At 71.0% G+C, this 52,765-nt stretch carries 61 protein-coding genes, 1 tRNA gene and 1 other RNA gene (1 of these 63 cut by a window edge); 34 read left to right on the forward strand and 29 right to left on the reverse strand.

The window, feature by feature from the left end; genetic code table 11:
- Positions 1–293: integrase core domain-containing protein (locus EAH89_RS08600; RefSeq protein WP_140882405.1), on the forward strand; the 293-nt coding region annotated here is incomplete at its 5' end.
- Between the two features lie 184 nt (positions 294–477).
- On the opposite strand, the gene EAH89_RS08605 is transcribed toward EAH89_RS08600, so the two are convergent.
- The 3 genes from EAH89_RS08605 to EAH89_RS32130 are packed head-to-tail and all read right to left on the reverse strand — an operon-like array spanning position 478 to position 3,952.
- Complete coding sequence (locus EAH89_RS08605) at positions 478–3,231, reverse strand: hypothetical protein (RefSeq protein ID WP_140882406.1); 2,754 nt, start codon at positions 3,229–3,231, stop codon at positions 478–480.
- On the reverse strand, positions 3,231–3,542 hold the full coding sequence (locus tag EAH89_RS32500; RefSeq protein ID WP_241666919.1) for a helix-turn-helix transcriptional regulator: 312 nt from the start codon (positions 3,540–3,542) through the stop codon (positions 3,231–3,233). The genes EAH89_RS08605 and EAH89_RS32500 overlap by 1 nt, the downstream gene beginning before the upstream one ends.
- 29 nt (positions 3,543–3,571) lie before the next feature.
- On the reverse strand, positions 3,572–3,952 hold the full coding sequence (locus EAH89_RS32130; protein WP_206667484.1) for a helix-turn-helix transcriptional regulator: 381 nt from the start codon (positions 3,950–3,952) through the stop codon (positions 3,572–3,574).
- Positions 3,953–4,639: 687 nt separating this feature from the next.
- On the opposite strand from EAH89_RS32130, the gene EAH89_RS08625 reads away from it, so the two are divergent.
- From EAH89_RS08625 to EAH89_RS08645, 5 genes are all read left to right on the forward strand, one after another.
- Entirely contained in the window at positions 4,640–5,074 is a 435-nt protein-coding gene (locus tag EAH89_RS08625) for a DUF2924 domain-containing protein (protein ID WP_241666920.1), read from the forward strand.
- Complete coding sequence (locus EAH89_RS08630; protein WP_140882409.1) at positions 5,071–6,441, forward strand: recombinase family protein; 1,371 nt, start codon at positions 5,071–5,073, stop codon at positions 6,439–6,441. The genes EAH89_RS08625 and EAH89_RS08630 overlap by 4 nt, the downstream gene beginning before the upstream one ends.
- A 182-nt stretch (positions 6,442–6,623) precedes the next feature.
- Positions 6,624–6,842, forward strand: coding sequence for a hypothetical protein (locus tag EAH89_RS33330; protein WP_338325522.1), 219 nt, complete (start codon positions 6,624–6,626; stop codon positions 6,840–6,842).
- Between the two features lie 140 nt (positions 6,843–6,982).
- Positions 6,983–7,981, forward strand: a complete 999-nt coding sequence (locus tag EAH89_RS08640; protein ID WP_140882411.1) for an alpha/beta hydrolase family protein — start codon at positions 6,983–6,985, stop codon at positions 7,979–7,981.
- Positions 7,902–8,555: a DNA-3-methyladenine glycosylase gene (locus EAH89_RS08645; protein ID WP_140882412.1), complete on the forward strand. Its 654-nt coding sequence runs from the start codon at positions 7,902–7,904 to the stop codon at positions 8,553–8,555. The genes EAH89_RS08640 and EAH89_RS08645 overlap by 80 nt, the downstream gene beginning before the upstream one ends.
- Positions 8,556–8,657: 102 nt before the next feature.
- On the opposite strand, the gene EAH89_RS08650 is transcribed toward EAH89_RS08645, so the two are convergent.
- Positions 8,658–9,524 (reverse strand): tripartite tricarboxylate transporter substrate-binding protein, encoded by an 867-nt coding sequence (locus EAH89_RS08650; protein WP_161993519.1) that lies wholly within the window; start codon positions 9,522–9,524, stop codon positions 8,658–8,660.
- A 298-nt stretch (positions 9,525–9,822) separates the two neighbouring features.
- Between EAH89_RS08650 and EAH89_RS08655 the strand changes: the two genes are divergently transcribed.
- Positions 9,823–10,428: a 2-hydroxychromene-2-carboxylate isomerase gene (locus EAH89_RS08655; RefSeq protein ID WP_140882414.1), complete on the forward strand. Its 606-nt coding sequence runs from the start codon at positions 9,823–9,825 to the stop codon at positions 10,426–10,428.
- Positions 10,429–10,457: 29 nt separating this feature from the next.
- On the opposite strand, the gene EAH89_RS08660 is transcribed toward EAH89_RS08655, so the two are convergent.
- On the reverse strand, positions 10,458–11,039 hold the full coding sequence (locus EAH89_RS08660) for an alpha-ketoglutarate-dependent dioxygenase AlkB (protein ID WP_140882415.1): 582 nt from the start codon (positions 11,037–11,039) through the stop codon (positions 10,458–10,460).
- Positions 11,040–11,314: 275 nt separating this feature from the next.
- Here EAH89_RS08660 and EAH89_RS32505 point away from each other — a divergent pair, with 275 nt between their 5' ends.
- The 4 genes from EAH89_RS32505 to EAH89_RS08675 all read left to right on the forward strand — a co-directional run bounded on the left by EAH89_RS32505 (position 11,315) and on the right by EAH89_RS08675 (position 13,402).
- Positions 11,315–11,827, forward strand: coding sequence for a hypothetical protein (locus EAH89_RS32505; RefSeq protein ID WP_241666921.1), 513 nt, complete (start codon positions 11,315–11,317; stop codon positions 11,825–11,827).
- On the forward strand, positions 11,767–11,910 hold the full coding sequence (locus EAH89_RS33375; protein WP_408906289.1) for a DUF427 domain-containing protein: 144 nt from the start codon (positions 11,767–11,769) through the stop codon (positions 11,908–11,910). Before EAH89_RS32505 ends, EAH89_RS33375 begins: the two co-directional genes overlap by 61 nt.
- A 191-nt stretch (positions 11,911–12,101) precedes the next feature.
- A complete protein-coding gene (locus EAH89_RS08670; protein WP_206667485.1) occupies positions 12,102–12,905 on the forward strand; it encodes a VOC family protein in 804 nt (267 codons plus the stop codon).
- Complete coding sequence (locus EAH89_RS08675) at positions 12,902–13,402, forward strand: VOC family protein (RefSeq protein WP_140882416.1); 501 nt, start codon at positions 12,902–12,904, stop codon at positions 13,400–13,402. Before EAH89_RS08670 ends, EAH89_RS08675 begins: the two co-directional genes overlap by 4 nt.
- Before the next feature lies 1 nt (position 13,403).
- Here the strand turns inward: EAH89_RS08675 and EAH89_RS08680 are convergent, their stop codons facing one another.
- Positions 13,404–13,916 (reverse strand): 6-pyruvoyl trahydropterin synthase family protein, encoded by a 513-nt coding sequence (locus EAH89_RS08680; protein ID WP_140882579.1) that lies wholly within the window; start codon positions 13,914–13,916, stop codon positions 13,404–13,406.
- Between the two features lie 2 nt (positions 13,917–13,918).
- Positions 13,919–14,590 (reverse strand): GTP cyclohydrolase I, encoded by a 672-nt coding sequence (gene folE, locus EAH89_RS08685; protein WP_140882417.1) that lies wholly within the window; start codon positions 14,588–14,590, stop codon positions 13,919–13,921.
- A gap of 189 nt (positions 14,591–14,779) precedes the next feature.
- On the opposite strand from folE, the gene EAH89_RS08690 reads away from it, so the two are divergent.
- Positions 14,780–15,298, forward strand: a complete 519-nt coding sequence (locus tag EAH89_RS08690; protein ID WP_161993520.1) for an oxidoreductase — start codon at positions 14,780–14,782, stop codon at positions 15,296–15,298.
- On the forward strand, positions 15,295–17,265 hold the full coding sequence (locus EAH89_RS08695) for a putative bifunctional diguanylate cyclase/phosphodiesterase (protein WP_140882418.1): 1,971 nt from the start codon (positions 15,295–15,297) through the stop codon (positions 17,263–17,265). Before EAH89_RS08690 ends, EAH89_RS08695 begins: the two co-directional genes overlap by 4 nt.
- A 217-nt stretch (positions 17,266–17,482) precedes the next feature.
- On the opposite strand, the gene EAH89_RS08700 is transcribed toward EAH89_RS08695, so the two are convergent.
- The 4 genes from EAH89_RS08700 to EAH89_RS08715 form a co-directional block, all read right to left on the reverse strand.
- Positions 17,483–18,246 (reverse strand): IS5 family transposase gene (locus tag EAH89_RS08700; protein WP_140882419.1). Its coding sequence is split into 2 segments (ribosomal slippage): positions 17,483–17,916 and positions 17,916–18,246, totalling 765 coding nucleotides; the frame shifts between segments, so codons are not numbered across the junction.
- 732 nt (positions 18,247–18,978) lie between these two features.
- Positions 18,979–20,388 carry a hypothetical protein gene (locus EAH89_RS08705; protein ID WP_140882420.1) on the reverse strand — a complete coding sequence of 470 codons (1,410 nt, stop codon included), beginning with the start codon at positions 20,386–20,388 and terminating at the stop codon, positions 18,979–18,981.
- A gap of 111 nt (positions 20,389–20,499) precedes the next feature.
- Positions 20,500–20,739 (reverse strand): hypothetical protein, encoded by a 240-nt coding sequence (locus EAH89_RS08710; protein ID WP_140882421.1) that lies wholly within the window; start codon positions 20,737–20,739, stop codon positions 20,500–20,502.
- Positions 20,740–21,330: 591 nt separating this feature from the next.
- Positions 21,331–21,405 (reverse strand) — tRNA-Gly (locus tag EAH89_RS08715).
- 74 nt (positions 21,406–21,479) lie between these two features.
- Between EAH89_RS08715 and EAH89_RS08720 the strand changes: the two genes are divergently transcribed.
- The 5 genes from EAH89_RS08720 (at position 21,480) to EAH89_RS08740 (ending at position 24,480) form a co-directional block, all read left to right on the forward strand.
- On the forward strand, positions 21,480–22,001 hold the full coding sequence (locus EAH89_RS08720; RefSeq protein ID WP_140882422.1) for a prolyl-tRNA synthetase associated domain-containing protein: 522 nt from the start codon (positions 21,480–21,482) through the stop codon (positions 21,999–22,001).
- Positions 22,002–22,091: 90 nt separating this feature from the next.
- Complete coding sequence (locus EAH89_RS08725; protein ID WP_140882423.1) at positions 22,092–23,018, forward strand: tetratricopeptide repeat protein; 927 nt, start codon at positions 22,092–22,094, stop codon at positions 23,016–23,018.
- A 176-nt stretch (positions 23,019–23,194) separates the two neighbouring features.
- On the forward strand, positions 23,195–23,854 hold the full coding sequence (locus EAH89_RS08730) for an LON peptidase substrate-binding domain-containing protein (protein WP_140882424.1): 660 nt from the start codon (positions 23,195–23,197) through the stop codon (positions 23,852–23,854).
- 40 nt (positions 23,855–23,894) lie between these two features.
- A complete protein-coding gene (locus tag EAH89_RS08735) occupies positions 23,895–24,107 on the forward strand; it encodes a Trm112 family protein (RefSeq protein WP_140882425.1) in 213 nt (70 codons plus the stop codon).
- Between the two features lies 1 nt (position 24,108).
- A complete protein-coding gene (locus tag EAH89_RS08740; RefSeq protein WP_140882426.1) occupies positions 24,109–24,480 on the forward strand; it encodes a gamma-butyrobetaine hydroxylase-like domain-containing protein in 372 nt (123 codons plus the stop codon).
- Between the two features lie 19 nt (positions 24,481–24,499).
- On the opposite strand, the gene recR is transcribed toward EAH89_RS08740, so the two are convergent.
- The 4 genes from recR to ffs all read right to left on the reverse strand — a co-directional run bounded on the left by recR (position 24,500) and on the right by ffs (position 27,812).
- Positions 24,500–25,144: a recombination mediator RecR gene (gene recR / locus EAH89_RS08745; RefSeq protein WP_140882581.1), complete on the reverse strand. Its 645-nt coding sequence runs from the start codon at positions 25,142–25,144 to the stop codon at positions 24,500–24,502.
- A gap of 49 nt (positions 25,145–25,193) precedes the next feature.
- Positions 25,194–25,538: a YbaB/EbfC family nucleoid-associated protein gene (locus EAH89_RS08750; protein ID WP_140882427.1), complete on the reverse strand. Its 345-nt coding sequence runs from the start codon at positions 25,536–25,538 to the stop codon at positions 25,194–25,196.
- A gap of 31 nt (positions 25,539–25,569) precedes the next feature.
- Positions 25,570–27,630 carry a DNA polymerase III subunit gamma/tau gene (locus EAH89_RS08755; RefSeq protein ID WP_140882428.1) on the reverse strand — a complete coding sequence of 687 codons (2,061 nt, stop codon included), beginning with the start codon at positions 27,628–27,630 and terminating at the stop codon, positions 25,570–25,572.
- 86 nt (positions 27,631–27,716) lie between these two features.
- An RNA gene (ffs, locus tag EAH89_RS08760) (signal recognition particle sRNA small type) lies at positions 27,717–27,812 on the reverse strand.
- Positions 27,813–27,950: 138 nt separating this feature from the next.
- On the opposite strand from ffs, the gene nudC reads away from it, so the two are divergent.
- The gene (gene nudC / locus EAH89_RS08765; RefSeq protein WP_140882429.1) at positions 27,951–28,883 is read left to right on the forward strand and encodes an NAD(+) diphosphatase; all 933 of its coding nucleotides are present in this window, start codon (positions 27,951–27,953) and stop codon (positions 28,881–28,883) included.
- The gene (locus EAH89_RS08770) at positions 28,880–29,170 is read left to right on the forward strand and encodes a phosphoribosylamine--glycine ligase (RefSeq protein WP_140882430.1); all 291 of its coding nucleotides are present in this window, start codon (positions 28,880–28,882) and stop codon (positions 29,168–29,170) included. The genes nudC and EAH89_RS08770 overlap by 4 nt, the downstream gene beginning before the upstream one ends.
- A 9-nt stretch (positions 29,171–29,179) precedes the next feature.
- Here the strand turns inward: EAH89_RS08770 and EAH89_RS33380 are convergent, their stop codons facing one another.
- The 5 genes from EAH89_RS33380 to EAH89_RS08795 form a co-directional block, all read right to left on the reverse strand.
- A complete protein-coding gene (locus tag EAH89_RS33380) occupies positions 29,180–29,929 on the reverse strand; it encodes a phosphoribosyl-ATP diphosphatase (protein WP_140882431.1) in 750 nt (249 codons plus the stop codon).
- Entirely contained in the window at positions 29,929–30,708 is a 780-nt protein-coding gene (gene hisF, locus EAH89_RS08780) for an imidazole glycerol phosphate synthase subunit HisF (protein ID WP_140882432.1), read from the reverse strand. Before hisF ends, EAH89_RS33380 begins: the two co-directional genes overlap by 1 nt.
- 140 nt (positions 30,709–30,848) lie before the next feature.
- Positions 30,849–31,685, reverse strand: coding sequence for a SirB1 family protein (locus EAH89_RS08785; protein WP_140882433.1), 837 nt, complete (start codon positions 31,683–31,685; stop codon positions 30,849–30,851).
- Positions 31,685–32,101, reverse strand: a complete 417-nt coding sequence (locus tag EAH89_RS08790) for a histidine triad nucleotide-binding protein (protein WP_140882434.1) — start codon at positions 32,099–32,101, stop codon at positions 31,685–31,687. The genes EAH89_RS08785 and EAH89_RS08790 overlap by 1 nt, the downstream gene beginning before the upstream one ends.
- A 60-nt stretch (positions 32,102–32,161) precedes the next feature.
- Entirely contained in the window at positions 32,162–33,763 is a 1,602-nt protein-coding gene (locus tag EAH89_RS08795; protein WP_140882435.1) for a bifunctional metallophosphatase/5'-nucleotidase, read from the reverse strand.
- Between the two features lie 298 nt (positions 33,764–34,061).
- Here EAH89_RS08795 and EAH89_RS08800 point away from each other — a divergent pair, with 298 nt between their 5' ends.
- The 5 genes from EAH89_RS08800 (at position 34,062) to EAH89_RS08820 (ending at position 37,686) form a co-directional block, all read left to right on the forward strand.
- Complete coding sequence (locus tag EAH89_RS08800; protein WP_140882436.1) at positions 34,062–34,970, forward strand: sulfite exporter TauE/SafE family protein; 909 nt, start codon at positions 34,062–34,064, stop codon at positions 34,968–34,970.
- Positions 34,967–35,758, forward strand: coding sequence for a TIGR02186 family protein (locus tag EAH89_RS08805; RefSeq protein WP_161993521.1), 792 nt, complete (start codon positions 34,967–34,969; stop codon positions 35,756–35,758). Before EAH89_RS08800 ends, EAH89_RS08805 begins: the two co-directional genes overlap by 4 nt.
- 61 nt (positions 35,759–35,819) lie before the next feature.
- The gene (locus EAH89_RS08810; RefSeq protein ID WP_140882437.1) at positions 35,820–36,284 is read left to right on the forward strand and encodes a universal stress protein; all 465 of its coding nucleotides are present in this window, start codon (positions 35,820–35,822) and stop codon (positions 36,282–36,284) included.
- Between the two features lie 118 nt (positions 36,285–36,402).
- A complete protein-coding gene (locus tag EAH89_RS08815; RefSeq protein WP_140882438.1) occupies positions 36,403–36,963 on the forward strand; it encodes a NifU family protein in 561 nt (186 codons plus the stop codon).
- Between the two features lie 111 nt (positions 36,964–37,074).
- The gene (locus tag EAH89_RS08820; protein ID WP_140882439.1) at positions 37,075–37,686 is read left to right on the forward strand and encodes a malonic semialdehyde reductase; all 612 of its coding nucleotides are present in this window, start codon (positions 37,075–37,077) and stop codon (positions 37,684–37,686) included.
- A gap of 44 nt (positions 37,687–37,730) precedes the next feature.
- On the opposite strand, the gene EAH89_RS08825 is transcribed toward EAH89_RS08820, so the two are convergent.
- Positions 37,731–38,492: a TSUP family transporter gene (locus EAH89_RS08825; protein ID WP_140882440.1), complete on the reverse strand. Its 762-nt coding sequence runs from the start codon at positions 38,490–38,492 to the stop codon at positions 37,731–37,733.
- Positions 38,489–38,755 (reverse strand): hypothetical protein, encoded by a 267-nt coding sequence (locus tag EAH89_RS08830; RefSeq protein WP_140882441.1) that lies wholly within the window; start codon positions 38,753–38,755, stop codon positions 38,489–38,491. Before EAH89_RS08830 ends, EAH89_RS08825 begins: the two co-directional genes overlap by 4 nt.
- A gap of 97 nt (positions 38,756–38,852) precedes the next feature.
- Between EAH89_RS08830 and EAH89_RS08835 the strand changes: the two genes are divergently transcribed.
- Positions 38,853–39,776 carry a LysR family transcriptional regulator gene (locus tag EAH89_RS08835; RefSeq protein ID WP_140882442.1) on the forward strand — a complete coding sequence of 308 codons (924 nt, stop codon included), beginning with the start codon at positions 38,853–38,855 and terminating at the stop codon, positions 39,774–39,776.
- 40 nt (positions 39,777–39,816) lie between these two features.
- On the opposite strand, the gene EAH89_RS08840 is transcribed toward EAH89_RS08835, so the two are convergent.
- Complete coding sequence (locus EAH89_RS08840; RefSeq protein ID WP_140882443.1) at positions 39,817–40,533, reverse strand: response regulator transcription factor; 717 nt, start codon at positions 40,531–40,533, stop codon at positions 39,817–39,819.
- Between the two features lie 298 nt (positions 40,534–40,831).
- Here EAH89_RS08840 and EAH89_RS08845 point away from each other — a divergent pair, with 298 nt between their 5' ends.
- The 4 genes from EAH89_RS08845 (at position 40,832) to EAH89_RS08860 (ending at position 43,811) form a co-directional block, all read left to right on the forward strand.
- Positions 40,832–41,983, forward strand: a complete 1,152-nt coding sequence (locus EAH89_RS08845) for a GTP cyclohydrolase II (protein ID WP_162861310.1) — start codon at positions 40,832–40,834, stop codon at positions 41,981–41,983.
- Between the two features lie 69 nt (positions 41,984–42,052).
- Positions 42,053–42,517 (forward strand): hypothetical protein, encoded by a 465-nt coding sequence (locus tag EAH89_RS08850; protein WP_140882445.1) that lies wholly within the window; start codon positions 42,053–42,055, stop codon positions 42,515–42,517.
- A 51-nt stretch (positions 42,518–42,568) separates the two neighbouring features.
- Positions 42,569–43,057, forward strand: a complete 489-nt coding sequence (locus EAH89_RS08855) for a L,D-transpeptidase family protein (protein WP_140882446.1) — start codon at positions 42,569–42,571, stop codon at positions 43,055–43,057.
- Between the two features lie 34 nt (positions 43,058–43,091).
- Positions 43,092–43,811 (forward strand): YjbF family lipoprotein, encoded by a 720-nt coding sequence (locus tag EAH89_RS08860; protein ID WP_241666922.1) that lies wholly within the window; start codon positions 43,092–43,094, stop codon positions 43,809–43,811.
- Here the strand turns inward: EAH89_RS08860 and EAH89_RS08865 are convergent.
- From EAH89_RS08865 to EAH89_RS08890, 6 genes are all read right to left on the reverse strand, one after another.
- Positions 43,792–44,856 carry a glycosyltransferase family 4 protein gene (locus EAH89_RS08865; protein WP_140882447.1) on the reverse strand — a complete coding sequence of 355 codons (1,065 nt, stop codon included), beginning with the start codon at positions 44,854–44,856 and terminating at the stop codon, positions 43,792–43,794. The two genes, EAH89_RS08860 and EAH89_RS08865, sit on opposite strands and share 20 nt — an antisense overlap.
- Entirely contained in the window at positions 44,856–45,620 is a 765-nt protein-coding gene (locus tag EAH89_RS08870) for an FkbM family methyltransferase (RefSeq protein ID WP_140882448.1), read from the reverse strand. Before EAH89_RS08870 ends, EAH89_RS08865 begins: the two co-directional genes overlap by 1 nt.
- Positions 45,617–46,447, reverse strand: a complete 831-nt coding sequence (locus EAH89_RS08875; protein ID WP_140882449.1) for a VOC family protein — start codon at positions 46,445–46,447, stop codon at positions 45,617–45,619. Before EAH89_RS08875 ends, EAH89_RS08870 begins: the two co-directional genes overlap by 4 nt.
- Complete coding sequence (locus EAH89_RS08880; RefSeq protein ID WP_140882450.1) at positions 46,447–47,109, reverse strand: glutathione S-transferase family protein; 663 nt, start codon at positions 47,107–47,109, stop codon at positions 46,447–46,449. The genes EAH89_RS08875 and EAH89_RS08880 overlap by 1 nt, the downstream gene beginning before the upstream one ends.
- On the reverse strand, positions 47,102–48,121 hold the full coding sequence (locus tag EAH89_RS08885) for an NAD(P)/FAD-dependent oxidoreductase (RefSeq protein ID WP_140882451.1): 1,020 nt from the start codon (positions 48,119–48,121) through the stop codon (positions 47,102–47,104). The genes EAH89_RS08880 and EAH89_RS08885 overlap by 8 nt, the downstream gene beginning before the upstream one ends.
- Positions 48,122–48,276: 155 nt before the next feature.
- The gene (locus tag EAH89_RS08890) at positions 48,277–48,456 is read right to left on the reverse strand and encodes a hypothetical protein (RefSeq protein WP_140882452.1); all 180 of its coding nucleotides are present in this window, start codon (positions 48,454–48,456) and stop codon (positions 48,277–48,279) included.
- A gap of 124 nt (positions 48,457–48,580) precedes the next feature.
- On the opposite strand from EAH89_RS08890, the gene tsaE reads away from it, so the two are divergent.
- The 4 genes in view from tsaE to addB are tightly spaced (at most 34 nt apart) and all read left to right on the forward strand, a layout consistent with a single transcriptional unit that may run on beyond the window.
- On the forward strand, positions 48,581–49,045 hold the full coding sequence (tsaE, locus tag EAH89_RS08895) for a tRNA (adenosine(37)-N6)-threonylcarbamoyltransferase complex ATPase subunit type 1 TsaE (RefSeq protein ID WP_140882453.1): 465 nt from the start codon (positions 48,581–48,583) through the stop codon (positions 49,043–49,045).
- Positions 49,042–50,064: an aminoglycoside phosphotransferase family protein gene (locus EAH89_RS08900; RefSeq protein WP_140882454.1), complete on the forward strand. Its 1,023-nt coding sequence runs from the start codon at positions 49,042–49,044 to the stop codon at positions 50,062–50,064. Before tsaE ends, EAH89_RS08900 begins: the two co-directional genes overlap by 4 nt.
- Positions 50,061–50,786, forward strand: a complete 726-nt coding sequence (locus tag EAH89_RS08905; protein WP_140882455.1) for a nucleotidyltransferase family protein — start codon at positions 50,061–50,063, stop codon at positions 50,784–50,786. The genes EAH89_RS08900 and EAH89_RS08905 overlap by 4 nt, the downstream gene beginning before the upstream one ends.
- A 34-nt stretch (positions 50,787–50,820) precedes the next feature.
- Positions 50,821–52,765: the 5' portion of a double-strand break repair protein AddB gene (gene addB, locus EAH89_RS08910; RefSeq protein WP_140882456.1), read on the forward strand. It continues 1,046 nt past the right edge of the window; 1,945 of the gene's 2,991 nt are visible here — the first part of the coding sequence; it begins with the start codon at positions 50,821–50,823; its stop codon lies beyond the right edge, outside the window.

Raw genomic sequence — 52,765 nt, forward strand, 5'->3', positions numbered from 1 at the left:
CCCAGAACAACATCGATCACCGACTGACCAAGCCCCGGCATCCTTGGACGAACGGGCAGGTCGAGCGGATGAACCGCACGATCAAGGAAGCAACCGTCAAGCGCTACCACTACGAGACGCACGACGAACTCCGACAGCACCTCGACCAGTTCGTCGCCGCCTACAACTTCGCCCGTCGCCTGAAGACTCTACGCGGCCTCACGCCCTACGAAGCCATCTGCAAAGCCTGGACAGAAGAACCGTCCAGGTTCATCCATGACCCGCACCACCAAACCCCGGGACCAAACAGCTAGGCCAGCATAGAGGTTGGGCTATATAGATCTGGCGGCGCAACTGCGGTGCTGACCCACCACCGTTCGACCCAGCACTCACCGTCGGTGCGCCGGCAATCACCGAATGACGGTAAGCGATTGCAGCGCTGGCCATGTGGCATCGCCTCAAGGCCAGCTCGCTCGTCGGTCCACCTGCCTTCGGCCGTCACGCAGCAGCGTGCTGCGCAACGACTTCCTCCAGCTGCCAGTACAAGGTGCCGCCGCTGTGGTTAAGCCGGCATATCCGATAGCCGTCAACGATCCGGCCTTTGTGTAGGCTGAGCCATTTGCCCAGACGGCGGCTGTTGATGGCTCCACCCTCGCCTGCGACCGCTAGGAGCGCCTCGCGGAACTCCGGGCACCGGAACGCCGGGCGACCGAGACCGGCGGTACCACCGCCCGTGGGGACCTGTGCCGTCGCCGCCTCGATGATCTCTCGCACCGAGACCCTGGCGTCGCCGATCACCTCTGCCCACTGGGTGACAACCCCCAGCAGAGCGTCGAGCTTTGGGTCATCGTGCCGTAGCGCCTCCATGGTCTCCACCGGGTCGGCCAACTTATACCAGATGATCGCGTCACGAACGGTTCGGCTCCACTCGGCGAACGAGCCGAGCGGCGGACGCTGCTGCGGTTGGCCCGCGACAAAGAAGGCACGAAGCGCCGTCAGTGCGGCGATCACGTACCGTGGCCGGTCTGCCTTGACCTCGGCGATCGGGTCGCGGTTGAAGGTACGAAGTTCCGGGCGCTCGCAGCCCGGGTCGAGCCGAGCCATGATGGTGCGCCGGGTCATATCACCGACGAGCGTCAGGTTGTTGCCAGTGGCTGTGAGAAGCACATTGGTTGGCAGCTCGGGCACCTCCGACCGGCCGAGAATACGTGTGCGGACCATCTGCTGGGTCAGCGCGGCGCAGAGGAACTCGCCCCCGAGCGGTGCTTCGCAGTTGTCGATCGCAATCAGGCCGACGCCCGCCAGCAGCAGTGCCCCTATGCGCTTCTCGGTCTCCTCCTCGTTCTTGCCCTGCGTCACGACCGAAGCGGCTCGGCCTGAGGCGATGACGGAGGTGAGATCGACAAGCTTGGATTTTCCCGACCCGGCCACGGGAGCGGCAAAGGCGAATAGAGGGGCCGTGGGAAGCGAGGAGCGTATGCACGCCGTCAATATGGCTGCGAGCGCCACCGAATGGTCAGCGTCCGTCACGAAGGGGAACCCTTCGATTAGGTGCAAAAGGACAGAGATGGCCGCATGCCCGTCCTCCCAATCGGGGGTGACTGGCACTTCCGGGTAGCTCACACCATCCATGCTCAGCAGGAGGCCGGTGGCGGCATCATAGCCTGGTTTTACGAGTACACTACCATCGGCCCGCAGGGTTGGGGCGTTGATCAGGCCTGCCAGCACCGGTAGGCGCCAGCCGCCCTGACGCTGACGATACGTCGTCGCGACGTTAAGTGGAGCGTCGATCGGCACCCACTGCTTGGCCCGCCCGTCGAACTTCTTCCAGTCGGCTGCGCGGGTCATGACCTCGGCGAGTGCGTGATCCCCCACCAGGAGGATTTGACGTACGACAGCGTCACCGTCATGCGGAACCTGGACCAGGATTGTGCCGGTGCGCACGATATAGGGTCCACGCTGAAAGAGCCCTACGTTGGCTGCTAGCAACGCGTCCTCGGCTTGGTCGACAATGCTCGCAATCTCGGCACCCTCGCTGCGGATCTGCGGCCGCCCTGCTACGTCAGGAGCAAGGAAGGCCGGGTCGGTGAGGTCGTCGATGCACAGCCAGCCCTGCTCGAGCATCTGGCGCAGGAACAGCAAGCGGTCACGGCCGTCGCAATGGGCGTGGCGGCAATGGTAGACAAAGCCGCGGCTCGTGCTCTCGCCGGCGTTCACGACGAAGGTGGCATCGTCGGCGCCGGCCTGGGTGTGCGCCTGCTCGTTGGCGCAGCACACGTGGTGCTTGACGCGATCGGCGACTTTGCCTGTGAGGAGGTCAGGCCGGCGCGTCGCAAGGGCGGTGGCGATCTCGAACCGCGCTGCGTGGCTGCGTGCCCAGCTTAGGAGGTCAACGACCTCGCCGGTCGTCGGATCGGCGAAGATCAAGGCATCATCGTTGGCAGGGACGCGCCCGCCGAACTGGGAGTTCTGGGGCGAGCAGGCCTTCATGCCCTTGATGGGTGACGCTGCGGGCAGGTTGAACAGGTCGCAGGGCACCCCCTCAAGCACCGCACACTCGGCAGCCGGACCTTCTGCGGGCCGGCGAGGCAGGTAGAACAGGCGCGAGGTGTCCGTGCAGGCCTGATCGTGATCAAGCCCGAGCGCTGCAGCCAGCGCCACAATCCGTTCCTTCCAGGCAGCATTGGCGGCGGCTTGGCTGGGGTAATCGGCCGCCTGCCAGGGTGTCAGGAGGGGCACGATGACGCGGAACTTGGGGCAGGGCTGGTGCTCGATGAGGACGTGCGTTGCGTCCTCCCACACCACCTTCGCGCCGTCGGCCACCTGGGGGAGGTAGCCTTTGGCGATGAGGAGAGCGGCCGCCGCCAGCTCCGGCGCCGCGGCGGTGCTGCGAAACCGCACCCAGTCCTCGCGCTTGACCTTTGTGCACGAGGTTCCGTGCGAGTGGGTTGAAGCAATGGTGGCGGCCCAGCCGTGCGCGGCGAGGCTGGCGCTGATCTGGTCGAGGTCGTGGCCCGCGTCGCAGTCCAGCACGGCAACCTCGATGCGCTCGGCATCCTCCTTCTTGCGGCTGGTGCCGCGGAAGGTGGCGGGCACCCAGCAGGTGCCCTCCTTTTGCCCGAGCTCATGGCCGGTTAGGAGCACGGCAAGATCACCCCAGGTCACCTCACGCCGATGGGTCCAGGGGCCTGTCTGCGTATGGTGACCGAAGGTGCAGCGGATCGGACTGCTCTTGCTGAAGGGCGTGCTCATCAGATTGACATACCCAGCGCGAACTTTTCACTATCAGCCAGCTGAGCCGCGGCCTGCCTTGCTGCCGCACGCTGCTGCGCCGCCTCGTACGCTTCAACGTCCTCGAGGCGGTAAACCACGGCGCCGCCTAGCTTGAGGTAGGTGGGCCCCTTTCCATCGTAGCGCCAGCGCTCCAGCGTGCGGTGGCTGAGCCGCCACCGATTGGCCAAATCGAACTGGGTCAGGTGCTTGACGGCTACCAGCTCAGGGACGGCGGGTCGCTGCATCGCGGGGCTGTTCGCCTGGGCAGCCGTCGTGGCGGATCGAAGCATGGTGTCGCTGTCCCCTTCGTTCCGCCGGGTCACGCGCGGTAACCGTTGTGGTGGGTGCCCAGCGAGCGCCACGACCGAGAGGGTCCCGTTACGAAAGATGCGATCTGCCGGAGCATGCCGTGCGAAGCCGCAACAACAGCGGCCGCGTGGCGTTCGCCACCGGCGCGCCACTGAGCCATCTCGAAGGCCACAATGTCCTCGACACGGTAAAGCACAGCGGTCCCAAGTTTGAGGTTGGCCGGACCTTGGCGCTGCTGGCGCCAGCGCTCGAGGGTACGCGCGCTGAGCTGGCAGCGTTGGGCCAAGTCGCGCGACGTGAGGTGCTGCGTGGGATGAACGGTGCCGCTCCGCGGCTCGCTCCCTGTCGCGCTGGAGGTGATCTGCGCGGCCGTCGTCGTCGTCGAAAGCATCGTGGTGTCCTTGGTCGAAATGTCCCGTGGTCATGCGGGATGCGCCTGATCTAGTCGCCCAAGATCACGTTACGGAAGAGTTGGAGGCCGGAATTTTTCCTGTGGTGGCGGACGCGTGATATATTCGTCACGGAGAATGGCACTCTAATACTTGGGTGCCATGTCATGCGTCATGCGCTCAGACTGCTTGCGGCAGGCATTTTCATCGTCGGCAGTCAATTGCACCGGGCTGGGTAGTGATCATCGGAGTGCTTGCTGATGAACGCAGAGTTACTCGGCTACCCCTTTTTAGGCGCTCCGCCCCGAACAAACGGTCATTCCACTTCTTCTGGGCAGCATTGGTAGGTGATCCCGTACTTCGAACATGAAGCACCTCGCCCCCAAGCGCTTGTTGACAGTGCATCTCGCCCCGCACCTGCGAGAGGTTTGCGCCTTGCTCGCAGCCGGTCTGGTGCGGCTTCGTGCCCGCACCGCCGAGGATCTCGCCTCGGACGCCGAACGGGCCGGGGGCTTGAGAGAATGTTCGCTACACTTCCGGCCCGAACAGAGCGGTCGTGTCCCTCCCCAAACTCGGAGACACGCATGACGCAGAGATCCACAGCACGGCATGGGAGGGAGCCCGCTCGGGGGCAGACAGCCCCGTCAGCGGCCCTGGCGCCCACGTTCCCGGCTATTCCAGCCGCTGACGTGCTAGGCCGCCTGGCAGCCCTCCAGAGCGCCCCCACGGCGCAGTTGAAGCAGCAGTGGCGCGAGCTGTTCGGCAAGGAGCCGCCGCCCTTCAACCGTGCCTACCTCCAGAGCCGCCTCGCCTACCGCATCCAGGAGCTCGCCTACGGTGGCCTGCGACCCGAGACCCGCGCCCGCCTGGAGGCACTCGGCGAGCAGCTGGACGGCGGCAACGTGGTCCTGAGGCGGATCCGGGCCGACAGCCGACCGCTCGCCGGCACCCGCCTCCTGCGCGAGTGGCAGGGGGTGGAGCACGCGGTCACGGTGCTGGCGGATGGATTTGAGTTCGAGGGCAGGCCCTACCGCTCCCTCTCCGCAGTGGCACGGCACATCACCGGCACCCGCTGGAACGGCTGGACCTTCTTCGGGCTGAAGAGCCAAGGGAGGGGCGCATGAGCCGCCGCCAAGGCAGGGCGGCCGAGGTGGTGCCGCCTCCCACCCCCGTCCGGCGCCTCCGCTGCGCTGTCTACACCCGCAAGAGCACCGACGAGGGGCTCGACCGCGAGTTCAACACCCTGGATGCCCAGCGGGCCGCCTGCGAGGCCTACGTGCTGTCCCAGCGCGCCGAGGGCTGGACGCTGGTAGGGGACCGCTACGACGACGGCGGCTTCTCGGGCGGCACCCTGGAGCGGCCGGCCCTGCAGCGGCTGCTCCGCGACATCGAGCAGGGAGGGGTGGACGTGGTGGTGGTCTACAAGATCGACCGCCTCTCCCGCTCGCTGATGGACTTCTCGCGGCTGGTGGAGGCTTTCGAGGCGCACGGGGTGACCTTTGTCTCCATCACCCAGAGCTTCAACACCACGACCTCCATGGGGCGGCTGACGCTGAACATCCTGCTCTCCTTCGCGCAGTTCGAGCGCGAGGTGATCGGCGAGCGCATCAGGGACAAATTCGCCGCCTCCCGCGCTCGGGGCATGTGGATGGGCGGGCACGTGCCGCTCGGGTATGACGTCCGCGAACGCAAGCTGCTGGTCAACGATGTGGAGGCCACGACGGTCCGGCGGGTGTTCACCACCTTCCTGGATACTGGGTCGGGCACCGAGACGGCGCGTCTGCTCCAGGCGAAAGGCTTGACCAGCCGGTCAGGACGGCTGCTGGACAAGGGCGACGTCTACAAGCTGCTGAACAACCGGACCTACGTGGGCGACGCCGCGCACAAGGGGAAGGTCTACCCTGGTGAGCACGCCGCCATCACCGATCGGGCGCTCTGGGACAAGGTGCACACCCTCCTCAAGGAGAGCCCGCACACCCGAGGCAATGCCACCCGGAACCAGACGCCCGCGCTGCTGAAGGGGCTCATCTACGGCACTGACGGGCGGGCGCTCTCGCCGACCCACACACGGCGCCGTGGGCGGCTGTACCGGTACTACGTCAGCCAAGCGGCTCTGAAAGGCACCAACACGGCTGTACAAGCCGACCCCGCCCTCGTGCGGCGCATCTCGGCGGCGGAGATCGAGGCGGCGGTGGTTCAGCAAGTGCGTGCCCTCCTGCGCCAGCCGGAGATTATCGTGGGCACCTGGGCGGCGGCGCGAGCCAGCGACCCGGGCCTGACCGAGGGCGGGACGCGAGACGCCCTGCACCAGATGGAGCCGCTCTGGGACGAGCTGTTTCCGGCGGAGCAGGCGCGGATCGTGCGGCTGCTGGTGGAGCGGGTGACGGTGTCCATCACTGGAGCGGATATCCGGCTCCGGGTGGAGGGGTTGGCGAGCCTCGTCCGGGATTTGGGCGCGAGCCGCCCAGCGCCATTGGAGACCGCCGAGTGAGCACCGCCCAATCGACATGCCTCACGGTTCAAGTGCCGCTTAACATCCGGCGCCAGCCGGGGCGAAAGACGGTGGTGACGCCGGAGAAGGTGGCAGGCCCTACGATTCCTACGCCAGCCGCTCAGACGCGGGGCGACCCAGCGCTTGTGAAGGCATTGGCTCGGGCCTTCCGGTACCAGCGCATGCTCAACGACGGCCAGTACGTCTCGATTATAGAGATGGCCGAGGCCGAGCGTCTGGACCGCGGCTATGTGGGCCGACTGCTACAGTTGACATTGCTCGCACCAGAAATCGTCGAGGCAATTCTAAACGGATGCCAACCGGCCGGTCTTCGGCTGGCAGACTTGTTGGAGCCGATCGGCACCGACTGGCAGGGGCACCGGCTTCTAGCCGGGACATGACAAGCTTTTGGTCGGCGCTTGCGTCCGGATCGCTCTAATCCTGGTAGGAGGGCAGCACCGATGCCTGCCAACCCAAGGTTGCTCGACCGCAGCGCCGCGTCCTAAGGTCAATGCAACGAAGCATCGGGTGGGACGCCAACATGAAACGGATTCTGGCGCTGATGGCCACACTCGCGATGGGCCCTGCATTAGCGTCCGAGGGATCATCCTACACGACGATGAGCGTTGCTGGGCTCCGAACCGGTGTCATCATCAACGAGGCTGACTGCCCCAATGCGGCGGGCTCGGTCTGGGTCACTGCGCCCCACGCCGACGGCACCGTAGAAGGGGCCTGCATCCGATACTATGCGGCGGGACTGTCCACGACCAATCCAGACGCCATCGTCTTCCTGCACGGTAATCGCCTCGCTCGTTCCTATGACAGCGAAGGCCGGCTGATCCGGATCGGCGCCTCGGAGGGCTACGGCACCGCCACGGAGGAGTCTCTCCAACGCGCAGCCACCTTGCAAGCGGCAGCTCTCGGCCACCCCTTCATCATTCTCGCCCGGCCCGGCTATTACGGCTCCTCAGGTGTGGCCGCCGAGCAATACCGGCGGCGCGAGATTTTACTCGTTAACGCTGCTCTCGAAGCGATCAAGCAGCGCCACGGCATCGCTCGCTTCGGCGTTTCGTCACAATCCGGCGGTGGGCCCTCCCTCGGAGGCATCCTCGCGCTGCGGGATGACGTGCCCTGCGCGACCTTCAGTTCCTCGCTTACGGCATTCGACGAGCGCGACCGCGCGCTGGGTGCAGCCTCACGCGCGCCGGCCCTGCGGCAAGTGACCCAGGACCCGTACGATCCCATCCGGGAGGTGGCGAAGGTCCGCCCCTCCGCAGAGCGGCGGGTGTTCGTCGTTGGGGATCCCGAGGATCGTCAGGTGCCCTTTCCCTCACAGCAGGCCTATGCCGAGGCACTCAGGCAGCAAGGGGTGAAGGTTGCCATCACGACCAGTACGGCCGTTGGTGCAACCCACCACAGCCTTGGTGCCACTGGTCAGCGCGGTGTTGGCTGGTGTCTCGATGGCCTTCCCGACGAGGAGATCTTGTCGCGCATGGGGCGTGGTGAGGCTACCTACTTACTTCAGGGTGGTTTCTACTAAGCGTCAGCATGTGGCTCCCTTATGCCGTGCCTTCTTTGCGCGTCCTGCGGCCGATGTTGCAAAGGACCTGATTGGGGCAACCCTGTTGGTGGACACGGTCGGAGGCTTGGTCGTGGAAACCGAGGCCTACGATCACGAAGATCCAGCGTCTCATAGCTACGTTGGGCGGACGGCACGGAATGCCTCGATGTTTGGTCCGCCTGGCCACGCTTACATCTATCGATCCTACGGGCTGCACTGGTGCCTCAACTTCGTTTGCGGGGCAGAGCCGCTCGGCAGTGCGGTGCTCATCAGGGCGCTGAAACCGACCGTTGGGATTGACCTGATGCGGCAGCGGCGGGGGGGCGTTGGGCTGCGGCTACTCTGCAGCGGTCCCGGTCGCCTTAGCCAGGCTCTGGGGGTAACCGGCACCCTCGATGGTCAGCCCTTGGATCAGCCTCCCTTTTCTGTCCTTCCTTGCGCAACCGAGGTGCCAGTCATCAGTGGCCCACGCATTGGCATCACACGCGGGGCGGAAACGCCGTGGCGTTTTGGTCTCACTGGATCAGTCTTCTTGAGTCGGCGCTTCGCGTAGCAACCTCCGCTGCTACGTCGGTGGGTGCAGCATTTCCAGCTTCTGGAAATGGGAATTTGAAGTGCTGCGGCGCTTGTCACCGCGCAGTTGCGGCACCCTGTATCAATCGGCAGTGATACGAGCGGTGCGGATGACCCCTGTCCACTTGGCGATCTCCCCACGGAGATGCGCCGCGACATCATTTGGGCCCGCGGCAAACGGCTCAAGCCCTAGCTCGGCAAACCGGCCGGCAAGATGGGGGAGCGCCTCCCGTGTCGCGCTGTCCAGACGCTCAATGATGGCAGGTGGGGTGGCTGCCGGCACGAACAGCGCTGTCCAGACGCCCATCTCGAAGCCGGCCGCCGTCTCGGCCACTGCAGGTACCGCAGGCAGGCTCGGGAGCCGCTGCGCCGAGGTGACGCCCAGTGGCACAAGACGGCCCTCCCGCGCGTGCGGAAGGGAGGAGGGCAGGGTATCGAACATCAGGTCAACCTGCCCCGCGAGCAGAGCGGTAGCGGCTGGGGCGGTGCTTCGGAAGGGCACGTGCAGGAGGTCTACGCCGGCGAGGGACTTGAACAACTCCCCGGCGAGATGACTGGAGGTGCCATTACCCCCTGAGCCATAGGTCAGCATGCCGGGCTGCGCCTTCGCCCGTGCGATCAGGGTGGTCACATCCAAGATGCCCTTTGACGGATGAGCAACCAGGAGGTTGGGGCTGGTCGCGACACCTGAGGCGGGCGCGAAGTCGGCCACGGGATCGTAGGTCAAGCTCCGGTAGAGGCCGACGTTCATCGCGTGGGTACTGATCGTCCCCATCAGGATTGTGTAGCCGTCCGGGGCGCTGCGGGCCGCCGCTTCGGTGCCGATGATCCCGGCGGCGCCGGCCCGGTTATCGACCGTCACCGGCTGGCCAAGCGTGATGGCAAGGCGCTCTGCCAAAAGTCGGGCCGCGATGTCGGTGAACCCGCCGGGGGCGAAGGCTACGATCATCCGGATTGGGCGTGACGGCCATGACTGAGCCGATGCCAAGGGCGAAAGGGCACTCAGCAGGGCTGCTCCCGTCGTCGCTGACAGGACATGGCGTCGGGTAATCATGGCAGCGTCCCTCCCTGCGCCGACTTTGCGCCGCTCCTCGGCGAACTCGCCACGGCCTGATGAGCAGAGCAAGGGATTGTTGATGCCCGGGTACCATCCGCCATGGCATTGACGTACCCGAGGGTTCAGAGGGCATGCAGGCTTAGCGATCCTGATCCATAGTGCTGCAAGAACACCGGTGGGGGGAGCAAGAATGGGCCTACACGTTGACTACTATGCCTCGCTGAACTCGCCATGGACCCATCTGGGCGCTGCGCGGCTGGAGGCGGTGGTTGCACGGCACGAGGCAACCCTGCGCATCTTCCCCGTCGACTTCAGTACCATCTTCTCGGCATCAGGCGGACTACCCCTGCCCAAGCGATCTCCGCAGCGTCAGGCCTACCGCCTGCAGGAGCTGGAGCGCTGGCGGACGCACCTGGGCATCCCCCTCCACCTCCAGCCTCGGTTCTTCCCGGCCTCCGAAAAGCTATCGGCGGGCTGCGTGATTGCTGCGCGCGAAACCCTCGGAGACAAACCGGCCGTCGCCCTCGCGCATCGTGTGCTGAAGGCACTCTGGGAGGAGGAGCGCGACACGGCCGACCGGGATGTGCTCGCAGCACTCATCGAGGACATCGGCCTTGATGCAGCGCCCTTACTGGCCCTGGGAGCGGAGGAGAGGTGGGCGGAGCAGCGGGTCCTCGACACCCAAACCGCCCTCGCACGGGGGGTGTTCGGGGCGCCAAGCTACGTCATCGGGGAGGAAATCTACTGGGGGCAGGACCGCCTGGACTTCCTTGATCGCCGATTGGCGTTCGGGTGACGTCAGAATGCCGATTGGCGCAGCGCAGCTCACCCCCTTACCAGGCGCATCGTCCTGAAGGTGACAGAGTAGCGCAGGCTGTCCACGGGCGGGATGCTGTGCTCCCACTCGGTTCGAGACGTCCCCGCCAGTAGATAGGCCGACCGCGGCTCGAGGGTAAGCGCTGCCCGTTTCCAGCCGAAGTTCGTCTCACGCCTCAGACGGAGGGTGCAAGGCGAGAGAAAGGAAACGCCGACGACCTCCTTAAAAACCGCCTTGTCCCTGTGCCAGCCAATAGCTGCACCGGCGGCGTACTCAGTGACGAGGACCTGCTGCATGCTGAAGGGATCAAGCTCAGCGAAAGCCGCTGCGCGTGCGCGAAGAGGGAGCAGGAATTCTGGGATCGCCTCCGCGCTCACCAGCTGCTCCCGGCCGAAGTCGTACTTCGAGCCATAGGAGACGATTCGGCGCTTTCCGACATACTCCCGGAACTCGAATGCGGCGAATGGCAGCTCAGCGAACTGCGCGACGAGGTCGTGCTCCTGATCTGGCGTTATCAGCTCCCGCGTGTGTCGGAAGCCCTCGGGCATGGAGGGCTCGGGCTCGAAGAGGTAGGGCTGGACGGTCTTCATGCTCTCGTGAAAAGCGGGGGCAGCCGGCGCAGGTTGCGGCTGGAGCGCGGCTACATGGGGCTGCTGCTGTAGCTTGGGCTATTGGCGCCAGGCACCACAGAAGCCACGCTCAATGGGGCCGCCGCTGTTCCCGACCCCGCCAGTCCCTGGCTCCCTCTCCTATCACGTGTGTCGAGCGGGTGCCCACCGCCGGCGCTCAGCCAGCCGCACCCCACCAATAGCCAGCGCTCCGAATCGTGTTCCTGATATGTTCTGGTTGGGTTTAAGGTCTCCCCATGAGCCACCTCCACGACACCCACGCCCCTTGCCCCAACATGGACGTCCTGGCCGCGCGCTTAGCCGAGCAGCGTTACCGAACCCTGGTGGACCATGGCTTGTCGAAGGTGCAGGCATGGGACGAGGCCGTATCGCTCTTTGCCGGCCACCACCCGAGCTGGCCCGTGCCACTCGCCGAGCGCGAGGCGGCTCGCACGGTGGGAGCGCTCGTGCTCAACCAGATGGTGGCAGCCGAGGTCCAGTCGAAGCAGTCGACGGAAAAGGTGCCGCTGGACTTGCTGGTTGACCTTGCCACGCCTGTCATGCCGGAGGGCATGCGGGCGACGACGCGGGTGGAAGGGATGGGCGATGGCGCGGTTTCGATCTTCCGCGGCGCCTGGAAGTTCACGGGCAACGTCCGGCCCGTCACCTCACGCTTTCCCATAGCTCGTCCGTTCACGGCCGGTCCGGCATTGCACGCTGGAGCTACCCGGATCCGACACCGGCCTTCGCCGCCATCCGCGACCACCTAGCAGTTTACGCCGACGCCATGGACCGGTGCTTTGTTGGGGATGAGGCGGTAACCCCACAACCTGGCGGCTTTTATGAGGGTTAAATCACCAGCGACCTCAAGGTCCCGCTCAAGGGCGAGCCCGGCACTATTCGGTGGCGAGGACGCGCGCAGGGGCAAGCACATAGGGACAGCATGGTCGAGCGGTCCCTCACAGAACCACGACCGACCACCTTGATGTTGTCGAGCAGGCCGCCGCCTGAAGCGCGAAGCTCTATGAAATGAGGAACACAACGATGGCAAACGCAACGATGGCGAACCCTCATGGCACACCGATCTGGTACGAGTATCTCGCCCGGGACATCGATGGGGCCGAGCGCTTTCTCACCAGCGTGATCGGCTGGCAGGTGACGAACAGCGGTATGCCGGGGATCGACTACCGGATCCTCTCGGCGCCCGACAGCGCGGCGATCGGCGGCCTGATGACACTACCGCAGGGCGCGCCGATCCGGCCCGGCTGGCTCGCCTACTTCGGTGTGGACGACGTGGATGCCAGCGTGGCCGCGATCCGGGCTTCCGGGGGCGTCGTCCACATGCCGCCTATGGATCTCAATGGCGTCGGACGGATGGCCCTGGTGGGCGATCGGCAGGGTTCACCCTTCTACGTCATGCGCGGGGCCAGTGAGGCGCCCTCGACGAGCTTCCAAAGTCCTGGCGATGCGGTGCCCGGCCATATGGTCTGGAACGAACTTCTCACCTCCGATCAGGACGCGGCAATGAGCTTCTACGGCCCGCTCTTCGGCTGGCGCCACGAGGGCGCCATGCCGATGGGCCCGCTCGGCGACTACAAGTTCATCCATGCTGGTACCACCGGCCTCGGCGCTTCCATGAACGTGCCGCCCGGCGAGCCGCCGGGCTGGCGGTTCTATGTCCTCGTCCCCGATGTCGATAGGGTGGTCGAACGCCTCACCGCCGCTGGAGGGAGATTGCTCCGAGGCCCGGACCAGATCCCTGGCGGCGATTACGCCGTGGTAGCGGAGGACCCCTTCGGTGTCCGCTTCGGCTTTGTCGGCGCACGGCGCGAAGGAGCGGCGGCATGACGCACATCACGCCCTGTCTCTGGTTTGATGGTACCGCTGAGGATGCCGCGCGTTTCTACGCGGCGACTTTCCCGAACTCCTCGGTTGATGTCATCCACCGCGCCCCCTCCGATTATCCGGCAGGTCGGCAAGGTGACGTCCTCACCGTCGAGTTCACCGTGCTCGGAACCCGCTTACTCGGCCTCAACGGCGGCCCGAACTTTCCCTTCACCGAGGCGGTGTCCTTCCAGGTCCACACGCAGGACCAAGCGGAAACGGACCGCTACTGGTCCGCCCTCGTCGGCAGTGGAGGCAGCGAGAGCAAGTGCGGCTGGTGCAAGGACCGTTGGGGGCTCTCCTGGCAGATCGTGCCACGCCAACTCACGGAAGCGCTGGCAAGCCCCGACGCGGCCGCTGCCAAGCGTGCGTTCGAGGCGATGATGACTATGGTCAGGATTGATGTAGCGCGCATCCAAGCGGCGCTCACCAACAGGCCGACATCGTCACATGGGAACTAGATTACGAAGACGGCCCAGACCGGCGAGATTGGCTGTTTGGCGTATAGATGGCTGAATTACCGCTGTGCTCGCGCACCTCAACTTCTTCCAGCCAAACCCGCCCGTCGGTCGAGGTGTCGACGTAGCGAGCGATGTAATCGAAGGCATGCCGCGCCGTCGCCTCGCATCCAACCGCCGGTAGGACGCGAAGCTCCGCCAAGCCGCCGGCAGCCAAGCGTTGAAACTCAGGCAAGCCCGGATCATCCGCGGCAACCAGCAGTGTGTGATCGAACATCTCATGCAGCCACGCCTTGATCGGCTTTAGACCACCGAAATCAAAGCACCAGTATCGTTCATCGAGTTCGCTGCTGGCGAATGTCAGGCGGAACGAAAGCGCGTAGCCATGTAGTAGCTGGCAGTGCGAGTGCGTAGCTCGCCATTGCCGAAAGCAGCAGGATAAGCCCTCCTCGTGACCATAGGTCTTCGTCGAGCGCCAGATCGCAGGAACGGCAACACGCTGCGGCAGAGTGTCCATCTTCAACCCCGCCCACGTTCGAGGCTGATGCACTCCTGCAGGAACTCAGCCTTCAGTCCGCCGTCTTCGGCGAGTACACCCCAGTAGGCTGTGCTGACCATACGGCCTCGATGACTGGCGCGCACGCCACGCTGCGTCTTGCACATGTGCACTGCACTGACGCGCACGGCCAATCCGCGCGGTGCCGTCTTCTCGACAAGGTACTCCCCGATTTGTTTTACAAGCTCTTCCTGAATTTGCAGCCTGGAGGCGAAGTAGTCGACGATGCGGTCGTACTTAGACAGGCCGATCAGCTTGCCTCCGGGTGCGGGTAGGACGCCGATGGTGGCTTCCCCATAGAACGGCATGAGGTGGTGGGCACACGTTGAGCGCACGTCGATCGGGCCGGTGACGATGAGCTGGTCGAACCCTTGCGCGTTGTCGAACTCGGTGATGGCTGGAGGGTCGCAGTAGCGGCCGTTCATGATCTCCTCGACGAACATCTTGGCCACCCGCCGCGGCGTATCGCGGGTGTTGTGATCGTTGCGATGATCGACCTGCAAGATGTCGAATAATTCTTCGAGCTTTAGCGTGGCAGCCCCAACCATGGCTGCTCGCTCGGAGGAGTCGAGGGCGCCAATCACTCCCTCATTCGCGAGGCGCGGCGGCCGAAGGCGACGAATGCTGACGCTCACCTACTTCGCTCCCATGTGGGTCCTCATACCGGCGGCCCGTCCCGCGCGACTCCGGGCTGAACGCACCGGAGAGAGGTTGCGGACCGGACGTCGAGCGCGCGGCTTAGTGAGCAACCTTAGTCACATTCTTTACCTTTAGGCAACAACTAATCGGCAAGGTCCTTTGCCCATCATCTGGCCTCCTGAACCATGCCCCACGACATCGCGAGACGGACCCTCGGCGCTCTTGCTCTTGGTGCCATGTCATCGTCGATGGCTGGCGCCGCCGGTTCGCTACCGCAGCCTGCGGGCAGACCTATTCTGACGGTATCTGGCCGGATTGCGGTGTCTAACCGCGACGGCGCCGCTGTGTTCGACCTCCCGATGCTGGAAGCTCTGGGCACCGACGGCTTTGAGACGAGAACGCCTTGGCATGGGGGGATGGTGCGCTTCGACGGCGTGCGCATGCACCATCTCATGCAGGCAGTTGGCGCGTCGGGCGAGAACGTGACCGCGATTGCCCTCAACGACTATACAACCGATCTCCCGATCGCCGACTTCGAACGCTACGGCGTCCTCCTCGCGATGAAACGGGACGGTGTGTACATGCCGGTCCGCGATAAAGGACCCTTGTTCATCGTCTACCCGTACGACAGCAAGCCGGAACTAAGGGCGCAGCAGTACTATAGCCGCTCGGCCTGGCAGGTTGCGAAACTCGTCGTGACATGAACGTCGCGCGGCAGCCACCCGTGAGTAGTCTCCGTTTAACAAAGCTGGCGCTGCTTGGCATGGTTCTGTTGCTGGTGGGAGCAGCGGCTTACACGTCGTTTCTGATCTTGCGGCGGCAGCAGGCACTGAGCGAAGTATCCCGGTACAACATCACCTGGTCTGTCAGCCAAGCGGCACTAGAGGTTTCTAGGTTGCAAGGCATGACAGCGGCTGCGCTGATACCGGATGGTGGCGTTGGCGAGGAAGACGTACAACTCTGGCTCGATATCGTCACGAACAGAGCGCGGCTCTTCGAAGGCGGAGACGTCGCCGACTTCGTTGCAACGTCGCCGGAACTCTGCGCGATTGTCGCTCGCTTCCGCGAGGTGGCCCGCGCCGGCCAAGCGCTTATGGAGGATTCAGACGCGCCGGACCGGCTGCGTCGCCTGCTTGCGCTGGTCGCGTCGCTCAATGCTCCGATGGCCCGCCTCGCTGGAGCAGCGAATACGCAGGGCGGAACGCTTGTCGCTCAGGATCAAGAGCAGCTCAGCAGCCTGCACTGGCTGTTCGCAGCCATTCTGGGCACGCTCGCTCTGAGCGCCTTTGGCCTCATTGGGGCGCTCACACGACACAATCGCCTCCTTGCGCAGGCCTGGGATCGCGTCGAGCAGCAGAATCAAGTGCTGGAAAGACGTGACCGGGAGTTGCTCTCGCAAAACGCCCGGATTTCCTTCATGGCGCACCATGACGCGCTGACTAGCTTACCGAACAGGGTCTTGTTCCAGGAAAGATTGGAGCAGGCGCTGGAGGTGCGCCAGCGCGGCTTGGGCGATCTTGTCCTACTCTGTATCGATCTTGATGACTTCAAGCAGGTGAACGATACTCTTGGACACCCTGCCGGTGACGCGCTGCTTAGGGCAGTGGCGCAGCGACTGCACGCATGTGTGCGCAAGGATGACGTGATCGCGCGGCTCGGCGGGGACGAGTTTGCCGTGCTGCAATGTGGCACCGATGATCCCAGGAACGCGGGTGAGTTGGCGCAGCGAATTGTTGATGCGCTTGGTGCAGCCTACGATCTCAACGGTCATCGGGCGGTCATTGGYGCAAGCGTCGGYATTGCCATTGCCACGCCYAATCTTGCGTCAGCCGATAYGCTGCTCATGCAAGSCGACCTGGCCCTGTATCAGGCCAAGGCAAATGGGCGAGGAACGTTCTCCTTCTTCGATAACGCAATGAACSAGCARMTGCAAGCGCGTCGGGCGATGAAGATCGACTTGCGCGAGGCGCTCGAGCGGGGCGAGTTCGAAGTGTTTTACCAACCCTTGTTCCACTTGCAAGCTCAACGCGTTAGCGGGTTCGAGGCGCTGCTGCGGTGGCGTCATCCAGAGCGTGGCTTGGTTTCTCCCGCGCAGTTCATCCCACTTGCGGAGGAGCTTGGCCTTATTGTGCCGATTGGCGAGTGGGTGTTGGAAAGAGCTTGTGCAATAGCGATCGACTGGCCTGCTGACATCAAGGTCGCTGTGAACCTCTCCCCCATCCAGTTCCAGAGTGCCGGCCTCGTCGAGGCAGTGCGGCGGGCAYTAGTGAGGTCTGGCYTRGCAGCCCACAGGCTCGAACTGGAGATCACGGAGTCGGCGCTGCTACAGGACAGCGAAGCCGTGGTGAAGACGCTTCACGAGTTGCGTGCACTCGGTCTGCGCACCGCGCTCGACGACTTCGGCACTGGCTACTCGTCCCTTAGCTACCTTCGGAGCTTTCCATTTGATAAGCTCAAGATCGATCAGTCGTTCGTGCGCGAGATGGGGCACCGCGCGGACTGTCTTGCAATCGTCACCTCGGTTCTCGACTTGGCGCACCAACTCGGTATGGACACGACGGCAGAGGGCGTTGAGACAGAGGAGCAGCTTGAACAACTACGCTCGGCTGGTTGTACGGAAGTTCAAGGCTTCCTGGTGTTAAAAGGGCCGATACCTCATCTTGAGTGCTGATCGAATGGTCGCCGAAGGGGCACTGCCGTTTCTGACCGGCCCTGGCTTACTGGGAGCGCAGATGTAGGTGATGGAACTCGCTTCCCGCATTCACACAGGGTGTCTTGCAGTTGGCGAACGGCAAATGCTCGGCGGCATCCTTTTACGCAATTCTGAACTGACTACGCTCGCTCGATGACACTGCCGAGTGCTTTCCTCAAGGAGCCTTATACTAGGGTCAGGACTCATTGATCCAGAAGAGCACGGTGGCTGCGAGGCAGATGGCGGACATGAAGGTGTGGGCGCTTCGGTCGTAGCGCATGGCGATGCGGCGCCAGTCCTTCAGGCGGCCGGACATGTTCTCGATGCGGTGGCGTTGCCGGTAGAGGGCCTTCTCGTAGGGGATCGGGACCTTGCGGCTCTCGCTTGACGTAATGCAGGGCACGACGCCGCGCTCGGTGAGCGCCTCGCGGAAGCGGTTGCTGTCGTAGCCTTTGTCGCTGAGCAGATCCTTGGCGCGTGGCAGGCGAAGCAGCATCAGGGCCGCGCCCTTGTGGTCGCTCATCTGCCCTTCGGTGAGCAGCAGGACCACGGGGCGACCCTTGCCGTCACAGACGGCGTGCAGCTTGGAGTTCAAGCCGCCCCTGGTGCGCCCGATACGGCGGGGAAGGGCCCCTTTTTGAGCAGGCTTGCGGCTGTGCGGTGCGCTTTGAGGTGGGGGGCGTCGATCATCAGGCGTTCGGGCTCACCCGCGCGACCCGCGAGCCCGGCGAAGATGCGGTTGAACACGCCGAGGCGGCTCCAGCGCACGAAGCGGTTGTACAGGGTCTTGTGAGGACCGTAGGCCGCCGGGGCATCACGCCAGCGCAGCCCGTTGCGAAGCACGTGGAGTAGGCCGCTGACCACCCGCTGATCGTCGACCCGGGGCACCCCGTGCGAGAGCGGGAAGAGAGGCGCGATACGCCGGATCTGCGCCCTCGTCAGCCAGAACAGATCAGCCATGGCAGCACCTCCGGCGACCAGAGAATCAGCCATTCAGATCAAGCGCTAGCCCAAATTAACGGGTCCTGACCCTAGTGCTCCGGGCAATGGAGCCGCCCGGGGGTGTTCAGTTCATCTTTTCCAGGCTTGCAGGCCATGTGGTGGAGCCCGGGCGCCTGATGATCGACGTGACATACATCAAAGCCGATAGGAGGGAGCCAGCTTTATCAGGATTACACTGTGCTTCGTTGTATCGGGCGCGTTAGGAACAGCGTGAATGCCATGCCCCATACTCTGCCCAATGGCTCGGAAGGGCATGATCGAAACGCCTGCGGATTTTCTCATCTTCTAATTGCATCACGCGGCCGTGATCGGTTAACAATGGGACACCGGGACGACGAACTCGGGGCTGACGGAGGGGGGATACTCCGGCGGCGATCCACTAGCGTGATTAAGTGTTCTCATCGGCGTGGGGGGTTAACGCTGGTGAGCTACTCCGCCTGCTTCCTGGACTGGTAAACCGGAGAGGGGGTTTCTCCGGCAGCTGCTGAACTGCGACTTTTTGATTTCCTGACTTCCTGACGTGAGCGCATGCAAAGCCACTGCTCACCTGTCGGTGGGTGGTGGCTTTCTACTCGTGTGAAGTGGCGATCCTCGTCGACGGAGGGCGTTGAGCAGAGGCCAATCGGCGGCAGACCGAAGCGCCGCACTTCTCCTTGCGTGCGTCCATGAGCTGAACACTTGCCCGTCCTCTCACTCCCGCAGCTCGGCAACACCGAGCTCGTACCACATCCAGGCGAAGTCGTACTCGCCGATGGGATCGCCGACGGGCCGCTTGGATGAGTGGTTCTCGAGCGTCTTGAGCCAGTTCACCACCTTCTCCCGTCCCTTGGCCGTGCGGGCCGCCCGACGCGGTGAAACGTTGCCCAAGGCGGGGATCGGCTGGTCGAGAACCTGACGGTAGTGCTCCTCCAGCTGCTGCTGAAGGATAGCCTGTACTTCGTCGGGCGGCAGGTCCACGGAAGGCGGCCGCTCGCCTCTCCGGTGGAGTTCCGCCAGCATCGGCTCCAGGTCCTGGCGCTCGACCAGCGGAGGTCGGACCAGCCCCTGCAAGGGGGGCTCCAGGAGCGCGCGGCCGCGCTCCGCCCGGGCCTCGGAGTTGACGGAGAGGATCACCTTACGGCCGGTGATCTCAACGGTGCCGAGGACGACCGCGCCGCTCTCCATGGTGGTAATCAACTGCATGCCGTCCGACTTCCGCGGGATACGCTTCGGTGGCTTGGCGGGGGAGGCGAGCCAGTTCCAAAAGCTCGGACCGGCTCGCTCCAGGGCTCGGACGGCGTCGAGGGTGGCGCGTGCGGCCGTCAGCGTCACGCCCGGGCGCAGCGGAAAGTGCAGGGTGACGAACCTCAGCGGGTCACCGTCGCTGTTCGCCACCTCCGGTAGGCTGTCGTCGAGCTCAGCCCGTAGTACGGCGGCAAGCCAGAGGTTGGTGAAGGCGAAGGCTGTGCGGCCGAGCAGCAGCTCCGGGGTGAGCGCGGCGTCGGCTGCGTGCGCGGGAACGCTTCGACCAACTTCCCTCGCGACCTTCGCCACGAGACCTCCAGCCTTACTCCGGGCGCGCCGCAGCGACGCCAGCAGCTGCTCGCTTGTTTCCTGGTCATAGGGGAGCAGGGTGCCGCTGATCACCGCGCCGCTCCGCTGCGGGATCACTCGTGTGGCGACCCTGTCCCACTGGCGCAGGCTGCGGGTGCCAGACTTCTCCAGCACGCGCACGGGCTCGGAGGAGCGGACGAGGTCGCGCAGCACCATGGACTCGCCTGGAGCCACCTCGCTGACCTCGTAGAGGCTGATCACCGAGCGTCGGAGTGCGGCGATGTACTCCTGGGTGGCGACGGGTTCCTTCCAGCCGCGACGCTTGAGGTACTCATCGGCCAGGTTGCGCCCGTCCGGCAGGTCCGAGGAGAGCAGATCCTCGAAGGCCGCACCCCAGATCACCCCTTGGTCCTCGTCGTCGAGGAGCTCCCAGAGATCCTCGACCTCCAGATCGGCACCTGTGCAGGCAGGGGCGACATGCCGGACGAGGGTTTCGGCCATGACCTCGCGCCATTCTGGGCGCCGGGTCCAGGCGATCAGGCCGTCGAGCTTGTGGATGACTGGCATGCCTGCTCCTCAGGCAGGGGGTTTCTGGGCCGGAGAGAGTGGGCGAGGCGGCGCGCCCTGAACAAGGCCGGTTCGCCCGGCTACCGCGGCACGAGCAACCGCCCCTAGCTCTCAGGCGGCGTGCGACTTGCGGTCCTTCGCCTCCGCCTCCGAGCGCTCCTTCCAGAAGGTCATGTCCGCCTCCTTGCTGAACATGACCCGAACGCCGGTGGCACCCTTGCTCATCCGGAGGTTCCCGCCGTTCTGGGCCCGGTGCTCGGCAACCCAACGCTTGAACGTCGGGTCTTCACTGGTGAAGCCCGCGAACTCGAGTACCCTGGCGATCTCTTCCTGCTTGCGACGCTTGACCATTCGTCAGATCCCTACGGGTGGCCGCAAAGAACGCTGGCGCAAGATCGCTCAGCGATCCCCCTGGCTGCGGCCGCTCTGCGTGGCTTTGCTCGCGCCGCCCTGGTTGCCCTTACCGCTGCCACTACCGGCGCGAGCGTCCTTTGGATTAGCCTTGCCGCCACTGGCGCTCTTACCGCCCTGAGGTGCGCCGCCAGCAGGCGGAAGGGGAGGTAGGTTTGCCATGGTGGTGCCTCGTGAATGCGGTGGAGGATGACGTAGAGAACGAAGCAACCACGCCGTGGTTAGGCGCGAAGATCGCAGCGTCAGGACTCGGGGCTGAAGCGTGTACTTGTGCTGAAGGCGCGATCGCCTGGGCGACAGCAACTCCAACCTTGCACGAACGCGGCGGCGAAATATAACACGGTTACAAGGTACTAAACCTTGTAGACTAAATCGCCCAAGTCCCAAGCTTCGGAGACAACGGCCTCTCCGGAGAGAGAAATCGGCGCTCGTTCCGCACTCGAAGTATCAAGCTATGTGCGGAAAATGAGGCCAGAACACACGGAGAAGCGCGATCCCAACTCGCCAGAGAAAAGTTGTCTCGTGGAAAGTTGGAGCGGGCGAAGGGATTCGAACCCTCGACCCCGACCTTGGCAAGGTCGTGCTCTACCCCTGAGCTACGCCCGCGCTCCGTGTGGGGCGGCTTCTGACACGGGTCGGCAGGGCTTGCAACCCCTCCCGTGCGGGAAGATGAACGGGCCATGCCGGAAACCCCCGAAGCCCTCCTCGCACGCCTCGACGCCGCGGGCATCGCCGCCACGACGCACCGCCACCCGCCCCTGCACACGGTGGCCGAGAGCAAGGAACGGCGCGGCGACCTGCCGGGCCTGCACGTGAAGAACCTCTTCCTCCGCGCCAGGCCGCCGCAGCCCTTCCTTCTCGTCGTGGCGGAGGAGGACGCGCCGCTCTCGATCAACGCCCTCGCCCGCCGCCTCGGCACCGGACGCCTCTCCATGGCGAACGAGGCGGAGCTGTGGGAGCGCCTGGGCGTGCGCCCCGGCTCCGTCACGCCGCTCGCCCTCGTCAACGCGCCGCCCGGCAGCATCCGCCTCGTCATGGACCGCCGCCTGCTGGAGGGGGAGGGGCCGGTGAACCTCCACCCCCTCACCAACACCGCCACGACGGCCGTCGCGCCCGCCGACCTCCGCCGCTTCCTCGAAACCCTCGGCCACCCGCCCGAGCCGATCGACCTGGAGGCGGACCCCGCCAACCCGCTTGCCTGAGAGCCCGTGCGGCGCATCTATGGGGGCAAGCAAGCCACCCGCGCCGCCCCACACGCCCGCGCCGCCCCACACGACAGAGCCGAGACCACGATGAGCACCTTCCTCGACCAGCCCCAAACCCCGGCCGACGACCTGATCAAGGACGGCGACCAGAAAACCTTCATGCAGGACGTCGTCGCCGCCTCCCGCGAGGTGCCGGTGCTCGTCGACTTCTGGGCGACCTGGTGCGGCCCCTGCAAGCAGCTCACCCCCACGCTCGAGAAGGTGGTCCGCGCCGCCGGCGGCCGCGTGCGGCTGGTGAAGATCGACATCGACAAGAACCGCGCCCTCGTCCAGCAGCTCGCCCAGCTCGGCCTGCCGCTCCAGTCCGTGCCCACCGTCGCCGCCTTCTGGCAGGGCCAGATCGCCGACATGTTCCAGGGCGCCCTCCCCGAGAGCGAGGTGAAGCGCTTCACCGAGACCCTGCTGAAGCTGGCCGGCGGCCAGATGCCCTCCGCCGACCTCCTGGCCGAGGCGAAGCAGGCCGCGGAGGAGGGCGACCACCAGGGCGCGCTCGAGCTCTACGGTGCCCTCGTCCAGCAGGAGCCCGAGAACGCCGCCGCCTACGCCGGCGTCGCCCGCAGCCTCCTGGAGCTCGGCGAGGAGGCCCAGGCCGGCCAGGTGCTCGACAGCCTCTCTCCCAAGCTGCGCGAGCACGCCGAGGTCGCTGCCGTCCGCAGCGCGCTCGAGCTCGCCGCCGCCGGGCGCGAGGCGCGCGGCAAGCTCGCGGAGTACGAGGCCCGCCTCGCCGCCGACCCCGACGACCATCAGGCCCGCATCGACCTCGCCGTTGCCCTGAATGCGAGCGACGACCGCGCCGGCGCCACTGACGCCCTGCTGGAGGCCTTCCGCCGCGACCGCGCCTGGAACGACCAGGCCGCCCGCAAGCAGCTCCTCAAGTTCTTCGAGGCCTGGGGCTTCGAGGACCCGGCCACCAAGGCCGGCCGGCGCAAGCTCTCGGCGATGCTGTTCAGCTAGGCTCCCCGGAGCGGGGCGGCCCGGCCCCCCGGCAAGGCCGGGCAGCGGCCCGCCCCGGCACCGGGCGGGCGGGGCACCGGCGCCGCGGGGAGGGGAGGGACGCCCCTCCCGCCCTGGACATCCCGCCCATTCGGCGCATCTGCCCCTGACACGCAGGCGAACGGGATCCACCGGCCATGCCCATCCAGTCCTCCGGCCTCGCGGCCCTGCCGGCGGAGATCGCGGTGTTTCCCCTCACGGGCGCGCTGCTCCTCCCCGGCGGCCGCCTGCCGCTCAACATCTTCGAGCCGCGCTATCTCGCGCTCGTCGAGGCCAGCCTCGCCCAGGGGCGCGTCTTCGGCATGATCCAGCCCGACCCCGCGGCCTCCCCCCAGCCGGACGGGCCGGGGCTCTACAAGGTCGGCTGCCTCGGCCGCCTCACCTCCTTCTCCGAGACGGAGGACGGCCGCTTCCTCATCAGCCTCACCGGCACGATCCGCTTCCAGGTCGCCGCCGAGCTGCCGGGGCGCGACGGCTATCGCCGGGTTCGTGCCGACTACTCCCCCTTCTCCACCGACCTCGAGGACCCCGCGCCCGCCGAAATGGACCGCCCGGAGCTGCTCAGCGCGCTCCGCGCCTATTTCCGTGCCAAGGGGATCGACGCGAACTGGGAGGCGATCGAACAGCTGGAGGACGAGTCCCTCATCACCACCCTCTGCATGGTCTGCCCTTTCGAGCCGCTCGAGAAGCAGGCCCTGCTGGAGGCGCAGGACCCCGCCGCCCGCGCCGCCATGCTGGTGACGATGCTCCGGATGGACAGCATGCCCGGGACGGGCCAAGACGTCCGCCCGAGCTGACGCTGCCCGCCAGCCGACGCCGCGCCGGAGAGAGAGCCGCATGAGCCAGACATCCGCCCCGCCTGCGGGCGCCGAGGCCCCCGCCGTCGATCCCCGCCTGCTGGAGATCCTCGTCTGCCCCGTCACCAAGGGCCCGCTGCGCTACGACCGTGCCGCCGGCGAGCTGGTGAGCGAGGGCGCGGGCCTCGCCTACCCGATCCGCGACGGCATCCCCATCATGCTGCCCGACGAGGCCCGCCGCCTCGCCGACTAGGGTGCCCACCCCCACGGAGATCCGGCTGAACCGCGCCGAGCGCCGCCTCGAGGTCACCTTCGACGACGGCGCCACCTTCCGCCTGCCCGCCGAGTACCTTCGCGTGGAGAGCCCCTCCGCCGAGGTGCAGGGCCACGGCCCCGGCCAGAAGACCCTCGTCTCCGGCAAGCGGGAGGTCGGCATCACCGCCGTGGAGCCGGTCGGCCACTACGCCGTCCGCCTCGTCTTCGACGACCGCCACGACACCGGCATCTACACCTGGGACACGCTGCACCGCCTGGGGCGCGAGCACCCTGCCCGCTGGGCGGAGTACGAGGCCGCCCTGGCCGCCCAGGGCCTGTCGCGGGACCTCCGGGGCCGGGGAAGGGGCTGAACCCCCGCCCGGCCCACCCTCAGGCCGGCCGCCGCGCCCGGAGCGCCGCCGCCAGCGTGCCGTCGTCGAGCACGTCGAGCGCGCCGCCCATCGGCACGCCCTGCGCCAGCCGCGTGACGGGCACGGAGAGCGGCCGCAGCCGGTCCACCAGGTAGTGCCCGGTCGTCGCGCCCTCGACGGTCGCGGGCAGGGCGAGGATCACCTCCTCCACCTCCCCGCCGGAGACGCGCTCCACCAGCGGCTGGATGGAGAGGTCCTCCGGCCCCACGCCGGCCAGCGCGGACAGCGTGCCGCCGAGCACGTGGTAGAGCCCGCGATGCGCCCCCGCGCGCTCCAGCGCCCAGAGGTCCGACACGCCCTCCACCACGCAGACCAGCCCCCGCTCCCGCCGCGGGTCGCGGCAGACCGAGCAGGGGTCGCGCGTGTCGAGGTTGCCGCAGACGCGGCAGGGCCGCACCGCCTCCGCCGCCGCCTCCAGCGAGCGCGCCAGCGGGATCATCAGGCGCTGCGGGTCCTGCAGCATCTTGAGCACCGCCCGCCGCGCGGAGCGCCGCCCGAGGCCGGGCAGGCGCGACAGGAGGTGGATGAGCTGCTCCACCGGATCGTTCGGCGGAACCGAGCCGGGGGAGGGCGCGACGCGCGCGGCGGAGGCATCGAACGGCATCCTCGTCATATGGTGATGCCGCCCCCTCTCCGCATCCAAAGCAGCCGCCTCAGAACGGCAGCTTGAAGCCGCCCAGCCCGCCGCCACCCATGCCCGGGATGTTCAGCCCGGAGGTCGCCTTGGACATCTCCTCGGCCATCATCGCCTCCACCTTCGCCTTCGCGTCGGCATGGGCGGCGATGATGAGGTCCTCCAGCACCTCGCGCTCCTCGGCGACGAGCAGGGAGGGGTCGATGACGATGCCCTTGAGGTCGCCCTTGCCCGAGAGGGTCACGCGCACCATCCCGGCGCCGGCCTGGCCCTCCATCGTGGCGGCCTCGAGGGCGGCCTGCATCTCGGCCATCTTGGCCTGCATCTGCTGGGCCTGCTTCAGCATGTTGCCAAGGTTCTTCATCGGCGGTCCTCGCGGTGGGGAACAAAGGAAGTCAGGGGCGGTCCATCCCGGCGGGCTCGGCGTCGAGCGGCGCGAAGCCGGGATCGCCGTCGTCGCTCGGCAGGTAGCCCACCTCGTCCTCCTCCACCGGCTCGCCGTCATTGGCAAGACCGGGGGCAAGACCGGGAAGGGCATCGGGCGGGGGAAGCCCGTAGGCGTCGAGGGCGGCGTCGCGCACCTCGCGGATCTGCGCGCCCGGGAAGGCCTGCATCACCGCCAGCACCAGCGGGTGCGTGCCCGCCACCTCCAGCCGCGCCGCCTTGGCCTCGCGCGACTGCTCGGCGATGGTCGGCTCGCCCGACGCGTTGGAGAGCGAGACCGTCCAGCGCGCGCCCGTCGTCTCGTGCAGCAGCGCGGTGAGCTGCCCGGCGAGGTCCCGCGGTGCGTCCGGCCGCGTCCGCAGCTCGATCCGCCCCTCCGCGAAGCGCACGAGATGGACGCTGTGCACGAGGTGCGCGTGCAGCATCGGCTTCCGCCCGGAGGCGAGCGCCACGACCTCGCGGAAGGTCGACGGCGCCGGCGCCGGCGCGGCCTCCGTCTCCGGCGGCAGGACGGGCGCCACGGCCGGCGCCGCCTCCGCCATCACCGCCGCCCCGCCCGCCACCGCGCGCAGCCCGCCCACCGGGGCACCGCCGCCAGGGGCGCCCCCGATCGCCGGCACGCCCACCGCGCTCGCCAGTCCCCCGCCCGCGCCTCCCGCCGGACCGGCCCCGCGCGGCGCGGCGCCCGCCGGCGCGGCCTGCGCCCCGGAAAGCCGCCGCACGATCTCCCCGGGCGTCGGCATCTCCGCCAGATGCGCCAGCCGGATGAGCACCATCTCCGCCGCCGCGCGCCGGTCCGGGCTCTCCGCTACCTCCCCGATGCCCCGCAGCAGCACCTGCCAGGCGCGGCCGAGCACGGGGATGGTCAGCGTCTCCGCCAGCGCGCCGCCCCGCACCCGCTCCGCCTCGGGGATGGAGGTATCGCCCCGCAGCCCCGGCACGGCGCGGAAGCGCGTCAGCGTGTGGGTCAGCTCCGCCAGGTCGGCCAGCACCACGCCGGGATCGGCGCCGCGCTCGTGCGCGCGGTCCATCCCCGCCAGCACCGCCGGCAGGTCGCCGCGCATCGCGGCCTCCATGAGGTCGAGCACGAGCGCGCGGTCGGCGAGGCCGAGCATGTCCCGCACCCCCTCCGCCGTCACGGCCTCGCCCTCGGTCGGCATGGCGATCGCCTGGTCGAGCAGCGACAGCCCGTCGCGCACCGAGCCGTCGGCCGCGCGCGCGATCATCGCCAGCGCCTCCGGCTCGATCGACGCCCCCTCCTTGGCCGCGATGGCAGCGAAATGCGCGCGCAGCGTCTCCTGCGGCACGCGCCTGAGGTCGAAGCGCTGGCAGCGCGAGAGGATGGTCGCCGGGACCTTTCGGATCTCCGTCGTCGCGAAGAGGAACTTCACCTGCGGCGGCGGCTCCTCCAGCGTCTTGAGCAGCGCGTTGAACGCCGCCCCGCTGAGCATGTGCACCTCGTCGAGGATGTAGACCTTGAAGCGCCCCTGGCTCGGCCGGAAGCGCACGGCCTCGCGGATCTCGCGCACGTTGTCGACGCTGTTGTTCGACGCGGCGTCGAGCTCCAGCACATCGGGGTGGCGGTCCGCCAGGATGGCGCGGCACTCCGGGCAGACGCCGCAGGGATCGGCCGTGGGGCCGCCCTTGCCGTCCGGCCCGATGCAGTTCAGCGCGCGGGCGATGATGCGGGCGGTGGTCGTCTTCCCCACCCCGCGCACGCCCGTCAGCATGAAAGCGTGGGCGACCCGGTTCTGCGCGAAGGCGTTCCGCAGCGTGCGGACCAGCGCCTCCTGCCCGATGAGGTCGTTGAAGTCCTGCGGCCGGTACTTCCGCGCCAGCACCCGGTAGGGCTGCGAGGGCTCGGCCGGGGCGGGGGGAGGGGGCGCGGCGGCCGTCGCGGGGGCGGCCGCGGCCGGCGCCGGGTCGGGATCGCCGAAGAGGCCCGGCCCCTCCATCGGGGGCTCCGGCAGCTCGTCCGCCGCGTCTGTCGAGAGATCGGTGTCGCTGGTCATCCGGGCCGCAGGGTTGGGGCGGCCTGGGCCGCCAGGCGATCGAGTGGGAACGCCCGGCGCCAGCGGGCTGGCAGGGGCGGCAAGGGGTGGAAGACCGGCCACAACCCGGGCGGTGACCCGCCTCGGCTGCTTCCTTCCGGACCTGACCGGGTCGACGAGGCGCCCGTCCGCGACCGGCCTTCCGCGGCGGAATATGGGGGGAGGGACCCCGAGAGTCCATCCGCCACGCCGCGCAGAGCACCGCGGCGCCGCCGGGCATTGCGCCGGGGACGCGCCCGTGTTGTCCCCTTCGGCCCCCCGTGCGAGGTTTTCGCCCCCTCATGCTCAGCATCCCCGCCAGCCGCCCCAACGCCTACACCGGCAGCCCGCTCGACCGCGTGTCGGACCGGCGCGACGACGAGGCCTTCGTCGCCGCCGCCCTCGCCGACCCCGCCGCCCTCGTCACGCCCGTCTGGCGCGCGAAGAGCCTCCTGCGCGGCGTCGAATCGGGGGCGCCCGAGGCCGTGCTCCTCACCCGCGCGGCGGCCGAGGCCGTCCTGATGGCGGGCGGCCCCTGGGCGCTGCTCGGCCTCCGCGACGGCACCCCGGTCTTCGCGGTCGACTGCAGCGCGGCTGAGGACCCGCTCCCCCTCCTGCCGGAGGGCTTCGGCGCCTTCCACGACCTGCGCGCCGTCGCGGGGCTGCTGCCCCCGGGCGAGGCCTCGATGCTCGCCCACGCCCGCGGCCTCATGCACTGGCGCACCCGCCACCGCTTCTGCGGCGTCTGCGGCCAGGGCTGCGAGCCGCGCTCGGCCGGCAACGCCATGGCCTGCCCGAACTGCGGCGCCCAGCACTTCCCGCGCACCGACCCCGCCGTGATCATGCTCGTGGTGGACGAGGACCGCGTCCTGCTCGGCCATTCCACGCGCTTCCCGAACAGCACCATGTACTCGACGCTGGCCGGCTTCGTGGAGCCGGGCGAGAGCCTGGAGGAGGCCGTCCGCCGCGAGGTGGGGGAGGAGACCGGCGTGCGGGTGGGGGAGGTCCGCTACCACTCCTCCCAGCCCTGGCCCTTCCCCGCCTCCATCATGCTCGGCTTCCACGCGGAGGCGCTGAGCCGGGAGATCACCATCGACCCCGCCGAGCTGCGCGACGCCCGCTGGTTCACCCGCGACGAGATCCGCAACCCCGAGAGCGCCGGCTTCTCCCTGCCGCGGGTCGATTCCATCGCCCGCCGCCTGATCGAGGACTGGCTGGAGTCGACGCCCGCATGACCCGCCCAACCCTTCTCCTGATGGGCCTGCTGCTGGCCGCCTGCGCCGCCAACGACCCGCTGCCGCGCGCGACCAACCCCACCGAGGCCGCCTGCCGGCGCGAGGCCGAGGAGAGCCCGGCCGTGCGGGCGGGCTTCGCGCGCCTGCCGCCCACCGCCAACGCGGACCTCTTCAACCGCGCCAAGGCCGATCTCGCCGCCACCGAGCGCACCGCCTATTTCCGCTGCCTGCGCGACAAGGGCCTCGCGCCCCCCGGCGGCGTGGAGGCGGTGCGCCCGCCGCGATAGGCGCCGCCCTCAGGGAAGCTTCGTCGTATCCCCGGCCTTGATGACCCCGGACGGCGAAAGGTTCTGCCGCGACGCCTTCTCGGCGATCCCGCTGATCCCCTCGCGCCGCACCAGCTCCGCCCAGACCTGCTCCGGCCGGATGCCCGCGTCCACCCAGACGACGATGAGGTGGTAGAGTAGGTCCGCGCTCTCGCCGATCAGCGCGCCGCGGTTCCCGGCCATCGCCTCGATCACCGTCTCCACCGCCTCCTCGCCGAGCTTCTGCGCGACCTTGGCGGTGCCCCGCGCGAGCAGGCGGGCGGAGTGCGAGGTCTCGGCGTCGCCCGAGAGGCGGCGCTCCTCCACCGTCGCCCAGAGCCGGTCCAGCACCGCCGGCACGGGCTCGCCGCCCCCGGGCTCCAGCGGCCCGAGATGCCGCGTCTCCGCCCGGCGCACCCGCTTGGGCGGGCGGGCGAAGGCGTCGATCGGCGCGCCCGAGAGGTCCTCCGGCACGGGGAGCGGGTGCAGGACGCGGAGATCCTCCTTCCACTTCGCCGGCTTGAGCTTCGGCTTGGCCTTCGCCTTGAGCTTCGGCTTCGCTTTCGCCTTGGGCTTGGCCTTCGCGGGGCCCTTCGCGACCGGGGGCTTGCCCCCCGCCTTCGCCGCGCCCGCCTTCGCCGCCGCCTTCTTGCGGGGGCGCGGCGCCTCCTCGGCGTCGCCCGCGGGCCTCGCCTCGCGCGCCGGCCGCTTCGGCTTGCCTGGCTTGGCCGTCTTGCCCATCACGCCGCCTCCTGCGGTTCGGTCGCGGGCCTGACCGGCCAGCCCTCCGCCGCCAGCGCCGCCTTCGCCTCGGCGATGCGGAACTGGCCGTAGTGAAAGATGCTCGCCGCCAGCAGCCCGGTCGCCCCGGCCGCCGCGCCCTCCGCGAAATGCCCGAGCTGGCCGACGCCGCCCGAGGCCACGATCGGCAGCCTCACCGCCGCCCGCACCGCGCGCAGCAGGTCGAGGTCGAAGCCCGCGCCCGTGCCGTCCCGGTCCATGGAGGTCAGCAGGATCTCCCCCGCGCCCAGTCCCTCGACGCGGCGCGCCCATTCCACGGCGTCCACCCCCGTCTCGCGCCGCCCGCCATGGGTGAAGATCTCCCAGCGGCCGTCGGCGACCCGCCGCGCGTCCACGGCCACCACGATCGCCTGCGACCCGAAGGCCTCCGCGCCGCGCCGTACCAGGTCGGGGTCGGACAGCGCCGCGGAGTTCACCGAGACCTTGTCCGCCCCCGCCAGCAGCAGCGCGCGCATGTCCTCCACGCTCCGCACGCCGCCGCCGACGGTCAGCGGGATGAAGACCTCCGCCGCCGTGCGCGAGACGACGTCGAGCATCGTGCCGCGGTTCTCGTGCGTGGCCCCGATGTCGAGGAAGGTGATCTCGTCAGCCCCCTCCCGGTCGTAGGCGCGCGCCTGCTCCACGGGATCGCCGGCGTCGCGGAGCGCCACGAAGTTCACGCCTTTCACGACGCGGCCGTCCTTCACGTCGAGGCAGGGAATCACGCGCAGGGCGAGCAAGGGCGAACTCCTCGTTCCGTGATCGTCGATTGCGCCGGAAGGCGGGCGGGGGTCAAGCGAGGCCGGGCGAAAGAGTTCCCGCCCGCCCCCATCTTTTCCCCGCTGGTGAGAACGGGAAATGTTCCGTGCGCGGGCGCCGGCTAGTTCAGCCGCGCGCGCCACTCCTCGATCATGTCCTGCCCGCGGGAGGCGGCCTCGCCGGCCGGGATCAGCCCGATGAAGCGCTCCATGTCCTCGATGGCCGCGCCCAGCCGGCCGAGCCGCGCGTTCATCACCGCCGCCTCGCGCCACAGCGGCGCCGCGTCCGGCGCCAGGCGCAGCATGTCCGCGGTGCAGGCCAGCGCGCCCTCCACGTCCTCGTCGCGCAGGCGGCGCAGGCGGATGTTCGTCTGCAGCCGCAGCAGCACGGCCCGGCGGCTCATCGGCGCCAGCATCCCCGGGCGCAGCTCGGCCGAGGGCCCCTCCACCCGCTTGATCAGCGCGCGCAGCGCCGGCGCCGGCAGGGCCGTGCCGCCGCCGAAGGGGTCCACCACGACCGACCCCGCCTTCGCCGCGCCGTCGAGCGAGACGAGGAAGTGCCCGGGGAAGTCAAGCCCCCGCGCCGGCCAGCCCGCCGCCTCCGCCACGTGCAGCCAGAGCAGCCCGATCGCGACCGGCAGCCCGCGCCGCCGCTCCGTCACCCGGATGAGGTTCGCGTTGCGCAGGTCGTCGTAGCTCTCGGAGTCCCCGGCGTAGCCGGCCTCCTCGTGGATCACGCGGGCGATCAGGGAGCGCCGCCCCTCCGCGTCCCGCGGCGCCTCCTGCGACAGCACGGCGCGGACGAGCGCCGAGAGGCGCCCCTCCGCCGCGCGCCAATCCGCGCCCGGCGCGTCGATCCGCGCGAACTGCAGCGCGACCGCCCCCAGGTCCAGCTCGTCGTCCGGCAGGCGCCCCGCGGCCCGGATCGCCTCGCGCGCCTCGGCGGCCCCGTCCGGCATCAGCGCTCCGCGCCCATCGCCGCGGCGGGTACCATCCGGCCCAGCCTCGTCCCGCCGAAGAGGTGGACGTGGAAGTGCGGCACCTCCTGCCCGCCCTCCGGCCCCATGTTGGTCAGCGCGCGGTACCCGCGCCCCTCCAGCCCGAGCTCGCGCGCGACGCGCCCCACCGCCCGCCAGAAGCCCGCGATCTCCGCCTCCGACGCGCTCGCGCTGAAGTCGGCGAGCGAGACGTAGCGCCCGCGCGGGATGACCAGCACGTGCACCGGCGCCTGCGGGTTGATGTCGTGGAAGGCGACCGCGTGCTCGTCCTCGTGCACCCGCTTGCTCGGGATCTCGCCGCGCAGGATGCGCGCGAAGATGTTCGCGTCGTCGTAGGGCGGCAGGCCCGAGGTGGGATCGGAGGGGGGAGCGGGCATCGGGATTCCTCGCGCGGGGCGCCCTTTCGTGGGGCGGCGCCGCGTCCGGCGCAAGGCCCCTCAGCGCCGCGCGATCCGCCCGTCCAGCACCGGCGCCGCGCCGCCGCGCGCGGCGAGGTGGTCCGCCAGCACCTCCTCCAGCGGCGGCCCGTCGTCATAGGCCTCGAGCGCCGCGTCGCGCAGCACGCCGTAGCCGTCGCTGCCCGCGCGCATGAAGTTGTTCGTCACCACCCGGTAGGCCCGGTCGGGGTCGAGCGGCCCCTCCGCCGTCCGCGCCTCCACCAGCCGCCGCCCCGGCGGCGCGGCGGGGTCGATGACGAGGCGGATCCCCGCCACCTGCGGGAAGCGCCCCGCCGGCGCCGGCAGGCGGGAGAGGCCGTTCTCCAGCGCCTCCATCAGCGCGCCGCCGCGAAGGGTGAGCGTCGCCAGCGTGTTGCCGAAGGGCAGCACCGCCAGCACGTCGCCGTAGGTGAGGGGGCCCCCCGGCAGCGAGGCACGCAGCCCGCCGCCGTTCACCACCGCGATCTCCGCCAGCGGCGTCCGCGCCAGCGCCGCCTCGGCGACGAGGCTGCCGAGCGCGCATTCCCCATCCCGGCACCCCGCGTCCGGGAAGGGGCCGGCCGCGACCCCCACCGGCCGCCGCCGCAGCTCCCCCAGCGGCCGCGCGTAGTCCGCCACCACCGCCGCGACCGCGGGATCCTCCGCCACGTCGGGCCCGATCGGCCGCACCGCGCCGCCATGCGCGGCCACCCGCCCGTCCGCCGCCAGGTCGAGGTCCAGCCGCCCGAGGTAGCGCCCGTGGCAGGCGACCGTCGCGATCCGCACGTCCCGCCCCTTGCCCGCGACCACCAGCGGGCTCGGCCCCACCGCCCCGGCCAGCCCGTTGGCGAGCAGCAGGTGTGAGTGCCCGCCGAGCACGGCGTCGATCCCCGCCACCTCCGCCGCCAGGTGCCGGTCGGCGGGTAGGCCGAGATGCGACAGCACGACCACCGTCCCCACCCCCTGCCGGCGCAGCGCGTAGGCGGCGCGGTCGGCGGCCTCCATCGGGTCGGTGAAGCGCAGCCGCGGCCCGGGCGAGGACGACCCGGCCGTGTCCGGCGTGGTCAGCCCCACCACCCCGATCCGCGCGCCGCCCGACGCCAGCACCGTGAAGGCCTGCACCCGGTCCCGCAGCAGCGGCTCCTCCGCCGTGTCGAGGTTGGCCGAGAGAAGGGGGAAGGGCACGGCCTCGGCATAGCGCGCGAGGTTCTCCGGCCCGTTGTCGAACTCGTGGTTGCCGAGCGACATCGCCATGGTGCCCACCGCCCGCTGCACCGCCGCCTCCGCGAGGCCCCGGTGGAAGGTGTAGTAGAGGCTGCCCATGAACTGGTCGCCCGCGTCCAGCAGGAAGGGCGCGCGGCCCTCGGCCAGGGCGGCCGCCCGCGCCTCGCGCATCGCCCCCGCCAGCCGCGCCGCGCCGCCGGCGCAGGGGCGCCCCTCCTGGCAGGTGCTCCCGCCCTCCGCCACGCCCTCGTGCTTGGAGTGGAAGTCGTTGAGGTGGATGAGGGCGATTCGTGCCCCCTCGGCCGCCAGCGCCCGGCGCAGCGCGGGGGCGGCGAGGGGGATCACGGCCGCGGCCCCGAGCAGGCGGCGGCGGGAGAGAAGCGAAGGCGCGTGCCGCATAGATGCCCTTTTCGGCGGAAAGGATGCCCCGGCCTGAGGGCCCGACGGCCGCATCCCGCGTCCGGCGGCCCCCCGCCGGCCCGCCGGGTGTAGCGCCTTCGCGCGGTGGACCGGAACGGCCCTTGCAGGGAACCGGGCGCGGGTTCACACGACCCGCACCCCTCCGGCGCCGTCTGGCGCCCCGTGCCGCCCCCGCCGCGCGCCGCGCGGCCCGCCCGCGCGCGGCCCGCGCGGAACCAGCCCGCCCCGGCCCCCGACACGGGGCGGAAGCCCGGGCGAGGACCCGGGCGGAACGCCGATGCCGGTCTACCTGCCGATCGCCGAGATGTCGGTCGATGCCCTGCTCCTGCTCGGCATCGGGCTCGGCGTGGGCTGGCTCTCGGGCCTCTTCGGGGTGGGCGGCGGCTTCCTGCTGACCCCGCTGCTCATCCTCATCGGCATCCCGGCCCCCGTCGCCGTCGCCTCGGGCGCGAACCAGACCCTCGGCGCCTCCGTCTCCGGCCTCATCGCGCAGTGGCGGCGCGGCAACGTGGACGCGCGCATGGGCTGCGTGCTGCTCGTGGCGGGCCTGGCGGGCTCGGGGGCGGGGACGCAGCTCTTCGTCCTGCTCAAGCGCCTCGGCCAGATCGACCTCGCGGTCTCGCTCTTCTACGTCGTCGTCCTCGGCACCGTGGGCGCGCTGATGGTGCGGGAGAGCCTGCGCGCCATCATCCGCCGCCGCCGCGCCCTGCCGGCCCGCACCCACCAGCACTCCTGGCTGCACGGCCTGCCCTTCAAGATGCGCTTCCGGCAGTCCCGCCTCTACATCTCCGTCATCCCGCCCATGATGATCGGCTTCGGCATCGGCGTGCTCTCCTCGATCATGGGGGTCGGCGGCGGCTTCATGCTCGTGCCGGCCATGATCTACCTCCTGGGCATGCCGACCACGACGACGATCGGCACCTCGCTCTTCCAGGTCACCTTCGTCAGCGCCAACGTCACCCTTCTCCAGGCCCTGCAGACGGGGTCGGTCGACGTCGTGCTCACCCTCCTGCTGCTGACCGGCGGCGTCGCCGGCGCGCAGTTCGGCGCCGCCATGGGCACGAAGCTCCGCGGCGAGGAGACGCGGGCGCTGCTCGGCCTGCTCGTGCTGCTCGTCGCGGCCGGCCTGCTCTGGGGGCTGCTGGCCACCCCGGCCAGCCTCTACCTCATGGGCCCGGCGACGTGACCCTGCCCGCCGCCGCGTCGCTGGCCCCGCTGCTGGCCGCCTTCCTCCTCCTCGCCACCCCGGCGCTGGCGCAGCGCGAGCCGCCGCCGCCCGCGCCCCCCTTCGCCGGCCCGGCGCTGGCCGCGGAGCTCGGCCAGGACCGCATCGCGGTCGACACGAGCTTCTCCGGCGCCGACCTCCTCGTCTTCGGCGCGACGGACCGGCTGCTCGGCCCGGCCGGGGACAACGTGGTCATCCTCGGCCTCGGCCCGCCGCGCGACGTGGTAGTGCGCCGCCGCGTCCGCTGGCTCGGCCTCTGGGTCAACGGCCCCTCCGCCCGCTTCCAGGAGGTGCCGAACTACTACGCCGTCGCCGCCACCGCCCCCGTCGCCGGCCTGCTCGAGGAAGCCGCGCGGCGCGAGCGGCGCCTCGGCCTCGACATGCTCACCGCCCGCCTCGCCGGCCCGCGCGACCCCCTCTTCCGCGCGGCCCTGGTCGACCTCAAGCGCGGCTCGCGCCTCTGGAACGAGGAGGAGAGCCCCGTCGAGGTCTCCGGCGGCCGCCTCTTCCACGCCCGCCTGCCGCTGCCCTCGACCATCGCGACGGGGGACTACATCGTCCAGGTGCTGCTCGTGCGGAACAACCGCATCGTCGCCCGCCAGGAGCTTCCCTTCCGCGTGGACCGCGTCGGCGCCACCGCCCGCATCGCCGACGTCGCGCGCAGTCTGCCCTTCGCCTACGGCCTCGCCTGCATCGCGCTGGCGGCCTTCGCGGGCTGGCTCGGCAGCGTCATCTTCCGCCGCGGCTAGCGGATTTGCCGATCGCGGGCCCCGCGCGCATTCTCGGTCATCCCTTCCGCCAGGAGCCCCCATGCCGCAGGACCGCGTCTTCCTCGTCGTGGTGGACGACAGCCCCGAGCGCGCGGTCGCGCTCCGCTACGCCTGCCTGCGCGTCCGCAAGTCCGGCGGCCGCGTCGCACTCCTCCGCGTGACCGAGCCGGTCGGGCTGCAGGAATGGGCGGGGGTCGGCGCCCTCATGCAGGAGGAGCGCCGGCAGGAGGCCGAGCAGCTCCTCTCCGCGCTCGCCGCCCAGGTGCAGGAGATCACGGGCGGGCTCCCCGTCATGCTCATCCGCGAGGGCGACCCGGTGGAGGAGGTCCTCGGCGCGCTGGAGGAGGACCGGCGCATGTCCATCCTCGTGCTGGCCACCGCCACCGAGGGCGGCCCGGGCCCCCTCGTCACCGCGCTCGCCGGCCGCCAGGCCGGGCGCCTCCGCTGCCCCGTCACCATCGTGCCCGGCGGCATGGACGACGCCGAGCTGGACCGCGTGACCTAAACCTTCCGCGCGGCCCAACCCCGCGCCCCGCAACGGTTGCGCCGCGCCGCGGCCTGCCCCACATCCGGACGGACGGCGGTACCCCGTGCCGAAGCACCCGCCGCAAAAGGACCCCCCGATGTTCATCGAGACCGAGGCGACGCCGAACCCCGCGACGCTCAAGTTCCTGCCCGGCCAGCCCGTGATGGGCGAGCGCGGCACCGCCGACTTCATCTCCGCCGAGGCCGCCGGGCGCTCCCCGCTCGCCGCCAGCCTCTTCGAGCTCGAGGGCGTGGCTCGCGTCTTCCTCGGCGCCGACTTCGTGACGGTCACCAAGTCCGGCGCCGCCGACTGGGCCGCGCTCCGCCCGCAGGTGCTCGGCGCCATCATGGAGCACGCCATGGCCGGCCGCCCCATCCTCGCCGGCGAGGAGGCCGAGGAGGACGAGGACACCGACCCCGCGGACGCCGAGGTCGTGGCCCAGATCAAGGAGCTGCTCGACACCCGCGTGCGCCCGGCGGTGGCCGGCGACGGCGGCGACATCGTCTTCCGCGGCTTCCGCGACGGGGTGGTGAAGCTGCGCATGCAGGGCGCCTGCTCCGGCTGCCCCTCCTCCCGCGCCACCCTCAAGCACGGCGTCGAGAACATGCTGCGCCACTACGTGCCCGAGGTCGTGGCCGTGGAGCAGGTGGAGGCCTGAGCCCTCATTCACCCCGGTGATCGCGACGATTACCGGGGCGATCGCGGCGACGCCGCGCGGCGACTGGCCGCGCGGCCGCTTCGGACCAATGATAGGGGCAAGGAGATTCCCATGCCCGACACCAACCTTCCCCCCGACGCCCGCCTCGGCGACGCGGCGCTGGACCGCATCTTCCGCCAGGCCCGCACCGCCAACGCCTGGCAGGACCGCCCCGTGCCGGACGCGCTCCTGCGCGAGCTCTACGAGACCGTCGCCCTCGGCCCGACGAGCGCCAACCAGAGCCCAGGCCGCTTCGTCTTCGTCCGCACGCCCGAGGGCCGCGCGAAGCTCCTCGACGCCGTCTCCGCCGGCAACCAGGAGAAGACCCGCACGGCGCCCGTGACGGTCATCGTCGCCTACGACCCCGCCTTCTACGAGCACCTGCCGCGCCTCTTCCCGCACGCCGACGCCAAGTCCTGGTTCACCGGCAAGCCCGAATTCGCCGAGCGCAGCGCGCTGATGAACAGCACCCTGCAGGCCGCCTACCTCATCATGGCCGCCCGCGCCCTCGGGCTCGACGCCGGCCCGATGGGCGGCTTCGACGCCGCGAAGACGAACGAGCTCTTCCTCGCCGAGAGCGGCTGGAAGTCCACCATGCTCATCAATCTCGGCTACGGCGACCACTCCAAGACCTTCGGCCGCCTGCCGCGCCTCGCCTTCGACGAGGCCGCCGTCCTCGCCTGACCCCCCGCCGCGAAGGGCCCGCCCCTTCGCGGCCCCCCGCCCGCCTAGGGCACGGCGGCCGCCACGGCCGGCCAGAGCAGCACCGCGCCGTGGGCGACGTAGTAGGCGGCAATCGCCGTGACCAGGCGCCCTGCCCAGAGGCGGAACTGCCCGTCCGTCATCCGCTCCAGCAACCGCCGCGCCAGCGTGGTGCCGAGCATCGAGGCCCCGACCGCGAGCGCCGCCATCAGCGGGTCGACCCCCGCCGCGGCGTCGATGATGAGCCCGAAGTAGAGAAGCTTCGCGGCGTGGCCGAAGACCTGGCAGACGGCCTTCGTCGCCACGATCCCGCGCCGGTCCATCCGCCCGCCGAGGAAGAAGGCGTCGACCAGCGGCCCCGACACGCCCGTCAGCAGCAGCAGCGTCATGCAGGCCCCGCCATAGGCCAGGCCCTGGGGCAGACGCTCCGGGTCGGGCTTCAGCCCCGGCGGCAGGAGCCGCAGGAGGAAGGGCGACACCCCCAGCATCAGCATCGCGACCGCCCGGTCGGGCACGTAGCGCGTCAGCGACCAGGCGCCGAGCGCCGCCAGCGACCCCGCCATGTAGGGGGAGGCCGCCCGCCACTGGACATGCCGCCACCACAGCAGGCCCCGCCACAGGTTGGAGGCGATCTGCGTCACGGCGTGCAGCGCCATCGCCGCCGGCAGCGGCAGCGCCGCCAGCAGCACGCCGAGGAGGATCAGCCCGCCCGCCATCCCGAACACGCCGGAGAGGAAGGCCGTCCCGACCATCACCAGGGACAGGCCGAGCACCAGCGCCGGCGTCATCGGGCCGCCGCCTCCGCCGCGACGGAGGCCGCCCCCGCCAGCCTCTCCCGCCCCGCCTCGGTCAGCAGCACCACCGTCGAGCCCGCCCGGTCCTCCCCCAACCGGACCAGCCGCCCGGCCGTCGCCTCCTCCCAGACCGGCAGGCGCGGGCAGGAGGTGCGCCAGGCCTCCATCGTCTCCGCGTAGCCGCGCGGCCGGTCCGCGACCCAGGCGAGGAACTGCTCGAGGAGATAGGCGGCGGGATCGGGGGCCGGCGGGGGCATCGGGAGGGCTCCGGAAAGCGACGGCCCCGTAATAACCGCTTGGCGCCATGCCTCACAGCGCGTTCAATGCCCGATCCTGATACCGCCAGGGTATGGCATGATCGACCTGCGCCGCCTCCGCGCCTTCCTGGTCACCGCCGAGGAGGGGCACGTCACCCGCGCGGCCGAGCGGCTGGGCATGCAGCAACCCCCGCTGACCCGCCTGCTGCGCGGGTTGGAGGAGGAGCTCGGCACCCAACTCCTGCACCGCCTGCCGCGGGGCGTCGCGCCCACGGACGCCGGGCGGGTGCTGATGGAGGAGGCGCGCGCCGTGCTCGCCCGCGCCACGACGCTGGAGGAGACCGTCCGCCGCGCCGCGCGCGGGGAGGCGGGGCGGCTCGCCATCGGCTTCACCAGCTCCGCCGCGCTGCACCCCTTCGTGCCCGGCGTGCTGCGGCGCTTCCGGGAAGCCCTGCCGGGCCTGCGCGTGGAGCTCGACGAGGCCGGCACGGCGGAGCTGGTGGAGGCGGTCCTGCTCGGCCGCCTCGACGCGGCCTTCGTGCGGTCCCCGGTCGGCTCCGTGGCCGGCCTCGCGGTGGAGCGGGTGCTCGAGGAGCCGATGCTCGCCGCCCTTCCCGCCGGCCACCCCCTCGCCTCGGCGGAGGGGCCGCCCCTGCCCCTCGCGGCCCTCGCGGGGGAGGCCTTCATCCTGTACCGCCGAAGGGCCGGCCCGGGCCTCTACGACACGATCCTCGCCGCCTGCCGGGAGGCCGGCTTCACCCCCGCCATCGCGCAGGAGGCGCCGCGCCTGCCCGCCACCCTCAGCCTCGTCGCGGCTGGGCTGGGCATCTCCCTGGTGCCGGAATCGATGCGGCGCCTGGCGATCGAGGGCGTGGCCTACCGGCTGCTCGAGCCGAGCCCGGGCCTGGCTGCGCCCATCCACCTCGTCCTCCGCCGCGGCGGCCTCGGCGCCGCCGCCGTCCGGTTCCGGACCGCGGTGCGCGCCGCCGCCACCGCCCGGCCCGCCCCGTCCGGGGCGTGAGCCGCGCCGGCCGCCCGGGGCCTTCGCCCCGGCCGGTCCGTCAGGCCGCCACGCGCCCCGCCTGCGGGTCGAGGCGGTAGCCGCCGCCCTCGGTCAGCAACAGCGAGGCCGTCGCCGGGTCCGGCTCGATCTTCTGCCGGAGGCGGTAGATGTGGGTCTCGAGCGTGTGGGTCGTGACCGCCGCGTTGTAGCCCCAGACCTCGTTCAGCAGGATCTGCCGCCCGACGGGCCGCCCGCCGGCGCGGTAGAGGAACTTCAGGATCGCGCATTCCTTCTCGGTCAGGCGGATCCGGCGGTTGCGCCCGGTGTCCTGCAGCATCTTGGCCGAGGGCCGGAACGTGTAGGGGCCGATGACGAAGACCGCGTCCTCCGAGTTGTCGAAAACCCGGAGCTGGGCGCGGAGCCGCGCAATTAGTTCCATGATGCGGAACGGTTTCGCGATGTAGTCGTTGGCCCCCGAATCGAGGCCGCGGACGACGTCGTGCTCCGCGTCGGCGCCGGTCAGCATGATGATCGGCACCTTGATGCCGGTCCGCCGAAGCTCCGTGCAGAGGTCGCGGCCGTCGCCGTCCGGCAGCCCGATGTCGAGCAGCACGGCGTCAAAGCGGGCCCCGTCGGCGAGCAGGATCTGGCCTGCCTCGGCCATAGTACCGGCCTCGCGCGGCACGAATTCACCATCCACCGCCAGCTGTTCGGCCAGTGTTGCTCGCAGCGCCTGGTCGTCGTCCACGATCAGGACCGGACGTGGGTCCGACATGCACCCTCCCGTTGAAGGTCTATCCGGCCCGACCGCCGAAACGGCAATCCCGGAACTGTGAGGCTCGATATGGGGCCAACACGTGTCTCGCGGCAAGGCTTGGCTCTCTTTTTCGTGGGGGTTGAGGCCCCCCGGCACCGCTCGCGCCCTTCGCTGCCCCCTTTTGGCCATGACGCGAACCCCATATTGGGGGCGCGATCATGGGTGCGATGCGATACCGGATCGTTTACGGGGCGTCCCCTCCGGCCTTATTGATCCGGCGAGGGCAGGAATGGGGAACGGCATGGCCGAGGCAACGATGAGCGCCCTTCTGGACAGCGCCCGGGGCGGCACGGCGGGCAAGGCGCTCGCGGCCGGCATGCGCGCGGTCCACCGCGCCGCCTCCGACCTCCGCCGCGGCACCCCCGTCCTGCTGGACGGCGGCGGGGAGTGCCTCGTCCTCGCGGCCGCCGAGACGGTCGGCGCCCGCGGCCTGTCCGAGCTGTCCGAGGCGGCGACCGGCCCCGCGGTGCTGCTCCTCTCCGCGGCCCGCGCCGCCGCCCTGCTGGCGGGCGCCGCGGCGGGCGGCGAGGAGGCGCCGGTCTCGCTCCGCCTCCCGCCCTCGCTCCTCGACCCCGAGTCGCTCCGCCGCCTCGCCGACCCCGTGGCCGAGCAGCTCCTCCCCGAGGCGCCGCAGGTCGTCCCCTCCGCGGGCTTCGCCCAGGCCCTGTCGCCGGCGGCCATCGCGCTCGCCAAGGCGGCCCGGCTGCTCCCGGCCCTCGTCGCGGCGCCCGCCTCGGCCGCCGCCGCCGCGCGGCTCGGCCTCCTCTCGGTCAGCGTCGCCGACGTGCTCGCCTATCCCCTCTCGGCCGCCGCCAGCCTCACCCGCGTCGCCGAGGCCTCCGTGCCCCTCGAGGACGCGCCGGAGGCCCGCATCGTCGCCTTCCGCGCCGCGGACGGCGGGATCGAGCACCTGGCCATCCTCGTCGGCCACCCGGAGAAGGGCGGCGCCGCGCCGCTCTGCCGCATCCACTCCGAGTGCTTCACGGGCGACCTGCTGGGCTCGCTCCGCTGCGACTGCGGGCCGCAGCTCCGCGGCGCCATCGCGCGCATGGCCGCCGAGGAGAGCGGCGGCGTCCTCCTCTACCTCGCGCAGGAGGGGCGGGGCATCGGCCTCGTGAACAAGCTGCGCGCCTATACCCTGCAGGACGCGGGGCTCGACACGCTCGACGCCAACCGCGCCCTCGGCTACGGCGCCGACGAGCGGGACTTCCGGGTCGCCGCGACGATGCTCGAGGCGCTCGGCATCCCCGAGGTGCGGGTGCTGACGAACAACCCCGAGAAGCTCGCGGGCCTCGCCGCCTGCGGCATCGGCGTGAAGGGGCGCGTCTCGCACCTCTTCGCGGCGAACGGGGTGAACGATGGCTACCTCGCCACGAAGAAGGCCCGCTTCGGCCACCTGCTGGGATAGGAAAAGGGGCAGGCCTCCCTGGCACGCCCCTTGCGCTGCCTCCCTCGCCCGGAGGGCTGGAGAGGCACCATGAACCCCATCGTCCCCAACACCGCGAGCCCCGAAGGCTGGGGCATGTTCGAGGGCCGCACCTATGGCGGCAGCCGCCCCGCCCCCGATGGCGGACCGCCCCTCTTCGGGGAGGAGGCGGCGCCGATGCCCGCCACGGCCTCCTTCGACGACCTGCTGGAATCGCTCAACCCGCTGCAGCACCTGCCGGGGGCCGGCACGATCTACCGGGAGGTGACCGGCAACGCCGCCCCCATCGCCGCCCGCATCCTCGTGGGCTCGCTGATTGGCGGGCCCATGGGCTTCGTCGGCGGCGTCGCGGCCGCGATGGTGGAAGTGAGCGGCTTCGTCGACACCCTCCGCGCCATCGCCAACGGGCGCGACCAGCCCACCGCCTTCCTCGCCTGGGGACAGTCGCCGGGCCCGGACGCCATCGCCCGCGGCCGCCTGGCCTACGAGGAGCAGATGCGCGGCAACATGGCCTGACGCCGGGGCTGGGCCCTTGCGCCCCGCCCCGCGCCTCGGCCAGGAAGCGGCATGACGATCGCCTGGCTGGACGGCACCCACCTCACCCTGCAGCGCGACCGCTGGCGCTGCGCCATCGGCCGCGGCGGCATCCGCGCCGACAAGAGCGAGGGCGACGGCGCCACCCCGCGCGCCCTGCTGCCGCTCCGCCGCGTGCTCTACCGCGCCGACCGCCTGCCGCCGCCCCGCTGCGCCGTGCCCGTCGAGCCGCTCGCCCCCTCCGACGGCTGGTGCGACGACCCCGCGGACGCCGCCTACAACCGCCCGGTCACGCTGCCCCATCCGGCGCGGCACGAGACGATGTGGCGCGACGACCACGTCTACGACATCGTCGGCGTCCTCGGCTGGAACGACGCGCCGGTGGTCCGCGGCCGCGGCAGCGCGATCTTCCTCCACCTCGCCCGTCCCGATTACGCGCCGACCGAGGGCTGCGTCGCCCTCGCGCTCCCCGACCTCCGCGCCGCCCTGGCCGCCGGCCTCACCGCCATCGAGGTGGCCTGACCGCCATTCCGCGCGAGGCGCGCACGATTTCGTGATGCGTCCGGGGGCGGCCGGCCCTATCCTCGCGCCGATGCCGCCCCTCCGCCTCCTGCCCCTGCTTCTCCTCCTCGCCGGCTGCGAGATGCCCGAGCTCGGCGAGACCGGCCGGCAGGCGGAGAACCTCCTCCGCGCGAGCGTCTTCCTGCCGCCCCGCCAGGATGGCCTGACGCCCTACCGCCGCCCTCTCCCGCCCGGCAGCATCGCCGGGGAGGACGAGGCCCTCACGACGAACGGCCCGGCCCTGCTCGTCACCTACGGCAGCCAGCGCAAGCTGATGACGCTCATCCAGGGCACCGGCGAGCAGCGCCTGTGGCGCTCGGACGACGGCACGGTCATCGCGACGGACGGCGCGCGGGTCGTGGCCACCGCCGGCACCGTCACCAGCCTGGCTGCCACCCGCTTCGACAGCCCGGACCCGCTGGACGACGTGACCACCCTGCTGGACCGCCCCGCCGCCGCCCGCCGCGTGGTGGACCTCGTCCCCGCCAACCGCGACACCGACCGCATGCGCTTCGGCGTCTCGCTCGAGTGCCGCCTGCGCGCCGCGCGGGTGGAGGAGGGGCTCTACGTCGAGGAGCGCTGCGGCGGCGGCGCCCGCTTCCTCAACCGCTACTGGGCGGACCCCGAGACCGGCGCGGTCTGGCGCTCGGAGCAGTGGGTGGGCATCGACGGCCGCCCCCTGCTCATCGAGGTCGTCAGCCCGCCTTCCAACTGAGCCCCGCCCGCCGCACCCGCCGCGCGACATAGGCCAGCCACAGCAGCTGCACGGCCAGCGCCGGCAGCACCACCAGCGGCTTCGCCCAGGGCGCGAGGCCGGGGAAGACGAGCGCGAGCGCCGCCTGGAACAGCACGAAGCCCCCGTGCATCGCCGCCACCCGGCGCACCGGCATGCCGCTCCGCGCCGCCATCTGGTAGAGATGCGTCCGGTGCGGCGTGCTCGGCCGCTCCCCCATCGCGATCCGCCGCACCAGCGTGAAGCCCGTGTCGAACAGGTGCGCGAAGAGGAGCAGCGGCACGATGAGGAACGAGATCTGCGACGTGTCGAAGCGCGCGCAGGCCACCGCCAGCACGGCGAGGACGAAGCCCAGGAACTGGCTGCCCACGTCCCCCATGAAGATGCGCGCGGGGTGCAGGTTGTAGGGAAGGTAGCCCGCCAGCCCCGCCGTGAGGAACAGCGAGGCCGCGTAGACGAACCAGGCCCCTTGCCCCGCCGCGATGAGGCAGAGCGCCCCGCAGGCCACCAGCAGCGAGCCGCCGACCAGCCCGTCCATCCCGTCCATGAAGTTCACGGCGTTGGTGCAGGCGACGATCCAGAACAGCGTGAGCAGCGGCCCCAGGATCCCGAGGTCCACCACCCCCACCCAGGGCAGGGCGAGCCGCGTCAGCACCAGCCCGCTCGCCATGGCCACCAGCGCCGCCCCCGCCTGGGCCGCGAGCTTCACGACGAAGCGGAAGTCCCGGAGGTCGTCGGCGAGCGCCACCCCCGCGATGGCCAGCGCGGCCAGGATCGTTCCGATGAACTCCGGCTCCGCGATCCGCGCGAAGCGGGCGGTGCCGTAGAGCACCACCATCCCCGCCACGAAGGCCGCGACGATGCCGAGCCCGCCCCCCTTCGGCGTCGGCACCGTGTGCGCCGTCGCCGCGCGCCGCGCGGGGTCGTCCAGCATGGGATAGGCGATCATCAGCCGCACCACCCCGGCCGAGAGCAGCACCAGCAGCGCCGCGAAGCCGAGATGCGGCAGGAAGGCCTCCGCCCGCATCAGGGCGAAACCCGCGCCGCGTCCAGGCTCGCGTAGACGTCGCCGCTGTTGGCCGCGTGCGGCAGCGCCTCGATCCAGTCCCGCATCGCCGCCGCGTCGACGGGCGCGGGAAGGGCGAGCGCCATGCCCTCGCCCAGCGCCGCGTTGAAGCGGTAGGGGCCAAGCGAGGCCAGCCGCGCCAGGCACGCACCGGCCACCCCGCGCTGGATGGTCGTGAACTCGAAGGACACCGACCGCGGCGCGACGGAGAGCCCGGCCAGCGCCTCCGCCTCGAAGCCCTCCACGTCGATCTTGACGAAGTCCGGCACCCCGTGCGTCGCCGCCAGCGCGTCGAGCGTCGTGACGGGCCGCGCCACCTCGCGGTCCCAGACCTGCCCTTCCCATCCCGTTAAACCCTTGGCGGCCGCCCCCTCGGCCGCCGCCACGAAGGCGCCGGAGGCGGTGGCGACAGTCGGGTTGCGCGTGTTCAGCCGCAGCACCGCCTCGCCGGCCTCCGCCCCGACGAGGGCGCCCACCAGCACGACGCCGGGATCCCCGCGGAAGCAGCGCCGCAGCACGCGCAGCAGGGCGGGCTGCGGCTCCACCGCCACCGCCCGCGCGCCGAGCCGCCGGAAGCTCGCGGCCCGGTCGCCGACATGCGACCCCACGTCGAAGCCGAGCTCCCCCGCGCCGAGGAACCGCCCGAGGAAGCCGTCCAGCGCCGCCGCCCGCCCGGGCGCGTAGTAGGTCTCGACCGACCGCCGGATGGCGCTGCGCGGCCTCACGCCTCGAACAGCAGGGCGCAGCCCGCCGCCTCCCGCGCCGCCACCATCACGCCGCCCGGCACCTCCGCGTGCGGCACCGCCGAGAGCGCGCGGCGCGTCGCCTCCAGGCTGTCCACGCCGATCACCATCGCCATCACCGCGGGCAGCGCCGGCGCCTCCAGCCCGGGCAGCAGCGCCGCGGCCTCCTCAGGCCCCATGATGCGCACCCGCGCGCCGTCGGGCAGCGGCAGCGCGAAGCCGCCGGCCGGGTCCGGCTCCAGCGGCAGCCCGGCGAGGCGCGACAGCCGCGCCGCGCTCGCCGCCGGCGCGTCCGAGACGATGATGGCCGCCCGCAGCGCCCGCGCGCCGTTCGGGTGGCGCATCCAGTCCTCCCGCCAGAGCAGCTCGGGCGTGAGGTGCCGCACGAGCTGCACCCGCCCCTCCGGCGCCGCCGGCAGCGGCAGCCGCTTGAAGCGCGCGATGGGCCCGCCGGGCTCCACCGCGCGGGACAGCGGCAGGACGCCGGGGAGGTCGATCCCCGCCCGCCGCAGCCGCGCGAGGTTCCCCTCCGCGTCGTCCATGCCGAGCGCGAGGATCAGCGCCCCCGCCATCCGGTCGAGCATCGCGCCCGCGCCGTTGTCGGGCAGCGCGGGATCGACGATCGCCAGCAGCTCGATGTAGCCCGACCGCAGCATCGCACAGCGATTGGCCGTGCCGAGGGGGCCGTTCGCCCCCGATTGCTGCGCCACCGGCGTCAGCGCGAAGCCGAGCCGCTCGTAGGCGCCCCACAGCGCAAGCGCGTCGCGCGAGAGGACGCCGACGTGATCGAGCCCGCTCGCGCTCCGCATCAGGCGGGCGGCCCGGCCTCGTAATGCGGCAGCAGCCAGGACTCCGGCTCGGCCGCCGCCTCCTCGTACCAGCGGGAGACGAGGGGATGGGCGCGCACCGCCGCGACATAGGCCTTGCCGCGCGCCGAGAGCGCCGGCGCGTAGGTGATCAGCCGCGTGACCACCGGCGCGTACATCGCGTCCGCGACCCCCATGGCCTCGCCGTGCAGGAAGGGGCCGCCGCCCGCCTCCAGGCAGCCCGCCCAGACCGTCTCGATCCGCGCGATGTCCGCCAGCGCGTCCGGCGTGCCGCCGCGCCCCGCGAAGTCGCGCCCGAGATTCATCGGCATGGCCATCCGCAGCCCGCGGAACCCCGCGTGCATCTCCGAGGCCGCGCTCCGCAGCAGCGCGCGCCGCACCCGGTCCTCCGGCCAGAGGGAGGGCGCGAGCTCCGCGCAGTATTCCAGGATCGCCAGGCTCTCCCAGACGCGCGCGCCCCGGTGCTCGAGGTAGGGGACCATCCCCGTCGGCGTCGCCGCCTTGATGGCCGCCGTGCCGCCCCCGCCGGCCAGCGGGATCAGCACCTCCTCCACGTCGAGCCCTGCCAGGTGCACCCCCAGCCAGCCGCGCAGCGACCAGGAGGAATAGCGCTTCGTCCCGATGACCAGGCGCCCGTCAGCCATGCGCGGGAACCCCCTTGGAGGTGGAGTACTCGAAATGCAGCGCCTCGCCCGGGTGCACGCGGGGATGGATGGCGTGCGCCGTCATCGCCGCCTCCGAGAAGCCCTGCAGGATGAGCTTCAGCTTCCCCGGATAGGTCGCGACATCGCCGATGGCGTAGATGCCCGGCCGCGACGTCTCGCAGGTGGAGGGCTCCACCTGGATGTGGCTGCGGTCCATCCCGAGCCCCCACTCGGCGATCGGGCCGAGCTCCATCGAGAGGCCGAAGAAGGCGAGGAGGTGGTCCGCCTCCACGTCCCGCTCCTCGCCCTTCAGCGTCGACAGCGTGACGTGCGTGAGCGTCGAGCCGTCGCCCTTCAGCCCGTGGAGCTGGTAGGGAATGGCCATCTCGACCTCCCCCCGCGCCGCCGCGGCGTCGAGCTGCGCCGCGCTCTCCGGCGCCGCGCGGAACTTCGGGCGGCGGTGCACCACCGTCACCTTGGCCGCGATCTCCTTCAGCGAGAGCGCCCAGTCGACCGCGGAATCGCCGCCGCCCGCGATCACCACGCGCTTGCCGCGGAAGTCCTCGCGCCGGTTGACCAGGTAGCGCACGGCGCCCGAGCGCTCGTAGCCCGGCAGGTGGTCGAGCGGCGGGCGGTTCGGCCCAAAGGCGCCGGCGCCGGCCGCCAGCACCACGGCCTTCGCGCGCACGCTGTCGCCCTCGCTGGTGCCGAGCGTGAAGTGCCCGTCCTCCTCCAGCAGCCGCTCCACGCGGCGCCCGAGCAGGTAGAGAGGCGTGAAGGGCTGCGCCTGGGTCTCGAGGTCGCGGATGAGGTCGCCGCCGAGGATGCGGGGATGGGCGGGGATGTCGAAGATCGGCTTCTCGGGGTAGAGCGCCGCGCATTGCCCCCCGATCGCGTCCAGCGCGTCGATCACCACGCATTTCATCCGCAGCATCCCGCACTCGAACACGGCGAAAAGCCCGGCCGGCCCGGCGCCGATGATGGCGACGTCCGTCTCGATATGCGCGGTCATGGCGGTGATGCCTCCCCGTCCTGGAAGTAGAGGGGAGGGGTGATACAGCGGGCGGGGAAGGGGGGGAAGGCGGCCCCGCCCCGCTCTCGGCTAAGCAGGCGCGCCGGGCCGGGGAGGAGCCCCCCGCCCGGCGCGCCGGGATCAGCGCGCGCCGATCAGTTCGGGCGCACGCGGTCGATGGCGCGGTCCACGGCGCGGCCGGTCGACTCGACGGGGCCGCTCGGCGGGTCGACGGTGTCGCGCACGCGCTCCCCGAAGGTGCGGTTGCCCCCGGAGCAGGCCGCGAGGGTGGCGAGCAGCAGCGCGGGGAGCAGGGCGGCACGGACGAGGCGCATGGCGGTTTCCTATCGGTCGGACGGGTCAGCGATGCGGGCCTAACCGGCCGGCGGCGCTCTGGTTTCCCCGGGCGCCCGAACCCGCTTGCCGCGGCCTCCCGCGCGGGGGCAGATTGCCGCGCCCATGACCGCCCCGATCACCCTCGACCTGCCCGACGAGGCGGCGACCGCCGCGCTCGCCGCCCGCGCGGCGCGCCTCGCCCGGCCGGGGGACGCGATCCTGCTGGAGGGGCCGCTCGGCGCCGGGAAGTCCGCCTTCGCCCGCGCCTTCCTCCGCGCCGCGACCGGCGACGCGCGCCTCGAGGTGCCGTCCCCCACCTTCACCCTCGTGCAGTCCTACGACCTGCCCTCGGGCGCCGCGCACCACCTCGACCTCTACCGCCTCGACGGCCCCGCGGGCCTGCCCGAGCTCGGCTGGGAGGAGGCGCGGGAGGGGATCGTCCTCGTCGAGTGGCCGGACCGCCTCGGCCCCCACGCCCCCGCCGACGCCCTCCGCGTCACCCTCGCCCCTGCCGACGCCGAGGAGGCCCGCCGCGCCACCCTCGCCGGCTGGGACCCCCCGCGCCTGGAAGCCCTCGCCGCCGCATGAGCCCCGACCTCTTCCTCGACGCCCACGGCTACGCGGCCGCGGCGCGCCATCCCCTGCCGGGCGATGCGGGCCACCGCCGCTACCTCCGCCTGGCGGGCGGCCCGCGACCGGCGGTGCTGATGGACGGCTCGGCCGCCGCCGCCGTCGGCCTGCCCTCCGCCGAGGCCGACCTCCGCGCCTTCATGGCCATCGCCGCCCACCTGCAGGGCATCGGCCTCTCCGCCCCTGAGGTCATCGCGGCCGACCCGCCCGCCGGCCTGCTGCTGCTGGAGGACCTCGGCGAGCCCACCCACGCGTCCCTCCTCGACGCCGGCGCGGACCCCGTCCCCCTCTACGAGGCCGCCGCCGAGGCCCTGGCCGCCCTGCACGAGGCGCCGCCCCCCACGGGGCTGCCCGCCTGGGAGGGCGAGGCCATGGCCCGCACCGCCGCCGCCACCTTCCTCGACTGGTGGTGGCCCGCCGCCCTCGGCAGCGCGCCCACGCCGGCCCAGCGGGAGGCCTTCCGGGTGGCGGTCCGCGCCATGCTCGCCCCCTTCGAGGGCGCCGGCGCCTTCGTCCACCGCGACTACTTCCCCGCCAACCTCCTCCCCTTGCCGGACCGCACGGGCCCCGCCGCCGTCGGCATCATCGACTTCCAGGACGCCGGGCTCGGCCACCCCGCCTACGACCTCGTCAGCCTCCTGCAGGACGCGCGCCGCGACGTGCCGGCGGCCGCGCGGAAGGCCGCGACGGCCCGCTACCTCGCCGCCCGCGAGGCGTCGTCCGGGGGCCTCGACCGCGCCGCCTTCGAGGCCGCGACCGCCGCCATGGCCGCCCAGCGCCACCTCCGCGTCGCCGCCCTCTGGGTGCGGCTGGACCGGCGCGACGGAAAGCCGCATTACCTCGCCCACGGCCCCCGCTGCTGGCGCCTGCTGGACGAGGCCCTGGCCCATCCCGCCGCCGCCCCGCTGGCCGCCTTCCTTGACGAGCACGTGCCCCGCGCTCTCCGCGCGAACCCCCGGACGGAACCCACGGCATGATCACCCTCCGCAAAGGCATGGTCCTCGCGGCCGGGCTCGGGACGCGGATGCGCCCGCTGACCGAGACGGTGCCCAAGCCCCTCCTCGCGCTCCGCGGAAGGTCCCTCCTCGACCACGCGCTCGACCGCATGGAGGAGGTCGGCATCGGCGACGCCGTGGTGAACGCCTTCCACCTCGCCCCCCAGGTCGTCGCCGCCGGCGAGGCCCGCCGCGCGCCCCGCTGCACCGTACTGGTGGAGGAGGAGCTGCTGGAGACCGGCGGCGGCCTCCGCAACGCCCTCCCGCATCTCGGGGCGGAGCCCTTCGCCCTCGTGAACGGCGACGCCTACTGGCTCGACGGCCCCAGCCCCGCCCTGCTCCGCCTCGCCGCCGCCTTCGACGCGGACCGCATGGACGCGATGCTCCTCATGGTCCGCGCGGCGCAGGTGGAGGGCGAGGTCGGCCTCGGCGACTTCCTCCTCGACCCCGTCGGCCGACTCCGCCGCCCCCGGGAGCGCGAGGTGGCGCCCTACCTCTACGCCGGCGTGCAGATCATCCACCCCCGCCTGCTGGACGGCACCGTGCCCGGCCGCTTCGGCCTGATGGGCCCCTGGACGCGCGCCATCGAGGCCGGACGCCTCTTCGGCCTGGTGCACGACGGCATCTGGTTCCACCTTTCCACGCCGCCGGACCTGCAACGGGCGGAGGAAGCGCTGGACAAGGGCATGGTGAAGCTGTTCTAGCGCTGTTCCTGCACGGGAAGGGGAACAGCGCGCGGTGAGGCTCTACGAGATTCCCGCGCACCGCCCCTTCCTCGACGACCTCGCCCACGGCGTGCTCGCCATGGTCGAGGGCATGGAGGACCCGGCGGCGCTCGCCCGCACCACCATCCTCCTGCCCACCCGCCGCGCCGCGCGCAGCCTCCGCGAGTCCTTCCTTCGCGCCTCCGGCCGGCAGGCCCTGCTGCTGCCCCGCCTGCGCGCCCTCGCCGGCCTCTCCACCGAGGACGCGGAGGAGCTGTCGCTCCCCACCCTCCTCGACGAGCCGCCCCCGGTGGACGCCGCCCGCCGCCTCGCCGTGCTGGCCGAGGTGGTGATGAAGCTGCCGCCCCATCTCGGCGGCCCGAGCAACCCCGACCAGGCCTGGCGCCTCGCCCTCGAGCTCGCGACGCTGCTCGACGAGATGGCGCTGGAGGGCTGCGACCCCGCGGGCATCCCGGACCTCGTCACCGGCGAGCTCGCGACGCACTGGAAGATCACCCACGAGTTCCTCGGCGCCGCCATCAACTACTGGCACGCCTGGCTGGACGAGCAGGGCCTCGCCGACATCGGCGCCCGCCGCGTCGCGGCGCTGCGCGCCCAGGCCCGCGCCTGGCGCGACAACCCGCCGCGCGACCCCATCATCGCCGCCGGCATCGGCATCGGCGGCACCATCCCGGCCGCGACCGACCTGCTCCGCCAGATCGCCCGCATGGACCGCGGCGCCGTTGTCCTGCACGGCGCCGGCGAGGAGCTGTCGCCCGAGCTGTGGGAGGTGCTGCGCGAGGCGAACAGCCACCCGCTGAACGGCACCGCCCGCCTGCTGCGCGGCCTCGACGCCACCGCCGACGACCTCCGCCCCTGGCCCTACCGCGCGCCCGACGCCCCCGCGCCGAACGAGGCCCGCGCCGCCCTCCTCGCCCGCGCGCTGCGGCCGGAGGAGGGCATCGCCTGCTGGCAGGAGCGCGAGCCCGAGCGCTGGCGCCCCGCCCTCTCCGGCCTCGACGTGCTCATCGCGCCGGACGAGGCCGGCGAGGCCGCCGCCATCGCCCTCCTGCTGCGGGAAGCGCTCGAGACCCCCGGCGCCCGCGCGGCGCTGGTGACGCCCGACCGCGACCTCGCCCGCCGCGTCTCGGTGGAGCTTCTCCGCCACGGCATCCTCGCCGATGACTCCGCGGGCCAGCCGCTCGGCATGACGCCGGCCGGCGCCTTCCTCCGCCTCCTCGGCCGCATGGTGGAGGAGGGCTTCGCCCCCGTCGCCCTCCTCTCCCTCCTCAAGCACCCGCTCTGCGCCGGCGGCATGGCGCGCTCGGACTGGATGCGGGCGGTGCGCGAGCTGGAGCGATACGCGCTGCGCGGCCCCCGCCCCGGCGCCGGGCTGGAGGGGCTGCGCCGCGCCGCCGAGGCCATCCGCCACGAGGAGCCCCGCGCCCGCGTGCGCGCCATGCTCGACGCGCTGGAGGCCGCGCTCGGCAACTTCCGCGCGCTGGATCGTGAGGTTCGCCCGCCCGCCGACCTGCTCGCCGACCACCTCGCCGCCGCCGAGGCCCTCGCCTCCACCGACGAGCGCCCGGGGGGCCTGCGCCTCTATTCCGGCGAGGAGGGCGAGCCGCTGGCCGTCCACCTCGCGGGGCTCGAGCCCGCCATGCGCGCCCTGCCGCCGCTCGAGGCCGCCGCCTGGCCGTCGCTCTTCGACGCGCTGCTCGAAGGCCCGCTCGCGCCCGGCGTGCGCACCATGCGCGGGCGGAAGGGCGGCTCGCACCCCCGCGTGCAAATCCTCGGCCTGCTGGAGGCGCGGCTGCAGTCCTTCGACCGCGTCGTGCTCGGCGCGCTGGAGGAGAGCGTCTGGCCGATCGCGACCGACCCCGGCGCCTGGATGAGCCGCCCGATGCGCACCGCCTTCGGCCTGCCCGCGCCCGAGGCCCGCATCGGCCGCGTCTGCGCGGACTTCCTTCTCTCCGCCC

The sequence above is a fragment of the Muricoccus nepalensis genome, assembly GCF_006438825.1.
GTDB lineage: Bacteria > Pseudomonadota > Alphaproteobacteria > Acetobacterales > Acetobacteraceae > Roseomonas > Roseomonas nepalensis.

Excerpts from the sequence above, each read along its gene's own strand:
- EAH89_RS08605 (WP_140882406.1), bottom strand. The coding sequence starts at position 3,231 with ATGAGCACGCCCTTCAGCAAGAGCAGTCCGATCCGCTGCACCTTCGGT.
- EAH89_RS32500 (WP_241666919.1), bottom strand. The coding sequence starts at position 3,542 with ATGCTTCGATCCGCCACGACGGCTGCCCAGGCGAACAGCCCCGCGATG.
- EAH89_RS32130 (WP_206667484.1), bottom strand. The coding sequence starts at position 3,952 with ATGCTTTCGACGACGACGACGGCCGCGCAGATCACCTCCAGCGCGACA.
- EAH89_RS08630 (WP_140882409.1), top strand. The coding sequence starts at position 5,071 with ATGAGCCGCCGCCAAGGCAGGGCGGCCGAGGTGGTGCCGCCTCCCACC.
- EAH89_RS33330 (WP_338325522.1), top strand. The coding sequence starts at position 6,624 with ATGCTCAACGACGGCCAGTACGTCTCGATTATAGAGATGGCCGAGGCC.
- EAH89_RS08640 (WP_140882411.1), top strand. The coding sequence starts at position 6,983 with ATGAAACGGATTCTGGCGCTGATGGCCACACTCGCGATGGGCCCTGCA.
- EAH89_RS08645 (WP_140882412.1), top strand. The coding sequence starts at position 7,902 with ATGGCCTTCCCGACGAGGAGATCTTGTCGCGCATGGGGCGTGGTGAGG.
- EAH89_RS08650 (WP_161993519.1), bottom strand. The coding sequence starts at position 9,524 with ATGATCGTAGCCTTCGCCCCCGGCGGGTTCACCGACATCGCGGCCCGA.
- EAH89_RS08655 (WP_140882414.1), top strand. The coding sequence starts at position 9,823 with ATGGGCCTACACGTTGACTACTATGCCTCGCTGAACTCGCCATGGACC.
- EAH89_RS08660 (WP_140882415.1), bottom strand. The coding sequence starts at position 11,039 with ATGAAGACCGTCCAGCCCTACCTCTTCGAGCCCGAGCCCTCCATGCCC.
- EAH89_RS32505 (WP_241666921.1), top strand. The coding sequence starts at position 11,315 with ATGAGCCACCTCCACGACACCCACGCCCCTTGCCCCAACATGGACGTC.
- EAH89_RS08670 (WP_206667485.1), top strand. The coding sequence starts at position 12,102 with ATGGCAAACGCAACGATGGCGAACCCTCATGGCACACCGATCTGGTAC.
- EAH89_RS08675 (WP_140882416.1), top strand. The coding sequence starts at position 12,902 with ATGACGCACATCACGCCCTGTCTCTGGTTTGATGGTACCGCTGAGGAT.
- EAH89_RS08680 (WP_140882579.1), bottom strand. The coding sequence starts at position 13,916 with ATGGACACTCTGCCGCAGCGTGTTGCCGTTCCTGCGATCTGGCGCTCG.
- EAH89_RS08690 (WP_161993520.1), top strand. The coding sequence starts at position 14,780 with ATGCCCCACGACATCGCGAGACGGACCCTCGGCGCTCTTGCTCTTGGT.
- EAH89_RS08705 (WP_140882420.1), bottom strand. The coding sequence starts at position 20,388 with ATGCCAGTCATCCACAAGCTCGACGGCCTGATCGCCTGGACCCGGCGC.
- EAH89_RS08710 (WP_140882421.1), bottom strand. The coding sequence starts at position 20,739 with ATGGTCAAGCGTCGCAAGCAGGAAGAGATCGCCAGGGTACTCGAGTTC.
- EAH89_RS08720 (WP_140882422.1), top strand. The coding sequence starts at position 21,480 with ATGCCGGAAACCCCCGAAGCCCTCCTCGCACGCCTCGACGCCGCGGGC.
- EAH89_RS08725 (WP_140882423.1), top strand. The coding sequence starts at position 22,092 with ATGAGCACCTTCCTCGACCAGCCCCAAACCCCGGCCGACGACCTGATC.
- EAH89_RS08730 (WP_140882424.1), top strand. The coding sequence starts at position 23,195 with ATGCCCATCCAGTCCTCCGGCCTCGCGGCCCTGCCGGCGGAGATCGCG.
- EAH89_RS08735 (WP_140882425.1), top strand. The coding sequence starts at position 23,895 with ATGAGCCAGACATCCGCCCCGCCTGCGGGCGCCGAGGCCCCCGCCGTC.
- recR (WP_140882581.1), bottom strand. The coding sequence starts at position 25,144 with ATGCCGTTCGATGCCTCCGCCGCGCGCGTCGCGCCCTCCCCCGGCTCG.
- EAH89_RS08750 (WP_140882427.1), bottom strand. The coding sequence starts at position 25,538 with ATGAAGAACCTTGGCAACATGCTGAAGCAGGCCCAGCAGATGCAGGCC.
- EAH89_RS08755 (WP_140882428.1), bottom strand. The coding sequence starts at position 27,630 with ATGACCAGCGACACCGATCTCTCGACAGACGCGGCGGACGAGCTGCCG.
- nudC (WP_140882429.1), top strand. The coding sequence starts at position 27,951 with ATGCTCAGCATCCCCGCCAGCCGCCCCAACGCCTACACCGGCAGCCCG.
- EAH89_RS08770 (WP_140882430.1), top strand. The coding sequence starts at position 28,880 with ATGACCCGCCCAACCCTTCTCCTGATGGGCCTGCTGCTGGCCGCCTGC.
- EAH89_RS33380 (WP_140882431.1), bottom strand. The coding sequence starts at position 29,929 with ATGGGCAAGACGGCCAAGCCAGGCAAGCCGAAGCGGCCGGCGCGCGAG.
- EAH89_RS08785 (WP_140882433.1), bottom strand. The coding sequence starts at position 31,685 with ATGCCGGACGGGGCCGCCGAGGCGCGCGAGGCGATCCGGGCCGCGGGG.
- EAH89_RS08790 (WP_140882434.1), bottom strand. The coding sequence starts at position 32,101 with ATGCCCGCTCCCCCCTCCGATCCCACCTCGGGCCTGCCGCCCTACGAC.
- EAH89_RS08795 (WP_140882435.1), bottom strand. The coding sequence starts at position 33,763 with ATGCGGCACGCGCCTTCGCTTCTCTCCCGCCGCCGCCTGCTCGGGGCC.
- EAH89_RS08800 (WP_140882436.1), top strand. The coding sequence starts at position 34,062 with ATGCCGGTCTACCTGCCGATCGCCGAGATGTCGGTCGATGCCCTGCTC.
- EAH89_RS08810 (WP_140882437.1), top strand. The coding sequence starts at position 35,820 with ATGCCGCAGGACCGCGTCTTCCTCGTCGTGGTGGACGACAGCCCCGAG.
- EAH89_RS08815 (WP_140882438.1), top strand. The coding sequence starts at position 36,403 with ATGTTCATCGAGACCGAGGCGACGCCGAACCCCGCGACGCTCAAGTTC.
- EAH89_RS08820 (WP_140882439.1), top strand. The coding sequence starts at position 37,075 with ATGCCCGACACCAACCTTCCCCCCGACGCCCGCCTCGGCGACGCGGCG.
- EAH89_RS08825 (WP_140882440.1), bottom strand. The coding sequence starts at position 38,492 with ATGACGCCGGCGCTGGTGCTCGGCCTGTCCCTGGTGATGGTCGGGACG.
- EAH89_RS08830 (WP_140882441.1), bottom strand. The coding sequence starts at position 38,755 with ATGCCCCCGCCGGCCCCCGATCCCGCCGCCTATCTCCTCGAGCAGTTC.
- EAH89_RS08835 (WP_140882442.1), top strand. The coding sequence starts at position 38,853 with ATGATCGACCTGCGCCGCCTCCGCGCCTTCCTGGTCACCGCCGAGGAG.
- EAH89_RS08840 (WP_140882443.1), bottom strand. The coding sequence starts at position 40,533 with ATGTCGGACCCACGTCCGGTCCTGATCGTGGACGACGACCAGGCGCTG.
- EAH89_RS08845 (WP_162861310.1), top strand. The coding sequence starts at position 40,832 with ATGAGCGCCCTTCTGGACAGCGCCCGGGGCGGCACGGCGGGCAAGGCG.
- EAH89_RS08850 (WP_140882445.1), top strand. The coding sequence starts at position 42,053 with ATGAACCCCATCGTCCCCAACACCGCGAGCCCCGAAGGCTGGGGCATG.
- EAH89_RS08855 (WP_140882446.1), top strand. The coding sequence starts at position 42,569 with ATGACGATCGCCTGGCTGGACGGCACCCACCTCACCCTGCAGCGCGAC.
- EAH89_RS08860 (WP_241666922.1), top strand. The coding sequence starts at position 43,092 with ATGCGTCCGGGGGCGGCCGGCCCTATCCTCGCGCCGATGCCGCCCCTC.
- EAH89_RS08865 (WP_140882447.1), bottom strand. The coding sequence starts at position 44,856 with ATGCGGGCGGAGGCCTTCCTGCCGCATCTCGGCTTCGCGGCGCTGCTG.
- EAH89_RS08875 (WP_140882449.1), bottom strand. The coding sequence starts at position 46,447 with ATGCGGAGCGCGAGCGGGCTCGATCACGTCGGCGTCCTCTCGCGCGAC.
- EAH89_RS08880 (WP_140882450.1), bottom strand. The coding sequence starts at position 47,109 with ATGGCTGACGGGCGCCTGGTCATCGGGACGAAGCGCTATTCCTCCTGG.
- EAH89_RS08885 (WP_140882451.1), bottom strand. The coding sequence starts at position 48,121 with ATGACCGCGCATATCGAGACGGACGTCGCCATCATCGGCGCCGGGCCG.
- EAH89_RS08890 (WP_140882452.1), bottom strand. The coding sequence starts at position 48,456 with ATGCGCCTCGTCCGTGCCGCCCTGCTCCCCGCGCTGCTGCTCGCCACC.
- tsaE (WP_140882453.1), top strand. The coding sequence starts at position 48,581 with ATGACCGCCCCGATCACCCTCGACCTGCCCGACGAGGCGGCGACCGCC.
- EAH89_RS08900 (WP_140882454.1), top strand. The coding sequence starts at position 49,042 with ATGAGCCCCGACCTCTTCCTCGACGCCCACGGCTACGCGGCCGCGGCG.
- EAH89_RS08905 (WP_140882455.1), top strand. The coding sequence starts at position 50,061 with ATGATCACCCTCCGCAAAGGCATGGTCCTCGCGGCCGGGCTCGGGACG.